This window comes from Streptomyces sp. NPDC029138 (assembly GCF_055564375.1).
In genome coordinates, this window is the sequence record NZ_JBVHWM010000014.1 from 1 (window position 1) to 54,804 (window position 54,804).

Consider the following 54,804-nt stretch of genomic DNA (forward strand, 5'->3'; position numbering starts at 1 on the left):
GCGCGCTCGCACCTCACATGCACGCCGGGTGTGCTTAGCGGCTTGCGGCGAGTGGGCGGGGCGCGCTCGCACCTCACATGCACGCCGGGTGCGATTGGCGGCTTTCCGCCGGGGTCGGGGGTGCCCTACTGGGCCCCTCGCTCAGTGATTGGCGGATTTGTGCCAAGGGTCGCCGGCAAAGGAGCAGGTCAAGCGGCTTGGCACTCGGCAGGAGTGGCCCAAATCCGCCAATCACCGGTCTCTTGTGACCTGAGAGGCTCATGGGACGCCGGCCAGCCCATCCCCTCGCTCCCGCCCACCGGCCGTAAGCCGCCAATCGCACCCGGCGTGCAGGCGAGGCGCGGGGGCGCGCCCCCACCCACCGTTCGCCGCTAAGCCCACCCGGCGTGCAGGCGAGGCGCGACCGCGTACCCCTCGCGCCGGGTGCGCGCCCGACTCGGCTGAGGGCCCGGTACCGGTAAGGCGGCCACTTTCCCCCGGGCCGCCCGCTCGCTTCTCCCCCGTGCTGGAGCGGGCCGAGTCAAGGGTGGCCCGGAGGGCCATCGCCGCAGGCGACGCGGAACGCGCCCTTTACTCGGGTCGCGGAAGCACGACACTGGCCAAGAAGCGGGCGGCCCCACGGCAACCGTTTCAGCGCCGGGCGGCGTACGACACGAACTCCGTCCACGTGGAGGGGGCGACGGTGAGGCGGGGGCCGTTGTCCTGCTTGGAGTCCCTGATGTGGATGGTGGAGGCGGTGGGGGTGGCGACCCAGTCCAGGCCCACTTCCACACAGGAGTCGGCCTCGCTGCTGCTGCTGTAGCTGCTCTTGAACCAGCGGATCATGTTGCCCCCAGCAGATGCTCGATGAAGGTCGTCGACTCACGGGGAGTGAGCGCCTGCGCCCGGATGATGCCGTAGCGCAGCTCAAGGATACGGAGGTGCTTCGGGTCCTCCACCCGGCGGCCGTTGGCCACTGCGGGGGAACGGCCCACTGCCGAGCCATCCGCGAACTTCAGCACCTCGATCCCGCCTGCCACTCCCGCGTGCTCCTCGCGGTCCATCGGCATTACCTGGATCTCGACATTCCTCAACTGGGCCACTTCAAGGAGGTGTTCAAGCTGCTGGCGCCACACCTTCTTACCTCCGAGGGGGCGTCGTAGCGACCACTCGTCCTGGATGAAGCTGATCTCCGGCACGGGGTCCCGCTCGAAGATCACCTTTCGAGCGATTCGGCCCCCGACGCCTCGTTCCACCACGTCGTCGGTGTAGGAGGGCCGACGCATCTGCAGCAACGCCCGCGCGTACTCCGGTGTCTGCAAGAGTCCGTGGATGTTCAGCGGATCGTAGAGCTGAAGCTCGACCGCCTTCGATTCCAGCTCCGCCAAAGCCCGAACCTTCTTCGGATACCGAACCTTCTCCACATCCTCCTTCATCGCCGCGAGCAGCCCGCCCGCGTCCAGGAGCTTGTCCGCCTTGTCGAGGTACTCCGGTCGCGGAATCCGTTTGCCGGACTCGACCTTGTAGACCATGTCCTCGCTGTAGCCCACGGCTTTGGCGAAGTCGGCGGCCCGCATGGCCACGGCCTCGCGGCGCAGCTTCAGTTGGCGGCCCACGGTGGTGATGACGGCGACGCCCCACTCGTCGTCCGGCTCGACCTCCCAGCCCGGCTCCTCTTCCTCGCTCACACCGCAGCACCCCCTTCTCGACACGCCCGGACACCACCGGACGCGCGCTGGACAGTGACTCTACGCAACCGCGTCGTCACTGTTCAGAGGTAGCAGGCGCGGCCACTCTGAGTGATGTGAACCAGGAAATCTCCACCCACATCTCCGCCCCCGTCCCGCACTTCACGGTGCAGCTCTCCCCTACGCCACGCGGGGCCCGTCTCGCCCGGCTGCTCGCCACCGAGCAACTGCGGTCGTGGGGGCTGCCCTTGGACCCGGCGGCGCTGGTCGTGGCCGAACTCGCCGCCAACGCGGCCGGGCACGGCCGGGTGGCCGGGCGGGACTTCCGGCTGACGTTGTACGCCGTCGGGGACACGCTCCGTATCGAGGTGACCGACACGCGCGGTGACCGGCTGCCCGAGCCCGTGCGTCCCGAGCCGGACGCGGACAGCGGGCGGGGGCTGCTCCTCGTGGAGGCGCTGGCGGAGCGCTGGGGTACGGCGCCCGGGCCCTCGCCGCGCAAGACGGTGTGGGCCGAGGTGCGCGTGCAGGGTCAGGAGTGGCCGAGTTCCGCCGTCTCGTCGTCGCCGGTCTCCGGGACCGAGCCGGAGTCGCGGGCCGGGCGGAGCGGGAAGGGGTCGACCCGGGTCTCGTCGATGACCGGCGCGGCCGGCTGCGGGGGCTTCGGCATGACCGCCGCCTCCGAGTGGCCGCCACAGCCATAGGCCAGGGAGACCACACGGCCGTCCGCCGGGGAGAACTCGTTGGCGCAGACGCCGAAGGCCTGGCCGAGGGAGCCGCCGATGGGCGTGAGGAAGCCGCACGTCATGCAGGTGGCGGGGGCCGCCTGGGCCATGGCCGTCTTGGGGCCGAAGGCCTCTTCCCAGCGGTCGGCGGCGCTGTGCAGGCCGTACCGGGACAGGACCCGGGCGCGGCGCATGCCCAGTTCCTCGGCGACGGAGGCGATGGAGCCACGGGAGGGGGTGGCCGGCTGGGCGGCGGGGGCGCCCGGCGTGACGTCGGCGTCCTCCGCCTCCGCCAGTTCCCGCATCTCCTCGGAGACCACCGAGTTCGGCGGCGGCTCCTCCTCGCCCGTGTAGCCGGGCTCCAGGCGCAGGTCGTCCTGGTCGGTGGGGAGCAGGTCCCCGGGGCCGAGGTCGCCGGGGCGCAGGCGCTCGCTCCACGGGACCCACTCGGGGGCGAGGAGGGCGTCGGGGCCGGGGAGGAGGACGACCTCGTCGAGCGTGACGACCTTGGCGCGGGAGGCGCGGGCCACCGTCACCGCCCAGCGCCAGCCCCGGTAGCCCAGTTCCTTGCACTCGAAGAAGTGCGTGACAACGCGGTCGCCCTCCGACACCAGGCCGGCGTGCTCGCCGACCACGCCGGGCGCGGCGGCCTCCTCGGCGGCGGTGCGGGCGAGGTCGACGGCCTCGGCGCACAGGCGGTCGGGGGTGCGGCTTCGCGTTGTCGCTGCGCTCACAGGTATCGCTTCTCTCCTACGCCGTCTCGTCGAGTGCGGCTGCCTCCGGCGGTTTCGCCGACGGAGCGGACCTGGGGACCGCATCGACGTCTGCATCCGCGCGCCTGGGCGCACCTCTGCCATCCATTCTGCGTTATGGCTGAGATAGGCACGCTACACCGGACGGGATTCGTGCATATTCCCACCCGCCCCTCTGCCTGCGCCGACCGGGGTCGTGCGCCGCCACACCCGTCGGGTCCGCACTATCCGACCGGATCTCGGGGCACTATGAACGTCGTGGCAGCCGCGGACAGGGCGAATGGTCGGGGCGGCGGTTCGGGCCGGGTGGGTGGTGCCGTCCGCTCGGTCGGCCGTGCCCTGCACTTTCCCGTGACCGGCGCGGCCCGGGGCATCCGCAGGGCCACGCACGCGCACGGCGCGGGTGAGTCGGGTCTGGGCAAGCTGATCGAGCTGCACGCGGTGAACGGCGCCGGGGACGTCATGGTCACCGTGGCGCTCGCGTCGACGGTGTTCTTCTCGGTGCCGACCGACGAGGCGCGCGGCCGGGTCGCTCTCTATCTCGCCATCACCATGGCGCCCTTCACGGTTCTCGCGCCCGTCATCGGCCCTCTCCTCGACCGGCTGCCGCACGGGCGGAGGGCCGCGATGGCCGGGGCGATGCTGGCGCGGGCGCTGCTCTCGCTGATCATCTCGGGGGCGGTGGCGAGCGGCAGCCTGGAGCTGTATCCGGCCGCGCTGGGCGTGCTGGTGGCGTCCAAGGCGTACGGGGTGGTCCGCAGTGCGGTCGTACCACGGCTGCTGCCACCGGGGTTCTCGCTCGTGAAAGCCAACTCCAGGGTGACCCTCGCCGGGCTGCTGGCCACCGGTGCCGCCGCGCCGGTCGGGGCGGGGCTGCACGCCCTCGGTGATCCGTGGCCGCTCTACGGCGCCTTCGTGATCTTCACTGCGGGGACGTTTCTGTCGTTCTCCCTGCCGCCCAAGGTGGACTCGGCCAAGGGCGAGGACGTGGCGCTGCTCGCGGCCGACGAGGCGCATCTGCGCGGGCCGCACCTGGGGCAGGTCAAGCGGCCGGGACTGCGGACGGTCGGGCCCGCCGTCACGCACGCGCTCGGCGCCAACGCCGCCCTGCGCTGTCTGTCCGGCTTCCTGATCTTCTTCCTCGCCTTCCTGCTGCGCGAGCATCCGCTGACCGGGGAGAGCGCGGCGGTGTCGCTGGGGATCGTGGGGGTCGCGGCCGGCGCGGGCAACGCCCTCGGTACGGCCGTGGGGGCCTGGCTGCGCTCCCGGGCGCCGGAGATCATCATCGTGACCGTCGTCGCGGTCGTGCTCGGCGCGGCGGTCGTCGCCGCCCTCTTCTTCGGGGCGTTCCTGGTGGCGTGCCTGGCCGCGGTCGCCGGGTTCGCGCAGGCGCTGGCCAAGCTGGCGCTGGACGCGCTGATCCAGCGGGACGTGCCCGAGCTGGTGCGCACCTCGGCGTTCGCCCGCTCGGAGACGCTGCTCCAGATGGCGTGGGTGTTCGGCGGCGCGGTCGGCATCGTGATGCCGCTCAACGGCACGGTCGGGCTGCTGGTCGGTGCCGCGTTCGTGGCCGTCGGCTGGCTGAGCACGCTGAAGGGGCTGCTCGCCTCGGCCCGGCACGGCGGCCGGACCCGGCCCCGGGTGGCGTGAGGCCGTGGGCGGCACCGGCACGCGTGGCGTAACGAACCGGGCACGCCGTACCCCACGTGGGCGGGCGGCTCCGGGCGCCCGATAGCCTTCGGCCATGACCACGCTGCCCCGCGGCGAAGCCGCTGATGTACACCGCGTTGCGCGACGCCGCCGCGTCGTCGCCGCCGCCGGCGCCGTTTCCGCCGGACTGCTCGTCCTGTCGGCCTGCGACAAGCCGACGCCCGTCGCGACGCTCACCGTCGGCGGGGACTCGGTCAACTCCGAGGCCGTCTGCTACAACGACGGCAAGGCGCTGGACGAGAAGTCGCTGAAGGAGTGCGTCAAGAACGCCGACGACATCAAGTCGATCAAGGTCGGCCAGGACGAGACCGTCCGCATCGGCGTCGACCCGAAGATCGCGGACGCGGGCTGGGTCGTGCTGGTCAACGGCCGCCAGTTCAGCGACTCCAGCAAGGAGACGTACCGCACGATCCCGAGCAGCGCGTTCTTCAACGTCCAGTACGGCACCCAGGGCAACACCAACACGCTCTCGATCCGGATGGGCGAGAACACGAACAAGGGCGTGTGGTCCTTCAAGCTGAAGAAGGCCTGATCACGACGTCTCTTCCGGTCCTCGTCGCCACCGCGGTCCCCGTAGAGCGGGACGCGGTGGCCCGGGCGTTGCCCGCGGCGGACGCGCACACGGCGGACGGTAGCGCGGCGGCCGAGGAGGTGCGGCTGCCGGGCGCGTCCCTGGTCCGTACGGGGGCGGGCTGGGACCTGCTGGCCGCCGGCGTCGGCCCGGCGCCCGCCGCCGCCACCACCGCCGGTGCCCTGACCGCCGCCGCGCTGGCCGGCCGGCCCTACGGCCTGGTCGTCTCGGCCGGGATCGGCGGCGGCTTCCCGCCCGGAGCGCCCGTCGGCTCGCTCGTCGTCGCCGACGCGATCACCGTCGCCGACCTCGGCGCCGAGACCGCCGACGGCTTTCTGCCGGTCACCGAACTCGGATTCGGGACCGTCACCCACCGTCCGCCGGAATCACTCGTACGAGTCGCGTCCGAGGCCACCGGCGCCCGTACCGGCACGATCCTGACCGTCTCCACGGTGACCGGCACCGCCGCCCGCGCCGCCGCCCTGCGCGCCCGGCATCCCGGCGCGCTCGCCGAGGGCATGGAGGGGTTCGGGGTGGCGGAGGCCGCCGCCGCGCACGGGGTGCCCGTGCTGGAGATCCGCGCGGTCTCCAACCCGGTGGGACCCCGCGACCGCGCCGCCTGGCGCATCGGTGACGCCCTCGCCGCCCTCACCGAGGCCTTCGGGAAACTCGCGCCCGCATTGGAGAGTTGGAACGCACATGACCGGTGAACCGTTGCAGATCGCGTACTCCCCCTGCCCGAACGACACCTTCGTCTTCGACGCCCTCGCCCACGGCCGCGTCCCCGGCGCCCCCGCGCTGGACGTGACCTTCGCCGACATCGACATCACCAACGGCATGGCCGAGCGCGGCGAGTTCGACGTGCTGAAGGTGTCGTACGCCGTCCTGCCGTACGTCCTCGACACGTACGCGCTGCTGCCGTGCGGCGGTGCGCTGGGGCGGGGCTGCGGGCCGCTGGTGCTCACCCGGGAAGCGGAGACCGATCTGACGGGCCGTACGGTCGCCGTGCCCAGCGAGAAGTCGACCGCGTACCTGCTGTTCCGGCTCTGGGCCGCGGACACGCTGCCGGGCAGGGTCGGCGAGATCGTCGTCATGCCGTTCCACGAGATCATGCCGGCCGTGCGGGACGGCAAGGTGGACGCCGGCCTGGTCATCCACGAGGCCCGGTTCACCTACCAGAACTACGGGCTGCACAAGCTCGCCGACATGGGCGAGCACTGGGAGCGGACCACCGGGCTGCCGATCCCGCTGGGCGCGATCATCGCCAAGCGGTCGCTGGGCGCCGAGCGGCTCGGCCGGCTCGCCGACGCCGTACGGGCGTCCGTACGGGCCGCCTGGGACGACCCGGAGGCCTCCCGGCCGTACGTCATGGAACACGCCCAGGAGATGGACCCGGCCGTCGCCGACCAGCACATCGGGCTGTACGTCAACGAGTTCACCGCCGACCTCGGCGAGGACGGCTACGCGGCGGTCCGGGGACTGCTCACGCGCGCGGCGGCCGAGGGGCTGGTGCCACCCCTCGGCCCGGACGCGCTCGCTTTCCCGTAATGCGGGTCGGACGCCAGACGTCGGATACGGGTCAGACGTCCAGCTGATCGGCGACCGCGCGGAGCAGACCGGCGATCTTCTTGCCGGAGGCCTTGTCCGGGTAACGGCCCTTCTCCAGCATCGGCGTGATGTTCTCGAGAAGGGTCGTCAAATCCTGCACGATCGACGCCAGCTCGTCCGGCTTCTTGCGCTGGGCGGCGGCGACGGACGGCGTCGGGTCGAGCACGATCACCGAGAGCGCCTGGTCACCGCGCTGACCGGCGACGACACCGAACTCCACGCGCTGTCCCGGCTTGAGCGCATCGACTCCGGCGGGGAGAACCGAGGAATGGACGAAGACGTCACCGCCGTCGTCGCGGGAGAGAAAGCCGAAGCCCTTCTCGCTGTTGAACCACTTGACCTTGCCGGTAGGCACGTCTGTCCTCGTCCTCGTACTCGTCGGGAAAACTACTTCGGAAACGGCTCTTGATAGCACTAGAGCGGGTCGACCATGACCCGCCGGTACCAAGGCTAATGGTCTTGGGGCGGGTGACAAGACGTCCCCCGGTTGTTCTCTCGCGCAGGGAACTACCCTGGTCCGGTGCGTGACAAAACCCAAACGAATTCCGCCGCGCCCGGTGACCGACTGATCCGCGCCGGTGCCGTCGTCTTCTTCCTCGGGGCCGTGGCCACCCTCGTCACGGTGGCCCCGCTGTTCCTCGGAGCGAAGCCTTTTCCGACGTACATGTTCGGTTTGAGCATGCTCATGGCCGTCGGATTCCTCGTGGCCGGAGCGGGTGTCCTGCGGTCCGTCGCCGCCGGACGGCGTCAGGCGAGGGGTGCCGCGCCGGGCGCCTCGCGGTAGCCGGTGAGCCACGCGGGGAACGCGGACAGGTCCGTCAGGACGATGTCCGCACCGGCCGCGTGCAGCTCGTCGGCCGGGCACGGGCCGGTCGCCACGGCGACCGAGAACGCACCCGCCGCACGGGCTCCGCGGACGTCTCCGACGTGATCGCCGACGTACACGCCCGCGCCGTACTCGCGCAGTGCCGCGGCCTTCTGCTCGGCCCACAGGTCACCGACGACCACGTCGGGCTCGATGCCGAGGTGGGCCAGGTGCAGCTTGGCGTTCGGCTCGTACTTCGCCGTCACCACCATCGTCCGTCCGCCGGCCGCCCGCACCGCGTCGATCGCCTCCGGGGCGCCGTCCATGGCGGGCGTCGCGGCGATGGCTATGGAGGGGTACATCTCCCGGTACAGATCGGCCATCGCCGGCACCTCGTCGGCCGGGAACCAGTGGATCAGCTCCTCCACGAGCGGCGGCCCGAGCCGGGTCACCGCCAGGTCGGCGTCGATGAACGTCCCCGTCCGCTCCGCGAGGGCCAGGTAGCAGGCGCGGATGCCCGGCCGGGAGTCGATCAGGGTCATGTCGAGGTCGAAACCGACGGTGAGGGAGGCCATGGGGGCCATTGTGCCGGGTGCCGCCGGCGGTTCGGCCGGGTGGGGTTGCGCCGTGGGCCGGGGTTGCCTGCCGGGTGCGGGTACGTCGTGGTCGCTCGCGCAGTTCCCCGCGCCCCTTGGGTGGGTCGGCCGCAGCTTGGTCAAGGGGCGCGGGGAACTGCGCGACCAGCCCCCACGTACCCGCACCCGGACGACGGCCGCGCAAGCGCTAGCGCTTCCTTTGGGAGCGCCACAGGAGGAACAACGCCGAGGCGACCGCCGCTCCCCTGACGACCCATGGCCACGTGTCGCTCACCGCGTCGTTCATATGGCCCTGGGCGATCGGCTCACCCCAGCGGCCCTCGTTGCGTCCCCACAGCCACACCAGCCCCGCCGCGATCGCCGTGCCCGGCAGGACCATCACCGCCCACTTGGTCTCCGCCGGTGTCAGCCGCCGGGAGCCGTAGGCGATGGCCCAGCCGAGGAGCAGCGCGAACCAGTTGCCGAGTACGGCACCGGCGACCAGCGCGGCGGCGGCCAGCAGCAGGAGGGGGTTGGACCAGCCGGAGAGCCGACGGGGACCGGCGCCCGCGTCGGCCGGCGTCGCTTTCCCGGCCGGGAGCAGCCCGAGGAGCCGGCGGCGTTTGGCCGGTACGGGCGTGGGCGCGGTCTCGGCGGGCTCCGGCGCCGGCTTCTCGGCCTCCTTCCCGGCGGCCTCCCCCGGGGGCCTTCTCAGCAGTTCCGGGATCTCCACGCCGCCGACGAACCCCGGCACCGGGTCGGCGTCCCCCAGGGGGCCCGCGGTGCCGACGCGCCACCAGTCGGGCGGTGCCGTACCGTCCCCCAGTTCGTGCGCGGGCGCGAGATGCGGCGGGGCGGGCGTGTCGCGGGCGGCGGGCGGCTCGGGCTCGGCGGGGCGCGGACGGGGTACGACCCGCCGCAACCCCTTCGGCCGCTCCCGCTCCGCCGGCTCGGGTGCCCGCTCCCGGGAGGAGGGCTGCGCCGGTACGGCGGTGGGCGGCGCCTGCGGGAGGCCGCCGGTGCCGCCCGCCGCCCCGACCACCTCGTCCGGGGTGCCCAGGCGGTCCAGGATGCGGCGGACGGCGGCGGGCGAGTCCACCGTCGCCTGCGCCCGGCACCGGTCGATCTCGTTCCGCAGCTCCGACACGAGCCGCATCCGCGTCGCCGACGGCAGCTGGCGCTGCTGGGCGATGTCTCCGACGCGGCTCAGATACTCGTAGACGACCTGGTCGCTCTCGATCCCCACGGAACCCCTCCGGGGTGACGCCGACTGATACCCCGCTGAGGACCGTACCGCTTCTCGCGCGATGCCCTCGGTACAGGGAAGTCCGCTACCGTTGGCCGGATGAGCCCCGAGGCCCACTCAGCCCCTCGGTCCCTCGCGGAGGCGCTCCGCGCGCGGGACGACGCCTCCCTGGCCGCGCTGCTGCGCAGCCGCCCGGACCTCATCACCCCCGTCCCCACCGACCTCACCCAGCTCGCCACCCGCGCCGGCACCCGCGCCTCGGTGCTGCGCGCCCTGGAGCGCCTGGACCGGTTCGCGCTTCAGACGGCGGAGGCGCTGGCCGTGGCCCCGGACCCGGCGTCGTACGACACGCTGCTCGGTCTGATGGCCGGGGACGCCGGCGAGGAGACGGTCGCCCGCGCGCTGCCGCGGGCCGTCGCCACCCTGCGCGAGCAGGCGCTGGTGTGGGGCGACGACGACCGGCTGCGGCTGGTGCGGACCGCCCGCGAGCTGCTCGCGCCGTCCCCGCAGCACCCGTCCCCGACCGGGCTGGGGCCGACCGTGCAGGAGGCCACCTCGGGCATGTCGCCGGGACGGATCCAGGAGATCGTGACGGCGGCCGGGCTGCCGTCGACCCATGACTCGGTGTCCGCCGTGGCCGCGCTGACCGGGCTGTTCACCCACCGCAGGAAGATGGCGAAGCTGCTCGCCGGGGCCCCGGAGGCGGCCCGCGAGGTGCTGACCCGGCTGGTGTGGGGGCCGCCGTACGGGCAGGTCACCGCCGAGCCGGCAGCGCATCTGCGCTGGCTGCTGGATCGCGGGCTGCTGCTGCCGACCGCGCCCGGCACGGTCGTCCTGCCCCGCGAGGTCGCCCTGCATCTGCGTGAGGGCCGCGCCCACCGTACGCCCGAGCCGCTGCCGCCCGCCGTGGCGCCGGCCGCGACCCACAGCCCGCAGGTGGTGGACGCGACGGCGGCCGGGCAGGCGTACACCGCGCTGGCCACGGTGGAGGAGCTGCTGAAGGACTGGGACGAGGGCGGGCCGGCGGTGCTGCGGGCGGGCGGGCTGAGCGTCCGTGACCTGAAGCGGACCGCCGTGGCGCTGGACGTGTCGGAGCCGGTCGCCGCCTTCTGGGTCGAGCTGGCCTACGCGGCCGGCCTGATCGCCTCCGACGGCGAGGCCGACGAGCGGTACGCGGCCACCCCGGCCTACGACGAGTGGCTGGAGCTGCCACCGGCCGAGCGCTGGGCCCGGCTCGCCCAGGTCTGGCTGACGGCCACGCGGACGCCGGGGCTGGTCGGCGGGCGGGACGCGAAGGACCGGACCCTGTCGGCGCTCGGTCCGGGCCTCGACCGCTCCGCCGCGCCCGAGGTACGGCACCGGGTGCTGTTCCTGCTGGCCGCGCTGCCGCAGGGCGCGGCGCCGGACGTGGAGTCGGTGCTGGCCCGGCTGCGCTGGGAGCGGCCCCTGCGGGGTGCTCAGCGCGACGGTGCCCGCGACGACGACCTGCGCTCCCGGCTCGCCCGCTGGACCCTGTCGGAGGCGGAACTGCTGGGCGTGACCGGACGGGGCGCGCTGTCGGCCCACGGGCGCGCGTTGCTGGGGGCACCGGCTGGCGGCGGGGCCGGGAGGGCGTCCGGGGTCGGGTCCGGGTCGGGGGCGAGGGCCGCAGCCACGGCCGCCCACGGCTCCGCGACGCCGGGCACCGCATCGGCCACCGGCTCCGCGAGGCGCGGCACGTCCGCGACCGGCGTCCCGGCGCCCGGCTCCTCGGCGACCCCGGCCGCCGGTTCGCCCGAGCCCACCGGCCCCGGTGACAAGCTTCCGGTGCACCACCACCGGACCCCCGAGCGGCTCGTGCCCCTCTCCCCCGCCGAGCAGGGCCTCGCGGCCGCCGCCGCTGCCCGGCTGCTCGCGCCGCTGCTGCCCGAGCCGCTGGACCACGTGCTGCTCCAGGCCGACCTGACGGCGGTGGCGCCCGGTCCGCTGCGGCGTCCGCTCGCGGACATGCTGGGGGTGCTCGCGGACGTGGAGTCCAAGGGCGGCGCGACCGTGTACCGGTTCACGCCGGCGTCCGTCCGCCGCGCCCTGGACGCCGGCCGGACCGCCGCCGACCTGCACGCGTTCCTCGCCGAGCACTCCCGCACCCCGGTCCCGCAGCCGCTCGCCTATCTGATCGACGACGTGGCCCGTAGACACGGCCACCTGCGGGTCGGCGCCGCCTCGGCGTACGTCCGCTGCGACGACGACGCCCTGCTCAACGAGATCCTCGCCGACAAGCGCGCCGCCGCCCTGGGCCTGCGCCGCCTCGCGCCGACCGTGCTGGCCGCCCGGACCGACCCGGGGGCGCTGCTGGAGGGGCTGCGCGCGATGGGGTACGCGCCCGCCGCCGAGTCCGCCGAGGGCGATGTCCTGATCACCCGGGCGCACGCCCACCGCACCCCGCCGCGCACCGCGCCCGAGCCGGTGCCGGACGGGCCGCCGCCGCCCGACGCCACGCTGCTCGCGGCGGCGATCCGCGCGATCCGGGCCGGTGATCTGGCCGCCACCACCCCGCGCAAGACCGTCGGGGAGCCCCTGGGGGGCGGCGAGCTGCCCCGCACCTCCTCCGCCGAGACCCTGGCCACCATGCAGGCCGCCGTCCTGACCGGCGACTCCGTGTGGATCGGGTACGTCAACGCCGAGGGCGCCGCCAGCCAGCGGGTCATCGCCCCGATCCGGGTCGAGGGCGGCTTCGTGACGGCGTACGACCACACGGCGGACGAGGTTCGCACGTTCCCGCTGCACCGCGTCACCGGCGTCGCCGAGCTGGCCGGCGACTGAGGCCGTCCCTGCGGGCACAGGCCTGCGGTCGTCCCCGCGGGCCCAGGCATGAGGTCGTCCCTGCGGGCGCAGACATGAGGTCGTCCCTGCGGGCGCAGACATGAGGTCGTCCCTGCGGGCACAGGCAGGCGGAAGCCGTCCTTCCGCGCGCGCCGTGCGGTGTCCCGTGTCCGGTGGGCCGTCCGGGCCGTGAACCTGTCCCTCGGACAAGCCCCTGACCAGGCCGGACAGCACCCGCCTGTCCCGGACATGTCCTGGACACCTCAACCCATTGTTCGCCCCGGCATCCCCCGGCCAGCCTTTCGTCGTCAGCCGGCCCCGCTCTGGGCCCGGCTTCGATCCGACGGAAGGAAGCACGGGATGTCTGCGATACGCACAGCGAGGACCACGGCCGTCGCGGGGGCGGCCCTGGCCATGTCGCTGGGAAGCCTCGTCCTGGCCGGCCCGGCCCACGCGGCCACCGCCCCGGGGCCGCTGATCGCCCAGCAGGCGCTGGGCCAGTACACGAGCGACAACGCCGAGGTGCAGAAGCGGAAGTACGAGGGCGACGCCAAGGACGGCGACACCGAGCGCAACAACTGCAACTTCTACACCGGCTTCTGGACGGCCAAGGCCAACCTCCGCTGGGACCACACCAGCGCCCCGCGCACCGGCACGATCACCAACCACCAGGCGTGCGGAACCAGCAAGGGCTACATGTACATCAAGGTCGGCGGCGCCTGGAAGAAGACGTGGACCAGCGTCAAGTGGACCTCGCGCGCCTGGTGCGCGGACTTCGCGAAGTACACCTGGTACTGGGGCAAGGCCGACATCAGCGGCCTGAACGCGGCGGCCGACTCGTTCCGTACGTACGGCAAGGCCAAGGGCACCTGGCACACCAAGGCACAGGTGGCGGCCGGCCGGTACCGGCCCAAGCCCGGTGACGTCGTGTCCTACGACGACAACGGTGACGGCCGTGCCGACCACGTGGGCGTCGTGACCTCCTACAACACCGCCCGGAAGGTGTACCACTCGGTGGAGGGCAACACCTCGCTGGAGCGGCTCACCTACAAGAGGACCCAGCCCGCCACGGCCGGCCGGGTCCTCGGCTACACCTCGCCGAAGGCCCGCTAGCTCCGGCCACGTTGGCCGGAAAGGGTTTTGTTCCATGGCAGCCCCCGCAACAACGATGGGGGTCATGGACGAGAGAGCGCTTGCGTTGCAGGAGTTACGGACCGCGGCGGACCTGAACGCCGAGCTGCGCGAGCTGAAGGCGCGCTCCCGGCTGACCTACCGGCAGCTCGAGGAGCGCGCCGCCGAGAAGGGCGAGCTGCTGCCGCGCAGCACGCTGGCCGACGTCCTGCGCAACGGTTCGCTGCCCCGGCAGGAGCTGCTGGCGGCGTTCGTCCGCGCGTGCGGAGAGGGCGATTACGTGGACGAGTGGCTGGCCGCACGGCAGCGCGCCGCCGAGACCCCGGCCCCGGAACAGGGGCCGGGAGGCTCGGGGGGAGCGGGACGAGCAGGGGGAGCGGGGGAAGCGGCGGGGGGATCGGGCGCGGCGGGGGGCCCTGGGGTCACGGGGGGCTCCAGGGACGCCGGGGATGCGGGGGACGCCGAGGGTCCGGACGCGGAGGGCTCCGGGGGCCCTGGGGCCACGGGGGGCTCCAGGGACCTCGGGGCCTTCGGGAATGCCGGGGACGGGGCGGACGCCGGGGGTGCGAGCGGGCGCTCGGGGGCCCGGGGTCCGGTACGGCGGCTGCTGCGCGGGCGCCGTACCCGCCTCCTCGCCGCCTCCCTCCTCGGCCTCGCGCTGGTCTCCGCCGCCGTCTGGTCCCTGCGGGACTCCGGCGGCTCGGGGAGGACCGAGGACACGGACTCGGCGCAGCCGACGTCCGGGCCCGTGCGGCTGCCACGCGGGCAGGTCCTCCTGCGGCCGCTCGGCTCGCCCGGTCTGTGCGTGACGGACGGGCAGGTCCCGGACGGCCGGTACCACTCCCTCGTCGCCGTGCAGCGCCCCTGCGAGAAGACGGCGCCGCAGACCACCACCCTCGATCCCGTCGGCGAGAACGCCTACCGGATCTCCTGGTACCGCCCCGACCAGGGCAAGGGCTGCCTCAAGGTGCTCACCTCCGGGCCCGGTGAGGGGCTGCTCGAACCGTGGGAGGCGTGTGAGCAGACCACCGTCTTCCGTTTCGTGCCGACCGAGCCGGCGAAGGCCGAGAAGGCCGGGCGGTCGGAGAAGTCCGTCGGCCGGACCTATCTGATCAAGGCCCCGGACGGAAAGTGCGTCGGCATCAGGGACGCGAGCGCCGACGCGGGCGCCGAGGCCGTCGCCCAGCCCTGCACCGGCGCGGACGCCCAGCTCTTCCTCGTCGAAGCGGCGCTGTGAGCCCGCCGCCGGGCCACCGTCGATCTTGCGCCCTTCGGGCAGGCCCGCTCCATGAGGCACACTGGACGTTTGGCCGTCATGGAAAGGGTGTGCCGCGCGTGAATGGTCCGCTGATCGTCCAGTCCGACAAGACCCTGCTCCTGGAAGTCGACCACGAGCAGGCCGACGACTGCCGGCGGGCCATCGCGCCCTTCGCCGAGCTGGAGCGGGCACCCGAGCACATCCACACCTACCGGGTCACCCCGCTCGGGCTGTGGAACGCGCGCGCCGCCGGGCACGACGCCGAGCAGGTCGTGGACGCCCTGGTGCAGTACAGCCGCTACCCCGTGCCGCACGCGCTGCTCGTGGACATCGCCGAGACGATGGACCGCTACGGCCGCCTCACCCTCAGCAAGCACCCCGCGCACGGGCTCGTCCTGACCACCACCGACCGGCCGGTGCTGGAGGAGGTGCTGAAGTCCAAGCGGATCGCCCCACTGGTCGGCACCCGGATCGACCCGGACACCGTGGCCGTGCACCCCTCCGAGCGCGGCCAGATCAAGCAGACGCTGCTGAAACTGGGCTGGCCGGCCGAGGACCTCGCCGGGTACGTCGACGGTGAGGCGCACCCGATCGAACTGCTGGAGGACGGCTGGGCGCTCAGGCCGTACCAGAAGCAGGCCGTGGAGAACTTCTGGCACGGTGGCAGCGGTGTCGTCGTGCTGCCCTGCGGCGCCGGGAAGACGCTGGTCGGTGCCGGGTCCATGGCCCAGGCGAAGTCGACCACGCTGATCCTCGTCACCAACACCGTCTCCGCCCGGCAGTGGAAGCACGAGCTGGTGAAGCGGACCTCGCTGACCGAGGACGAGATCGGCGAGTACAGCGGGACGAAGAAGGAGATCCGGCCCGTCACCATCGCCACCTACCAGGTGCTGACGACCAAGCGGAAGGGCGTCTACCCGCACCTGGAGCTGTTCGACTCCCGGGACTGGGGCCTGATCGTCTACGACGAGGTGCACCTGCTGCCCGCGCCGGTCTTCAAGTTCACCGCCGATCTCCAGGCCCGGCGGCGGCTCGGGCTCACGGCCACCCTCGTACGCGAGGACGGCCGCGAGTCGGACGTGTTCTCCCTCATCGGCCCCAAGCGCTTCGACGCGCCCTGGAAGGAGATCGAGGCGCAGGGCTACATCGCGCCCGCCGACTGCGTCGAGGTCCGGGTGAACCTCACCGACTCCGAGCGGCTGGCGTACGCGACGGCCGAGACGGAGGAGAAGTACCGCTTCTGCGCCACGACGGAGACCAAGCGGAAGGTCACCGAGGCGATCGTCCGCCGGTTCGCCGGGCAGCAGATCCTCGTCATCGGGCAGTACATCGACCAGCTGGACGAGCTGGGCGAGCATCTGAACGCCCCGGTGATCAAGGGCGAGACCTCCAACGCGCAGCGCGAGAAGCTCTTCGACGCGTTCCGCGAGGGCGAGATCAGCGTGCTGGTGGTGTCGAAGGTCGCCAACTTCTCCATCGACCTGCCCGAGGCCACGGTCGCCATCCAGGTGTCCGGCACCTTCGGCTCCCGGCAGGAGGAGGCCCAGCGGCTCGGCCGGGTGCTGCGCCCCAAGGCCGACGGCCACCAGGCCCACTTCTACTCGGTCGTCGCCCGCGACACCATCGACCAGGACTTCGCCGCCCACCGGCAGCGCTTCCTGGCCGAGCAGGGGTACGCCTACCGGATCATGGACGCGGACGAGATCCTGGCCGAGAGCTAGTTCCGCACCTCAGGGGCGGGCGCCCGCCCCGGGGGTCACCGGAACCCGGGGCGGCTCACGTCGTGTGGGCCTCCATGGCGGCGCGCACGGCGGATTCCAGCGCGCCTTCGATCGACGCCGGTTTGACGGAGGTGTGGTCGCCCGCGAAGTGCAGGGGGCCTCAGGGGCCGGAATGGACGGGAGCAGCTCCGTGTGCTGGCCGGGCAGGAGGACGGACGCCTCGCCGTAGGCATAGGGGTCGCGCAGCCGGCTCTGGGTGCGGCCGGCGCCCGTGTAGAAGACCTCGATCCGCTGGCCGTACACCTCCTGCAAGCCGCACAGGGCGTCGTCCGCCCAGCTGTAGGAGGCCAGGACGAATCGCCGTGCGCCGCTGATCCTGCGGGAATGGGGCCGCAACGCACCGCCCGGCTCCGTCGCCGACGTGGTGGCGGACGAGGATGAGACGACCCTGCGGGCGGCGTACGACGCCGGCGACGCCGACTGGACCTGTGCGCACCGCAGGGGCGACACCACCCGGCCGGAGACGCTGCGCGGTCTGGACATCGCCTCCTACGACAGCGTCATCGTGCTCGGCCAGGACCCACGGCCCGGCGAGGCCCCGGAGGAGCCGGACAACCGCACGCTCGTCACCCTGCTCGTGCTGCGCCACCTCGAACAGCGGATCGGCCGGGAACTGCCGGTGGTCACCGAACTGACCGACGACGCCAACCGGCCCCTCGCCCCGCTCGGCCCCGGAGCCGACGTGATCATCAGCGGCAAGCTCATCGGACTGCTGATGGCGCAGATCTCCCAGAACCGCCACCTGGGGGCGGTGTTCGACGAGCTGTTCTCGGCCGGCGGTACCCAGGTCCATCTGCCCCCGGCTACGGGCTGCGCGTCAACCCGCCCAAGACCGACCGCCGGCGCTGGATCACCGGCGACGAGGTCGTCGTCATCGCCGGCACCGGCGACGGCCACGCGAGCGGGAGCGTTCCGCGAAGCCGCGACGCGCGACACGAACGGCGCGACGGTGACCGCGACGGCCGCTGCGGAGGGGACGCCCGGGCCGGGGACAGCGCGGACCCGCCGACGAGGTGACGCGCCTGTCGGCGGCCGGGCCGGTCACCGCCTTACGGGCCGGAAGCGCCGAGAGAGGTGTGCCCTCTCCCCGGTCACGCTGTCGTACGAGATCAGCAGCCCCAGCGCCAGAAGGGGGTAGGCAGCCGCGAACGGCTGCTGCCACCAAGGCAGTTCCAGGTCGCGGGTGCCCTCGTGGGGTACCAGCCACATCGTGCGGGCGGTGAAGACGAGGGCCACCAGTACGGCCGTACGGGTGCGGCCCTCCGCCAGCAGCACGGCGAGCAGCGGCACGCACCACACCCAGTGGTGGGTCCAGCTGATCGGGCAGACCAGCAGGGCCGTGCACGCGGTCAGCAGGATGCCGTGGCTCTCCCGGCGGGCCCGGGCGGCCAGCCCCAGGCCCGCCACGGCGACCACCGCCGCCGGGAGCGCCCAGGCGAGGCCCGGCGCGGGATCGCCCAGCGCCCGGGCGACCAGCCCCCGCACGGACTGGTTGTCCACGATCCACGCCTTGCCCACCCGGCCGGTCTCGAACAGCCGCCGGGTCCAGAAGTCCGCGCTCGCGGCGGGGAGCAGGACGGCACCGAGCGCGACGGTCCCCGCGAAGACCGCCCCCGCCGTCGCCGCCTCCCGCACCCGGCCCCGCAGGAGCAGGTACGCCACGAACACGGCCGGGGTGAGCTTGACGCCGGCCGCGATCCCGAGGGCCAGGCCCTTGGCGCGGGCGCCGGCCGGGCGGGTCAGGTCCCACAGGACGAGGCAGGCGAGGGCCAGGTTGATCTGGCCGAACAGGAGCGTCTGGAAGACCGGTTCCAGCCACAGGGCGAGGGCCGTGGCCGTGCAGAGCGGGGTCGGCGGGAGGGGCCGGGAGGCCATGCGGGCCGAGAGGGCGACCAGGGTGGCGAGCAGGAGCGCGTTGCCCGCGAGGAAGAGCGCCTTCAGGGCCGGGACCGGGAGCCAGGTCGCGGGGACGAACAGGATCGCCGCGAAGGGGGGATAGGTCGCCGGGAGGTGCCACTCGGTGACCGTGAAGCCGTACAGGTCGGTGCCGTGGGCCACGGTCGCGCCCTCGGCACGGTAGACGAGGAGATCGGCCATGGGTGCGCCGCGCAGGGCGCACAGCGTGACGAAGGAGGCGAGGGAGAGGGCGAGGAGGAGAAGGGCAGGGCAGGAGGGCGTCAACGTCCGTTTCCGCACGGACGCGACCCTATGCCGTCACTTACGGCGTATGCCCGCTTCCTCGCCGTACTCGCCGAGGATGACGACGCTGAAGGCCGCCTCCAGGAACACCTTCACGGCACGCAGGGCGTTGCCCAGCAGGTAGTGGTGGGGGCCGTCGACGGCCGTGGCGCCGGACGGGGGTCGGACGGGGGCCGGTGTGAAGCTTGCTGCGCTCATGTCTCCATGGTGGAACTCCGGACCCCTCACCCGCATCGGTCTGCGGGTCCAATCCCGGACGGCCGCGCGTAGACCTCCGGGTGGACGCCGTCCCTGGCCCTGAGACTCCGCGTCCCCTAGGGGACGGGCCGCGGGAGACGCGCGGGCGGCGAAGCCCGGCGAGCGACGTGCCGGAAATTCACTGGCCTCCGCCCCGCCCGCTCACCTAAAATCTCCGCTCTTGCCCGCCTCCCTCACGGAGTGCCGTCGTCCGGCCGGAAACCGGGCGGCATCGTCGTAGCCCACGCAGCAGGCCCACCGGAGGCACCCCCTTGTCCACGCCCGCCCACGACCCGCTCGACGATCCCCTCGCCCGCGAACGCTCCCACCTCGCCGCGTCCCGTGCCGCACTGCGCGCCATGCGCGAGGACGTGGAGGCGCTTGACATCAGCGACGTCACCGCGAACTGGGTCAACGCCGCAGTGCTCTCCCGCCAGATCGACGAGCGCATCAAGGCGCTGGCCGACCTCAGCGACACCCCGCTGTTCTTCGGCCGACTCGACTACCTGCACGCCCCCGGCGCCGAGCGGGCCGAGGGCGCCGAGGGCGAGCGGTTCTACATCGGGCGGCGGCACGTCCACGACGCGGACGGCGACCCCATGGTCATCGACTGGCGCGCGCCGGTCTCGCAGCCGTTCTACCGGGCGTCCAAGAAGGACCCCATGGACATCGGGCTGCGCCGCCGCTTCGGTTACACCGGCGGGGACCTGACCGCCTACGAGGACGAGCACCTCTCCGACCCGGCCGAGGCGGCCACCACCAGCAAGCTGCTCCAGCAGGAGATCGAGCGGCCCCGCGTCGGCCCGATGCGGGACATCGTCGCCACCATCCAGCCCGAGCAGGACGAGATCGTCCGCAGCGGGCTCGGCGGCACGGTGTGCGTGCAGGGAGGTCCGGGCACCGGAAAGACCGCCGTCGGCCTGCACCGGGTCGCCTACCTCCTCTACGCCCACCGGGAGCGGCTCGCCCGCACCGGCACGCTGGTCATCGGGCCGAACCGGTCCTTCCTGCACTACATCGAGCAGGTCCTCCCGGCGCTGGGCGAGTTGAGCGTGCGGCAGGCGACCGTGGACGACCTGGTCGCGCAGGTGGAGGTGCGCGGCACGGACGACGCCGCCGCCGCGATCGTCAAGGGCGACGCCCGGATGGCCGAGGTCCTCAGACGCGCCCTGTACTCCCATGTGACTCTGCCCACCGAGCCGGTCGTGGTCGTGCGCGGCTCGCGGCGCTGGCGGGTGCCGGCGTACGAACTGGAGGAGATTGTCCGGGAGTTGCTGGCCCGGGACATCCGCTACGGTGCCGCCCGCGAGGCCCTGCCGCAGCGCGTCGCGCACGCGGTGCTGGTGCAGATGGAGCGGGCCGGGGAGGCCCCGGACGACCGGGTGCAGGACGCGGTCGCCCGCAACAGCGCGGTGAAGGCGGCCGTGAAGGCGGTGTGGCCGGCCGTCGATCCGTCCAGGCTGGTGCTGCGGCTGCTCACCGACGCGGAGTTCCTCGCCGAGCACGCGGACGGGCTCCTGGACGAGGACGAGCAGAAGACGATCCTGTGGGCCAAACCGGTGCGCAGTGTGAAGTCGGCCAAGTGGTCGCCGGCGGACGCCGTGCTGATCGACGAGGCGGCCGATCTCGTCCAGCGCACGCACTCGCTCGGCCATGTCGTCCTGGACGAGGCGCAGGACCTCTCCCCCATGCAGTACCGGGCCGTCGGCCGCCGCTGCACCACCGGCAGCGCGACCGTGCTGGGCGACCTCGCGCAGGGGACGACCCCGTGGGCGACCCGGAGTTGGGCGGAGGCGCTGGCCCACCTCGGGAAGCCGGAGGGGGCCGTCGAGGAGCTGACGGCCGGTTTCCGCGTGCCGACGGACGTCATCGCGTACGCCTCCCGGCTGCTGCCGCACATCGCGCCCGGCCTCGCCCCGGTCGCCTCCGTCCGGGAGAACCCCGGGTTCTTCGAGGTCCGTACGGCCACGGAGGCGGCCGATGTGGTCGCCGCGTGCTCGGAGCTGCTGCGCAACGAGGGCTCGACCGGTCTGATCGCCGCCGACGCCCGCGTCCCGGCGCTGGCCGAGGCCCTGACGGCGGCCGGCCTCTCCTACCTGGCCCCCGGTGAGGAGACCACCCGCGAGACCCGGCTGACCCTCGTCCCGGCCTCGCTCGCCAAGGGTCTGGAGTACGACTACGTGGTCCTGGACGAGCCGCAGGCCGTGGTGGACGGCGAGCCGGACGAACGCACGGGCCTGCGGCGGCTGTACGTGGCGCTGACCCGGGCGGTGTCGGGCCTGATCGTGACGCACACGGCACCGCTGCCGCCGCAGCTCGCCGAGTAGAGAGCCGCGGGCCGCCCCGAGCGGGGCTAGGCGGCGTCGCCGTCCAGGGCCGTGCGCCACTGGGCGACCGCGTCCGCCGAGACCGGGCCCTGCCAGCCGTCGGGGCGGGCCGCGCCGCCGATGTGGAACGCCTCGATCCCGCCCGCCCGGAGCCGGGAGACATGGTCGAGGCGCAGTCCGCCGCCGACCATGATCTGCTGCTCGTACCCGGGTTCGCCGTCGTGTGCCGCTTCGGCGAGCAGCGTGGGCAGGCCGTGGTCCACGCCCGTGGCGGAGCCGGCGGTGAGATAGGTGTCCAGACCCGGCAGGTCGGCGAGCTGCTTGCGCAGGGCGTCCCGGTCGGCGGCCCGGTCGATCGCCCGGTGGAAGGTCCAGCGGCAGCCGCCGAGCGCGTCGACGACCCGCTCCACCGCGCCCAGGTCGACACCGCCGTCCGTGGCGAGGAACCCGAGCACGAACTGGTCGGCGCCGGCCTGCCGCAGCTCGTCGGCCACGCCGATCAGCCGGTCCAGGTCACCGGCCGCGAAGCCGTCCGCGAGGCGCAGCATCACGCGCAGGTCGATGTCGACGGCGGCGCGGATCGCGGCGACGGTGGCGGGCGCGGGGGTGAGCCCGTCGGCCGCCATCTCGGTGACCAGCTCCAGCCGGTCCGCGCCTCCGGCCTGGGCGGCGACCGCGTCCTCCACGTCGAGCGCGATCACCTCCAGGACTGCACGCTTGCTCATGGCACCCCATTCATCGGCGACTACAGGTCTAGTCCAATTCAAGACTACGCCTGCCCGGGGGCGCCACTCATCCGAAGATGTTCAGCTCGCCCTCCCGGGTCCCCGCCAGCTCGTAGGCCGCCCCGTTCAGCGGCCGTCCCGCGTACAGCCGTACGAGCGTGGCCGCGTCGCCGATGTACCGGGCGGGCGGGCCGCCCGCGGCCACCGCGCCGAGCCGCAGCGGCTCGTCCAGGTCGTCCAGGTCGGCGTGGAGCGGCACGTGCTCCTTGTGCCGGGTGATCCGCGCCAGCAGGGTCAGCGCGTGGGGCAGCCCGGCCCCGGCGTACGCCCCCGGCGCGCCCAGCACCTCCCGCACATCCCCGGCGTGCACCCACTCGCCGAGCGCGATCATGTCCAGCGAACCGTCCGTCCGGGCGATCACCGGTCCGGCCTCCGTCATCCCGCGCTCCAGCTCGTCCACGATCCGCGCGTTCGTCCAGTCGGCCCGCTCCGCGATGTCCCGGTCGTTCGACTCCGGCGAGAACACGCCCTCCTCGAACCGGTTCTCCACCACCCGCATCAGCCCGGCGGAACAGTGCGCCAGCACCTCCCGCACCGTCCAGCCCGGACACCCGGCCGTCGGCAGCGCGAAGTCGGCGTCCGGCCGGGACCGCAGCAGCGGTACGAGGGCGTCGCGCTCGGCGGCCAGCAGCCGCCCGGGGAGTTCGGGATCGCGCACTTCCAGCATCTCAGTCATGGAGATCACGCTAGGGGCGCCGGGGGACGGCCGTCACGCGGGAAACGGACGGGCAGCCGGCACGGGACCGCCACCGGACGGACCGACCGGCGACCCGCGTCCCCGCCACCGGACAGAATGGGAGGCATGGCCGACCTCGACGCCCTGCGCCTCCGTTTCGTCCGCGCCCTCGAAGCAGTCCGCGCCCCCGGCGGCGGCCCCGACCCCGCCCCTTACGCCGACAACCTGCTCGCCCGCTGGCAGGAGCCGCAGCGCCGCTATCACACGGTGGCCCACCTCACCGCCGTACTCGACCACGTCGACGCGCTGGAGAAGTACGCGGCCGACCCGGACGTGGTCCGTCTGGCCGCCTGGTTCCACGACGCGGTCTACCTCCCCGAGCGCTCCGAGAACGAGGAGCGGTCCGCGCGGCTGGCCGAGCGCGCCCTGCCCGAGGCCGGCGTGCCGGACGCGAAGACGGCCGAGGTGGCCCGGCTGGTCCGGCTCACCGTCACCCACGACCCGGCCGACGACGACCGCGACGGCCAGGTGCTGTGCGACGCCGACCTCGCGGTCCTGGCCGCGCCCCCGTCGGCGTACGCGGTCTACACCGCCGAGGTCCGCGAGGAGTACCACTTCGTGCCGGGAGACGCCTTCCGCCAGGGCCGTTCGGCGATTCTGCGTCAACTCCTCGATCTGCCACGGCTGTACCGCACCCCGTACGGCCGGGAGCACTGGGAGGCCACCGCCCGCTACAACCTCGCGTCCGAGCTGGAAATGCTGTCGACCTGAGCACGCCGCCGCCGTACTGTGCGCGCATGCGGACGATGAGCGGGGATCAGGTGGAGGCGGCCGTCGCGAGCTGCACGGCGGCGCTGCGCACGGCACTGGACCAGGACTGGGACGCGGTGAACGCCGGGGGCCTGGACTGGAGTTGCCGCACCACGGCGTTCCACATCGCCGAGGACTTCGCCGCGTACGCGAGCCGTCTCGCCGGCCGCGCCCAGGACCGCCTCCCGCTGGGCATCACCCTGCCCGAGGGCACCGACAACGCCGGCCTGCTCCAGGTGATCGAGGCCACCGGCGCCCTGCTCGCCGCCGCCGTCCGCACCGCCCCGCACGGCGTCCGCGCCTTCCACCCCGTCCACTTCGGCAGCGCCGACCGCGAGGGCTTCGCCGCGATGGGTGTCGCCGAGGCCCTGCTGCACACCCACGACATCGCCCGGGGCCTCGGCCTCCCCTTCGAGCCGCCCGCCGACCTCGCCGCATCCGTCCTGACCTGGCTCTTCCCGCACGTCCAGCCCGGCTCCGCGCCCTGGCCGACCCTGCTGTGGGCGACCGGCCGCGGGGAGCTGCCCGGCCGCGCCCCGGTCACCGACTGGACCTGGTACAACAACCTCGTCATCCCCGCGGAACGCGTCACCCTCACCGGCATCCGCCCGGCCGTCGCCGACGATCTGCGCCTCGGCGGCACCGGCGGCTTCGACTGGCTGGAGGACGGTCCGTACGAGGGCACCCGGGAGGCCTGCTCCCATCTGATGAAGGCGTACGAAGCCGGTGTGCACCGCCCGGAGTTCGGGGTCTTCGCCCTCGTACGGCCCGAGGACGGCCGGGCGATAGGCGGCATCGGCTTCCACGGCGCCCCGGACGACGAGCGCCGGGTGGAGATCGGCTACGACCTGGTCGAGGGCGCCCGCAGCCACGGCTACGCGACCGAGGCGCTGCGCGCCCTGACCGAGTGGGCGCTGGCCCGGGACGACGTCGACACGGTCATCGCCACGATCGAACCGGCCAACCTGCCCTCCCAGCGCGTGGTGACCCGGGCCGGCTTCACCCGGGCGACCGTGGAGGAGGAGCGCACCGCCACGGACGAGTACGACATGGGCACCGGGCTCCGGCTCTACGTCCGCCGGGCCTGACGCCCCTTGCGTCTGCGCAGTCCGGCGGAACACAGCAGGCGGACCACCTCACGGCTGCTGACCTGCACCGCGCCGGCCGCCACCGCGTCCGCGTAGCGGTGGGACGGGACGTCGTAGTGGTCGCTGTCGAAGGCCCGGCGGGAGACGCCCAGGCCCTCGGCGAACAGGTGGAGTTCGTCGTACGACACATCGCTGACCAGGTGCGACCACATGCGCCCGTGGCCGGGCCAGGTCGGCGGGTCGATGTAGACGGTCACCGGCGCCTCACGAGGACGTCATCCCGCGTGTGGCCGACCCCAGCGAGCCCACCGACGCGACCTTCACGCCGGCCTTGTGGCACACCCAGTGCGGATCGGGGCCCAGTTCCGGCTCCACGTCCAGCGCGTGCGGGTCGCCGGAGCCGCAGACCGGGCACAGCGGCCAGCGGCCGTACCGCTCCAGCAGCGCGTCCTGCACGTCCTGGGCGACCAGCCCGGCCACGAAGGCCGCGCCGTCCGGCCACTGCTCGACCCACCAGCGCCGCTGGGCGATGGAGTCCTCCACCAGCGAGACCACGTCCGCCTCCGCGACCTCGCCCGCGACCAGGTCCGCGATCACCCGGGCGCGGGCCGCGTGCAATGACTGCTCCAGGGGGCTGATGGGGTCCATGCCCCCCATTGTGCGCACTCTTGACCGCGACACCGAACCGAAAATATCTTTCATTCGTGACCCAGGACGTGAAGGAAATTTTCGGCAGCCCGGGCGGATCGCTCGCCGCCAAGGTGCGCACGCTCGCCCCGTCCATGACCCGGTCCATGCAGCGCGTCGCCGAGGCCGTCGCCGGTGACCCGGCCGGCTGCGCCGCCCTCACGGTCACCGGCCTCGCCGAACTCACCGGCACCAGCGAGGCGACGGTCGTGCGCACCGCCCGGCTGCTCGGCTATCCGGGCTACCGCGATCTGCGGCTCGCCCTCGCCGGGCTCGCCGCCCAGCAGCAGTCCGGGCGCGCGCCCGCGATCACGACGGACATCGCGGTGGACGATCCCATCGCCGACGTCGTCACCAAGCTCGCCTACGAGGAGCAGCAGACCCTCGCCGACACCGCCGCCGGACTCGACACCGTCCAGCTGGACGCGGCCGTCACCGCGCTGGCCGCCGCCCGGCGCACCGATGTGTACGGCATAGGGGCGTCCGGGCTCGTCGCCCAGGACCTCACCCAGAAGCTGCTGCGGATAGGGCTCATAGCCCACGCGCACAGCGACCCGCATCTCGCGGTGACCAACGCGGTGCAGCTCCGTTCGGGTGACGTGGCCCTCGCGATCACGCACTCCGGGTCGACGGGGGACGTGATCGAGCCACTCCGGGCGGCCTTCGAGCGCGGGGCGACGACGGTGGCCATCACCGGGCGGCCGGACTCGCCGGTCACGCAGTACGCCGACCTCGTGCTGACGACGTCGACGTCCCGGGAGACGGAGCTGCGGCCCGCCGCGATGTCCTCGCGGACGAGTCAGCTGCTGGTGGTGGACTGCCTGTTCGTGGGGGTGGCGCAGCGGACGTACGAGACGGCGGCGCCCGCGCTGGCCGCGTCCTACGAGGCGTTGGCTCATCGGCACCGGAGCGGGTCGCGGTAGACGGTAGGAAGGAGCGGTAGGAAGGTTCACCACCCCCCATCGAAAAGTCACCGGAGAGAGCCGCCCTTATGACCTCTCACGACCTGCGCGACCAGCTGGCCTCGTTGACCACCGAGGCCTTCCGTCCGGAACTCGCCGAGATCGACCGGTTGCCCACCCTCGACATCGCCCGGCTGATGAACGGTGAGGACGCGGGCGTGCCCGCCGCCGTGGCGACGCAGTTGCCGCGGATCGCCGCCGCCGTCGACGCGGTCGCCGCGCGCATGAGCCGTGGCGGGCGGCTCGTCTACGCCGGTGCCGGAACCGCCGGGCGGCTGGGCGTGCTGGACGCCTCCGAGTGCCCGCCCACCTTCAACACCGACCCCGACCAGGTCGTCGGCCTGATCGCGGGCGGCCCCGCGGCCATGGTCACCTCCGTGGAAGGCGCGGAGGACTCCGAGGAGCTGGCCCGCCGGGACCTGGACGCGCTGAAGCTCACCCCGGACGACACCGTGGTCGGCGTCTCCGCCTCCGGCCGCACGCCCTACGCGGTCGGCGCCGTCGAGCACGCCCGTGCGCTCGGCGCGCTGACCATCGGCCTGGCCTGCAACGCGGACAGCGCGCTGGCCGCCGCCGCGGAGCACGGCATCGAGGTCGTCGTGGGCCCGGAGCTGATCACCGGCTCCACCCGGCTGAAGGCGGGCACGGCCCAGAAGCTGGTGCTGAACATGCTCTCGACGATCACGATGATCCGGCTCGGCAAGACGTACGGGAACCTGATGGTCGACGTGCGCGCCTCCAACGACAAGCTCCGGGCCCGCTCCCACCGGATCGTCTCGCAGGCCACGGGCGCGAGCGACGCCGAGATCGAGAAGGCGCTCACGGAGACCGGCGGCGAGGTCAAGCACGCCGTCCTGGCCCTCCTCGCCGGCGTCGACGGCCCGACGGCGGCCCGCCTCCTGGAGGAGTCCGGCGGCCACCTGCGCACCGCGCTGACCCACACGGCACGCTGACGGACCGTGCGGTCAGGGCACCATGGTGGGGAGGAGGCATCCACCGATATGAATCACGCCCAGCTCACCGCCCTCGGACGGGCTCTTCGGCTGCTCGGGGAGCACGGGGAGGCCCTGACCGCCGACACGCCGGACGCCCGGCTGCACGAGATCAAGGATGACCTGCGGCGGGCCCTCGACCTGCTGGACGACACCGTCACGACGGCCGCGCCCGCCACCCGCTGCCCCGAGCACCCGCAGGGCCCCGTGGACGAGAGCGCGTCCGACCTGTGCCTGCTGTGCGAGACCCGGCGCCGGGCCGCGCGGCGGTCGGAGTTCCAGGGCAGCAGGCCCCGGCCGGGCGAGCCGGTTCCCTCCGCCCCCTCCCGGTACGGCGTGCGCGGTGACCGTCCGCAGGCCCAGCAGCGGTGGCTGCCGGAGCTGTGGAACGGCCAGGAGTGGCAGCTGTGCGGGACGCCGAGACGGGACCGGCACGAGGCGGAGGCGTATCTCGCCGCCCAGCGGCGCGGGTCCCGGCCCGCCATGGCGTACCGGCTCGTGCACGAGTTCACCGACTACGAGGTGCTGCGGGTGTGGGGGACGCCGGTGCGGGTCGACATCGAGCCGATGGGCAACCTGTAGCGGCCCGCCGCCGGAGGAGCCCCGGTCAGCTCAGGGTCTTCAGCGCCGCCGCGTCGTACGGCTTCAGCTCGTCGAACCGGTCGGAGAGCACCTTGGCCGCCCACTCCGGGTCCTGGAGCAGCGCCCGGCCGATGGCCACCAGGTCGAACTCGTCGGCCTCCAGGCGGTCCAGGAGGTTGTCGATGCCCTTGACCGGGGAGCCCTCGCCCTGGAAGGCGTTGATGAAGTCGCCGTCGAGGCCGACCGAGCCGACGGTGATGACCGGCTTGCCGGTGAGCTTCTTCGTCCAGCCGGCCAGGTTGAGGTCGGAGCCGTCGAACTCGGGCAGCCAGTAGCGGCGGGTGGAGGCGTGGAAGGCGTCGACACCGGCCGCCGCGAGCGGGGTCAGGACGGCCTCCAGCTCCTCGGGGGTCTCGGCGAGCCGGGCGGTGTAGTCCTGCTGCTTCCACTGCGAGTAGCGGAAGAGGATCGGGAAGTCCGGCGACACCGCCTCACGCACGGCGGCGACGATCTCGGCGGAGAACTTGCTGCGGGCCACCAGGTCGCCGCCGTACGCGTCGGTACGGCGGTTGGTGCCCGCCCACAGGAACTGGTCGAGGAGGTAGCCGTGGGCGCCGTGGATCTCCACGCCGTCGAAGCCGATGCGCTCAGCGGCGGCAGCGGCCTCGGCGAACGCGGCGATGACGTCGTCCACGTCCGCCTGCGTCATCGCCTTGCCGGTGGGCTCGGCACCGGCGGTCTCCAGGCCGGAGGGGCCGACGGCGGGCGCGTCCGGGAAGGGGGCGTCGCCCTGCTTGCGGACCATGCCGATGTGCCACAGCTGCGGGACGATGGTGCCGCCGGCCGCGTGCACGTCCTCGGCGACCTTCGCCCAGCCCGCCAGCTGCTCCTCGCCGTGGAAGCGCGGGACGCGGTCGCTCTGGCCCGCCGACGGATGGCCCACGTAGGTGCCCTCGGTGACGATCAGGCCGACGCCTGCGGCGGCCCGGCGGGCGTAGTACGAGCGCACGTCGTCGCCCGGGACGCCGCCCGGGGAGAACATGCGGGTCATGGGCGCCATCACGATCCGGTTCGGGACGGTGAGGCCGTTCAGCGCGATCGGGCGGGACAGGACGCGGGCCGCGCGGGAGGCGGCGGGCGTGGTGACGGTCACGTGGGGGGCTCCTCGTGAATGGACGGGGTGAACCAACTGGTATGTGCGCACGCATTGTTGCAGTGTCTTAAGTAAACACTGCCCAGCGGCCCGCGTCCCGGTCCGGCCCGGAGCCCCTCACGTGATACCGGACACCCTCCCGCCCCACGCCCGCAAACGCCCGAGGGCGGCACCTCCAGCCAGAAGCTGGGGGTGCCGCCCTCGGTCCGTGGGACAGGCGATCAACCGTCAGGTCGATCAGAAGTCCATGTCACCGCCCGGCATGCCGCCGCCGGCCGGGGCCGCGGCCTTCTCCGGCTTGTCGGCGATGACGGCCTCGGTGGTGAGGAACAGCGCGGCAATGGAGGCGGCGTTCTGGAGCGCGGAACGGGTCACCTTCGCCGGGTCGATGATGCCCTCGGCGACCAGGTCGACGTACTCGCCGGTCGCGGCGTTCAGGCCGTGACCCGGGGTCAGGTTGCGCACCTTCTCCACGACGACGCCGCCTTCCAGGCCGGCGTTGACGGCGATCTGCTTCAGCGGGGCCTCCAGGGCGATGCGCACGGCGTTGGCGCCGGTCGCCTCGTCACCCTCCAGCTCCAGCTTCTCGAAGACCTGGGAGGCCTGGAGCAGGGCCACGCCACCACCGGCGACGATGCCCTCCTCGACGGCCGCCTTCGCGTTGCGGACGGCGTCCTCGATGCGGTGCTTGCGCTCCTTCAGCTCGACCTCGGTGGCGGCACCGGCCTTGATGACCGCGACACCGCCGGCGAGCTTCGCCAGGCGCTCCTGGAGCTTCTCGCGGTCGTAGTCGGAGTCGCTGTTCTCGATCTCGGCGCGGATCTGGTTGACGCGGCCGCCCACCTGCTCCGAGGAGCCGGCACCGTCGACGATGGTGGTCTCGTCCTTGGTGATGACGACCTTGCGGGCGCGGCCCAGGAGGTCCAGGGTCGCGTTCTCCAGCTTGAGGCCGACCTCCTCGGAGATGACCTCGCCGCCCGTGAGGATGGCGATGTCGCCGAGCATGGCCTTGCGGCGGTCGCCGAAGCCCGGGGCCTTGACGGCGACGGACTTGAAGGTGCCGCGGATCTTGTTGACGACCAGGGTCGACAGGGCCTCGCCCTCGACGTCCTCGGCGATGATCAGCAGCGGCTTGCCCGACTGCATGACCTTCTCCAGCAGCGGGAGCAGGTCCTTGACCGAGGAGATCTTGGAGTTGGCGATGAGGATGTACGGGTCCTCGAGCACCGCCTCCATGCGCTCCATGTCGGTCGCGAAGTAGGCGGAGATGTAGCCCTTGTCGAAGCGCATGCCCTCGGTGAGCTCCAGCTCCAGACCGAAGGTGTTGCTCTCCTCGACGGTGATGACGCCTTCCTTGCCGACCTTGTCCATGGCCTCGGCGATCAGCTCGCCGATCTGGGTGTCGGCGGCGGAGATGGACGCGGTGGAGGCGATCTGCTCCTTGGTCTCGACGTCCTTCGCCTGCTCCAGCAGGGCGGCGGAGACGGCCTCGACGGCCTTCTCGATACCGCGCTTCAGAGCCATCGGGTTGGCACCGGCGGCGACGTTGCGCAGGCCCTCCTTGACCAGGGCCTGGGCGAGCACGGTCGCGGTGGTCGTACCGTCACCGGCGACGTCGTCCGTCTTCTTGGCGACTTCCTTGACCAGCTCGGCGCCGATCTTCTCGTACGGGTCCTCGAGCTCGATCTCCTTGGCGATGGAGACACCATCGTTGGTGATCGTGGGGGCGCCCCACTTCTTCTCGAGGACGACGTTGCGGCCCTTGGGGCCGAGCGTCACCTTCACGGCGTCCGCGAGCTGGTTCATGCCGCGCTCGAGGCCGCGCCGCGCCTCCTCGTCGAACGCGATGATCTTGGCCATGTGAAGTGGTCCCTCCAGGACTGGGGGTGATTCCTTCGGACCGCGCCCGCGCCCGCGACGGACGGCTCGCCGGCCTGGTGGTTCCTTGCCCCACCCGGCCCGCGGGCCTCACCGACCCGGTCCTTCGCTGTCACTCTCACCTTCAGAGTGCTAACGCCAATGATTAGCACTCGGCATGGTCGAGTGCAAGCGCCTCGGCGGGTGCGGGGCCCCCGTCAGCCGCACGCGAACAGCGGAACCGGGGCACGGCGAAGGGCCCGCACCCTCTGCGAGGTGCGGGCCCTTCGGACAAGAAACGTTCAGGCGCTGAGGCGAACCATGTCGGCCTGCGGGCCCTTCTGGCCCTGCGAGATCTCGAACTCCACCCGCTGGCCCTCTTCCAGGGTGCGGTAGCCGTCCATCTGAATGGCGCTGTAGTGGACGAAGACGTCCGCACCACCGTCGACCGCGATGAAGCCGTACCCCTTCTCCGCGTTGAACCACTTGACGGTGCCCTGAGCCATGCCTAACTCCCCTATTACTGGCCCTTGCACAGATCCGCACTTCGCGAACCCGGGTCAGACCTCACCCCCCATGGGACGGGGGCGTGCGCCGGAACGCGTCGACCGCGGCTGAATGTATCTGTCCAACTGCCGTCTGCAACAGGTCAATCGGACGAGAATTCTGGACGCGAGCGGTCCGGAATCTGGTGAGAATTCATCCGACTTCAGGGCAAGTCGGGCCCCATAAAAGCCACAAAAGCCGCAGAGAACCCGCATACTTTGGCTACTTCTTGTCGGGCGTGCGGCATGAAATCCAGGGCCCGCGACCCGAAGGCCGCGACCGTGTTCCCCAACTCTACCGCGCTCAATCACACAGAATTGCCCCCTCCGCTTCTCTCACGGAGGGGGCAATCGGATGAACGGTCGGTAACCGCCGTTACCGAAGGTAATGAGCGTGCGAATCCGCCGGCTCAGCCGCCGGCGACCGCCGGGATGATCGAGACGCCGGCCCCGTCGGGGGTCGCCGTGTCCAGGCCCTGCTCGAAGCGGACGTCGTCGTCGTTGACGTAGACGTTGACGAACCGGCGCAGCTTGCCCTGGTCGTCCAGCACGCGCGCGGCGATGCCCGTGTGGCTCTTCTCCAGGTCGGCGATGACCTCACCGAGCGTCGCGCCCTCGGCGGCGACCTCGGCCCGGCCGCCGGTGTAGGTGCGCAGGATGGTGGGGATGCGAACGGTCACGCTCATGCGAGGCCAGCCTCTCGGAAGGAGTCCAGGGTCGGGCGGATGGTGGCGGTGAGGCCGGTCCCGGCCACCGCGTCCAGGGTCTTCAGGCCGTCGCCGGTGTTGAGGACGACCGTGGTCTTCGCCGGGTCCAGCACACCGTCCTCGAGCAGCTTGCGGGTGACTCCGACGGTCACGCCGCCGGCGGTCTCCGCGAAGATGCCCTCGGTCCGCGCGAGCAGCTTGATCGCGTCCACGACCTCCGCGTCCGTCACGTCCTCCACGGCACCGCCGGTGCGGCGCGCGATGTCCAGGACGTACGGCCCGTCGGCCGGGTTGCCGATGGCCAGGGACTTGGCGATGGTGTTCGGCTTCTGGGGCCGTACGACGTCGTGGCCGGCCTTGAAGGCGGTGGAGACCGGGGAGCAGCCCTCGGCCTGCGCGCCGAAGATCTTGTACGGCCTGTCCTCGACCAGCCCCAGCTTGATCAGCTCCTGGAGACCCTTGTCGATCTTCGTGAGCTGGGAGCCGGAGGCGATCGGGACCACGATCTGGTCCGGCAGCCGCCAGCCGAGCTGCTCGCAGATCTCGTACGCCAGGGTCTTGGAGCCCTCCGCGTAGTACGGCCGCAGGTTGACGTTGACGAAGCCCCAGCCCTCGCCGGCCGGGTCGCCGATCAGCTCGGAGCAGAAGCGGTTCACGTCGTCGTAGTTGCCCTCGATGCCGACGAGTTCACCGCCGTAGACCGCGGCCATGACGACCTTGCCCTGCTCCAGGTCGTGCGGGATGAACACGCAGGAGCGGAAGCCGGCGCGGGCGGCGGCGGCGCCGACGGCGCCGGCCAGGTTGCCGGTTGAGGAGCAGGACAGCGTGGTGAAGCCGAAGGCGCGGGCGGCCTCCAGGGCCTGGGCCACGACCCGGTCCTTGAAGGAGTGGGTCGGATTGCCGGAGTCGTCCTTCACGTACAGACCGCCGGTCACGCCCAGCTCGCGAGCCAGGTTGTCGGCCTTGACGAGCTTGGTCCAGCCGGGGTTGATGTTCGGCTTGTCGGCGACGTCCGCCGGGACCGGCAGGAGGGGCGCGTAGCGCCAGATGTTCGCGGGGCCCGCCTCGATACGGCGGCGCAGTTCCTCGGTGTCGTAGGCGGAGAAGTCGTAGGCGATCTCCAGCGGGCCGAAACACTCCTCGCAGGCGAAGACCGGGCCGAGCGGCACCCGATGACCGCACTCGCGACAGCTCAGGGCAGCGGCGGGGCCGAGGTCGACGGTGGATTCGCTGGTGCTTGCAACTGTCTGCACAGCCATGGAGGCGAGGCCCTTTCTCCTCATCTTCCTCACGACGCATCTCGTCGTGAGACGGAATTGGCACCTTCCCTGGCCGGGAGCCTCGCGTGAACGGGTCCGGATCAGGGGGGTTGCCGGGGCTTCATCGGGCCGTGTCCCTCTGCCCCTCTGGATGAGCGGTATGCGGTTGTAGAACGCACAGGACCCCCGACATGCGATGGTCACCGGCGTTGTTCAAGACTGTAACCGACGGCCGGGACAGTTGAGACAGCCGTCCGAACCGCGAGACACGAGTGAGGAGCCACAGACTGTGCTGGAAGAAGTCGAGCGCTGGCTGACCACCCGGTCCTGGTCCGTGGCCGCCCGCCCGCTGCACCAGATCCTCGCAGCCAAGCAGCGCACGGGCCGGACGATCAGCGTCGTGCTGCCCGCGCTCAACGAGGAGGAGACCGTCGGCGACATCGTCGCGGTCATCCGGCACGACCTCGTGGAGCAGGTGCCGCTCGTCGACGAGATCGTGGTCGTCGACTCCGGCTCCACCGACCGCACCTCCCAGGTCGCCGCGCGCGCGGGCGCCCGGGTCGTCCACCGCGACACCATCCTGCCGCGCCTGCCGGCCGTCCCCGGCAAGGGCGAGGTGCTGTGGCGGTCGCTGCTGGTGACCAGCGGGGACATCGTCTGCTTCATCGACGCGGACCTGAAGGAGTTCTCCTCCGACTTCGTCTCCGGGATCGTCGGCCCGCTGCTCACCGATCCGGACGTCGACCTGGTCAAGGCGATGTACGACCGCCCGCTCGGCGGCAGCGCCGGGCAGGGCGGCCGGGTCACCGAGCTGATGGCCCGCCCGCTGCTGAACATGCACTGGCCGCAGCTGGCCGGGTTCGTGCAGCCGCTGGGCGGCGAGTACGCGGCCCGCCGCTCCCTGCTGGAACAGCTGCCGTTCCCGGTGGGCTACGGCGTGGAGCTGGGCATGCTGGTGGACGCGCTGCACCTGGTCGGCCTGGACGCGCTGGCCCAGGTCGACGTGGGGGTGCGCAAGCACCGGCACCAGGACGGGCAGGCGCTCGGCCGGATGGCCGCCGCGATCTACCGCACCGCACAGCTCCGGCTGGCCCGCGGCCATCTGGTCCGGCCCGCGCTGACCCAGTTCGAGCGGGGCGAGGACGGGTTCGAGCCGCGCACCTACTCGGTGGACACCGAGGAGCGGCCGCCCATGGTGGAGATCGCGGAGTACGCCGAACGGAAGGTGGCGTGAACGGGCCGTATACGGTCGGCTCGCCGGGCGGGCCGTACGTTTGAGCGTTTCCGGGCCGGGCTAGGTTGAGGCGTATGGCTTCCACGCTCGATGCTGCGGAAAAGGCTCAGGTGCTGGTCGCGTCGAACCGCGGCCCGGTCTCCTATCAGGTGGGCGAGGACGGCTCGCTGCACGCCCGGCGGGGTGGCGGCGGGCTGGTCTCGGGACTGTCCGCCATCGGGTCGGACGCGGGCTCGGTCTGGGTGTGCGCCGCGCTCGGCGACGGCGACCGGGCGGCCGTCCGGCGCGCGGACGGCGGGCTGCTGCCGGCCGAGGACACCGGCGGGCAGCGGGTGCGGATGCTCGACATCGACACGACCGTGCACGCCGAGGCGTACAACGGGATCGCCAACTCGGTGCTCTGGTTCGTCCACCACATGCTGTACCAGACGCCGCTGGAGCCGGTCTTCGACGCCGGTTTCCGCCGGCAGTGGGGGTCGTACGAGGCCTACAACCGGGCGTTCGCCGAGGCGCTGGCCGAGGAGGCCGCCGAGGGCGCGGCCGTGCTGATCCAGGACTACCACCTGGCCCTCGCCCCCCGCATGCTCCGCCAGCTCCGGCCCGACCTGCGCATCGGCCACTTCTCGCACACCCCGTGGGCGCCGCCGGACTACTTCCGGCTCCTTCCCGACGACATCGCGGCCGAGCTGCTCGGCGGCATCCTGGGCGCGGACCGGGCGGCGTTCCTCACCCGGCGGTGGGCGGACGCGTTCACGGACTGCTGTCACGCGGTGCTCGGGCCCGGCATCCCCTCCGGCACCCGGATCGGGGTGCACGGGCTGGGCGCGGACGCGGACTTCCTGCGCGCGCGGGCGCACGAGCCGGACGTGGACGAGCGGATGGCGGCGCTGCGGGCGGAGATCGGGGAAGGGCGCAGGACGATCGTCCGGGTGGACCGGACCGAGCTGTCCAAGAACATCGTGCGCGGGCTGCTGGCGTACGAGCAGTTGCTGGAGGACCACCCGGAGTGGCGGGAGAAGGTCGTCCACGTGGCGTTCGCGTACCCGTCCCGGCAGGACCTCGCCGTGTACCGCGAGTACACGGCCCAGGTCCGGCGGGTCGCGGACGAGATCAACGAGCGGTACGGCACGGACGGCTGGACCCCGGTCGTGCTGCACGTGAAGGACGACTTCGCCCGCTCCCTGGCCGCGTACCGGCTGGCCGACGTGGCCCTGGTGAACCCCATCCGGGACGGCATGAACCTGGTCGCCAAGGAGGTCCCCGTCGTCTCCGACGAGGGCTGCGCGCTGGTGCTGTCGAGGGAGGCGGGGGCGTACGAGGAGCTGGGCGAGGACGCCTTCGTGGTGAACCCGTACGACATCGCGGGGACGGCGCGGGCCCTGCACGAGGCGCTGACCCTGCCGGCGGACGCGCGGGCGGAACGCTCGAAGCGACTGGCCGCCGCCGCGACCGCGCTGCCGCCGGCCCGGTGGTTCCTCGATCAGCTGGCGGCGCTGGACCCCCGGCCCAGCTGAGCGGCCAGCGCCCGGAGCAGGCCCACGACTCCCTCCGGGCCGTCGACGACCAGGTCGGCCCGGTCCGCCAGTTCGGTGACCTCCGCGCTGCCGCTGCACACCAGCAGGCCGGGGACGCCGTTGGCGCGGAGCTTCTCGATCGCGGCGAAGGCGGGGAGGTCGCCCAGGTCGTCACCGGCGTAGACGACGCAGCCGGCCTTGACGGCGCGGGCGTGGTCGAGGAGGGCCACACCCTTGTCCATGCCCGGCGGGCGCAGTTCCAGGACCATGCGGCCGGGCTCGACGATCAGGCCGTGCCGGGTGGCCAGGTCGGCGAGGGGGGCGCGCAGGGCCTCGAACGCGGCCTGCGGGTCGGGGGCGCGGCGGGTGTGCACCGCGAGCGCCCGTCCCTTCTCCTCGATCCACGTGCCCTCCTCCGCGCCGGCGCGCTCCAGCAGGCCCGGCAGCTCGGCGCGGACGGCGGCGACGCCGGGGTGCGGGGGCGGCGCGGTGACCGTGCCGGTGGCCGCGTCCCAGCGCTCGGCGCCGTAGTGGCCGAGGACGGTGAGGTGCTCCAGGCCGGGGACGCCGGCGAAGCCGCCGTACCGGACCGCGACCTCGGGCGGGCGGCCGGTGATCACGGCGACGGAGGCGATCTTCGGGGCGAGGGCGGCGAGGGCGGGTACGGCCTCGGGGTGGGCGCGGGCCTGCTCGGGGTCGGCGACGATCGGGGCCAGCGTGCCGTCGAAGTCCAGGCCGATCAGGGCGGTGCGGGGCTGCGCGAGCAGGGCGGCGAGGCCGTCCTGACCGGCTCGGGTGCGCGGGGTCGGCAGAGCGTCCATAGCGTCCATACCGCGACACTATCCAGCCCGGGGTGCCTCACACCCAGGGTTCCGTCGCCTCCCGCCCCGGGGCTCCGCCCCGGACCCCGCCAGGGGCTCCGCCCCGGGGACTCGGCCGGCTGAAAGGCGTTCCCGGTTGTCAGCGTTCCGCGCGTCTCCTCTCCCGTACGCGGCGCAGACGGTTGACCGTCACCGGGTCGTGGGCCAGGGCCCGCTCGTCGTCCAGGAGGGCGTTGAGGAGCTGGTAGTAGCGGACGGGGGACAGGTCCAGCTCCTCGCGTATCGCGCGTTCCTTCGCGCCGGGGCCGGGGAACGCCCGGCGCTCCAGCGCGAGGATGGCCTTTTCGCGGGTGCCGAGTTCCATGCCGGCCACGGTAGCGGTCGGCACGGACAGCGGGCTCAGTTCGCGCTGCTGCTGTCGGCCGCCATGGCCGTCGACTGGAGGCGGGTGAGGACGCCGGCGGGGCTGCCGCCGGGAGCGACCGCCTGCCCGATGTTCTGCTTCACGGCCACGCTGACCGCCGCCCAGGAGGTCTTGCCGACGGGGTACAGCTCTGAGGTCGGCAGCTGCTCCAGGAACGGTTGCAGGGCCTTGTCGGCGGAGGCGTCCGACGCCGCCATGGTGTTGGACGCCGAGCCGGTGACCGGCAGCAGCCCGTACTCACGGGAGAAGTCGAGGACGTTCTTCTCGCTGTAGACGAAGTCGAGGAAGTCGCCGATCTGCTCGGCGTGCCCGTTCTGCTTGAAGCCCATCATCCAGTCGGCGACGCCCATGGACGCCCTGGCCTTGCCGGTGCGGCCCGGCATCGGCACCATGCCGAACTTCACGCCCTTCTTGGCCGCCTGCTGGATCAGCGTGGGGTGTCCGTTGAGCATGCCGACCTGGCCGTCGGCGAAGGCGGCGAACGCGTCGGCGCGGTTGAGCTTGCCGGGGGCGACCGGGCCGGTCAGGCCCTTGCCGACCAGCTCGTCCTTGAGCCAGGTGAAGGTCTCGACGTTCGCGGCGGAGTCGATGGTGTAGGTGCCGACGTCGTCGGTGAAGCCGCTGCCGCCGTTGCCGCCGCTGAGCAGCCACTGCATGGTCTCGGCCTGGGCCTCCTCGGGGCCGAGCGGCAGCGCGTACGGGAACTTCACGCCCTCCGCCTTGAGCGCCTTGGCGTCGGCGGCCAGCTCGTCCCAGGTGGTGGGCGGCGTGAGGTCGGCCTTGGTGAACAGGGCCTTGTTGTAGAAGAGCACGCGCGTGGAGGCGGCGAACGGGATGCCGTACTGCGTGTGCTTCCACTCGCCTGCGTCGGAGAGCTGGGAGAGGAAGTCGGCCTGGGTGCGTATGGAGAGCAGGTCGGAGGCCGGGTAGAGCTTGCCGGCGGCGGCGTAGTCGGCGTAGGCGCCGATCTGGGCCATGTCCGGGGCGTGGCCGGCGTCGACCATCTCCTTGACCTTGCGGTCGACGTCGTTCCAGGAGTAGACGCTGACCTCGACCTTCACGCCGGAGTGCTGCTTCTCGTACTCCTTGACCAGGGTGTCCCAGTACTTCTTGGAGCTGTTGGCGGCGGAGTCGCCGTAGTCGGCGGCGACGAGTCTGAGGGTCACGTCGGAGGAGCCCGTACTCCCGCAGCCACCGAGGACCGCCGTCATGCCCAGTGCGGACACCACCGCGATCATTCCTGCCGTACGCCGACGCACGCTCAAAGCCCCAACCCTGCTGTCTGACGGTTCAATATGTGGACACGTAAGGTCTACACCACGTGAGTGGACTAGACCTCTCCCGGGTACGGGAGTCACACTAGGCCCGTGGTGAGACATGTCATCGCCCTCGACGTGGGCGGTACCGGGATGAAGGCCGCCCTGGTCGGCGACGACGGCGCGCTGCTCCACCGCGCCCGCCGCGCCACCGGCCGCGAGCGCGGCCCCGAGGCGGTGGTGGCGGGCATCCTCGACTTCGCCGCCGAGCTGCGCGCGTACGGCGTCGAGCACTACGGCGAGCCCGCCGACGCGGCCGGCATCGCGGTCCCCGGCATCGTCGACGAGACGACCGGCACCGCCGTCTACGCGGCCAACCTCGGCTGGCGGGACGTACCCCTGCGCGCCCTGCTCACCGACCGGCTCGGGGTGCCCGTCGCGCTCGGCCACGACGTCCGCACCGGCGGCCTCGCGGAGGGCCGGATCGGCGCGGGCCGGGGCGCGGACCGGTTCCTGTTCGTGCCGCTGGGCACCGGGATCGCCGGTGCCATCGGCATCGACGGCCGGGTGGAGGCCGGCGCGCACGGCTTCGCGGGCGAGATCGGCCACATCGTCGTACGCCCCGAAGGCGCCCCCTGCCCCTGCGGACAGCGCGGCTGCCTGGAGCGGTACGCCTCCGCGTCCGCCGTCAGCGAGGCCTGGGCGGCGGCCTGCGGTGACCCGGACGCGGACGCGGCGGACTGCGCCGAGGCCGTCGCGTCCGGCGACCCGAACGCCGTCCGGGTCTGGCAGGAGGCGGTGGACGCGCTCGCCGACGGGCTGGTGACCGCAGTCACCCTGCTGGACCCCCGCACGCTGATCATCGGTGGTGGCCTGGCCGAGGCGGGGGAAGTGTTGTTCCAGCCCCTGCGGGACGCCGTCCGGCACCGGGTCACCTTCCAGAAACTGCCGACGATCGTCCCGGCGGCGCTGGGCGACACGGCCGGCTGCCTGGGCGCGGGTCTGCTCGCACGGGACCTGCTCACAGCCACTTCAACGACTCCGGAGGTAAGCACCTGATGGCAACCGAGCGGGAAACTCCGGCCCCGGACAGCGCCCCGCAAGGGGCGCGGGACAGAGCCGATCTGCGGCTCCGCCGCGGGGCGCGACAAGCCCCCACCGGCCCGCAGGTGCTCACCGGCGCAAACGTGGTGCTCCCCACCGGAACGGTGAAGAACGGCCGGTTGGCGATCGAGGGCAAGCGCATCACCAGCACCCCTCCGGCCGACGCCCAGCTGATCGACGTCACCGGCCACTGGCTGATCCCCGGCTTCGTGGACATCCACAACCACGGCGGAGGCGGAGCCTCCTTCTCCGGCACCGCCGAGGAGATCCTCACCGCCGTCCGCACGCACCGCGCCCATGGCACCACCACCCTCGTCGCCTCCACCGTCACCGACGAGATGGACCTGCTGGTCCGTCAGGCCGGCCTGCTGAGCGAGCTGGCCGAGCAGGGCGACATCGCGGGCATCCACTTCGAGGGGCCGTTCATCTCGCCGTGCCGCAAGGGCGCGCACTCCGAGGAGCTGCTGCGCGACCCGGACCCGGCCGAGGTCCGCAAGCTGATCGACGCTGCGCGCGGCACGGCGAAGATGGTCACGCTCGCGGCCGAGCTGCCCGGCGGCATCGACTCCGTACGGATGCTCGTCGAGCACGGCGTGATCGCGGCGATCGGACACACGGACGCCGGCTACGAGCAGACGGTCGAGGCGATCGACGCGGGCGCCACGGTCGCCACCCACCTCTTCAACGCCATGCCGGCCCTCAACCACCGCGCGCCCGGCCCGATCGCCGCCCTGCTGGAGGACGAGCGGGTGACGGTCGAGCTGATCAACGACGGGGTCCATCTGCACCCCGCCGCGCTGGAGCTGGCGTTCCGTCACGCGGGCGCGGGCCGGGTGGCGTTCATCACCGACGCGATGGACGCGGCCGGCATCGGCGACGGGCGCTACATGCTCGGCCCGCTGGAGGTCGAGGTCAGCGAGGGCGTGGCCCGGCTGGTGGAGGGCGGCTCGATCGCGGGCTCCACGCTCACCCTGGACCGCGCGTTCCAGCGGGCGGTGACCGTCGACAGGCTGTCGGTGGAGGACGCCGTGACCGCCCTGTCGGCCAACCCGTCCCGACTGCTCGGCCTCTCCGACCGCGTCGGCTCGCTGGAGCCCGGCAAGGACGCCGACCTGGTCCTGCTGGACGCGGACTTCGAGGTGAAGGGCGTGATGCGGCAGGGCGAATGGGTGGTAGCGCCCCAACTGCCCTGATCCGTACCGGCGTCGAGGAGACGGAGGCCGACCCGCGCACTGGGCCGACCGCCGTCTCTTTGGCATGATCGAGTCCCCGGAAACCGAGACAGGCGCACGGACTTCGAGGGAGGTCGGCCCGGGTGATCCTCACGGTCACGCTGAACACCGCTCTCGACATCACCTATCGCGTACGGTCGCTGCGCCCGCACGCCTCGCACCGCGTCTCCGAGGTGGCCGAGCGGCCCGGCGGCAAGGGCGTGAACGTGGCCCGGGTCCTGGCCGCGCTCGGCCAAGAGGTGACGATCACCGGCTTCGCGGGCGGGCCGACCGGCGAGGTGCTGCGCGAACGCCTGGCGAGCGGGCCGACCGGTGGGGCAGCGCCTGAGCGAGTCCCCGCCGGGGCGGTGAGGCCGGTCGACGCGCTGGTCACGGTCTCCGGGGCGACCCGGCGCACCATCGCGGTCGTGGACGAGCTGACCGGTGACACCACCCAGCTGAACGAGCCCGGCCCGCAGATCACACCGCGCGAGTGGGGCGCTTTCCTGGACCGCTACGAGGAACTGGTGCCCGGCGCCTCGGCAGTGGCCCTGTGCGGCAGCCTGCCGCCGGGGGTGCCGGTGGGGGCGTACGCGAACCTGGTCCGCACGGCCCGGTCCGCCGGTGTGCCGGTGCTGCTGGACACGAGCGGCGAACCGCTGCGTCGGGGTGTCGCGGCCCGGCCGGACATCATCAAGCCGAACGCCGACGAACTGGCCGAACTCACCGGCTCCCACGAGCCGTCGCGCGCCACCCAGGACGCCCGGCGGCGCGGGGCCCGCGCGGTGGTCGCCTCCCTCGGCGCGGACGGCCTGCTCGCCGTCACCCCGGAGGGCCGCTGGCGCGCGGCCCCGCCCGCCCCCGAGCACGGCAACCCCACCGGCGCCGGCGACTCGGCGGTGGCCGGCCTCCTGTCCGGCCTGTCGGACCGACTCCCCTGGCCGGACCGCCTCACCCGCGCGGTCGCCCTGGCGGCAGCCACCGTACGGTCCCCGACAGCGGGTGACTTCGACCGCGCGGCCTACGAGAAACTCCTGGCGGGAGTGTCGGTGACGGCGGCGTGAGAGCTGTGCGGCCGTCGCCGGATATGCCCGCCCAGCGAGTGCGGCGGAGAAACGCCCTCACACTGAAACCGGCCGATCATGGCCGACGACCATCGACACCCCGCTTCGGGGATCAGCCGCTGGAATTGACCCAGCCCTTCACCAGCCACATCTGGTCGATGAGAGCGTCACACTGATTGCCCTGCTCGCACGAGAGCTTGATGGTGTTCGTTCCCTTGTCGAGCTGGATCCAGTTGTACGTCTTCGTCCAGCCCTTCCCGTAGTCGCCCTCCGCAGCCTTCGCCCAGTTCTTCAGTCCGACGGGCGTATTGGACGCCACGCCGTTGACCGTGAGGGTGGCGGTGCCGTCCTTGCCGGGAACGCTGTACCCGACGTAGACACTGTATTTACCGGCCGCGGGGATGCCGTTGACGGTCCAGGTGATCGAGGCTCCGGGCTGGTTGAAGCCCGTCACGTAGACGCCGCCGGCCGCCTGGGCGCCCGGTACGTCCGTCGCCTTGGTCGCACTGCCGGCCAGCTGGAGGGCGCTCGCGTCCGTCTTCGGCAGCTCCCCCGGCGTCGCCGAGCCGCTCCCCGACGGGCTCGGGCTGCCGGTCTGGGACTGGGTCGGAGTGGAGTTCGCCTGGTTGCCGGACTTGTCGTCGTCCGAGTTGCCGTTCATCATCGCCACGCCGATTCCGATGACGACCGCGGCGACCACCGCGATCGCGCCGATCAGCAGACCCTTGGTGTTGGGGCCGCGGCGGCCGGACGCGGGCGGCGCGGGGCGGTGGGAGGCCGGGGCGCCGCCGGGGAGCGTCTCCGGGGCCTGGTAGTGGGCGTTCGGCTGGCCGTAGGCGCCCTGCTGGGGTCCGCCCTGGCCGTGGGTGGCCTGGGGCGGCTGGCCGTACGGGGCCTGCTGTGCGCCGTAGCTGCGCTCGCCGACCGTGCGCACCCTGCTGACCGAGTTCGGGTAGCCGTAACCGCCGGACGGCGGCTGGGCTCCTCTGGCCTGGCCGTCTGCGTACAGATAGCCGAACGGGTCGTCGTCCTCGGGCGTGCTCGCGCCGTTGTCGCCGGGCGTCATCCCTTGGTACTCCTCAACAGGTGCGGGCGGATGCGGTACGGGTGTGGAATGGCGAGCCTACCCGCTCTCGCTGGCCCAAACGGGTGACTCGGACCGCATCAACTCGCTGACCTGCACGTCATCCGGCGCGCCGGTGCTGTTTGGGACGAGATCGTTTCTCTACGTACATCCGCTCGTCAGCGGACTTCAACACCTCGTCCGCCGTCATGCCGCAGTGGGCCCAGCCGATGCCGAAGCTCGCGCCCACCCGGACGGCCCGGCCCTCGGCGCGGATCGGCTGGATGATCTCGTTGCGCAGCCGTACGGCGAGGTCCTGGGCGTCGGCCCGGCCGAGGCCGTCGGCGAGGATCACGAACTCGTCGCCGCCGAGCCGGGCGACCGTGTCACCGTCGCGGACGCCGTTGCTCAGCCGCCGGGCGACCTCGATGAGGACCGCGTCGCCCGCGTTGTGCCCGAACCGGTCGTTGATCGACTTGAAGCCGTCGAGGTCGCAGAAGAGCACCGCGAGACCCTTGGTGCCGTCGTCGCGGCCCTCCTCGGGGGCGACGGTGTGCACATGGTGGTCGTAGGCGTCGAGGCCCTCCGTGCCCTGCGTGAAGTCGAAGCCGTGGCCGGCCGGGGCGTCGAAGGCGGGGTGGCCGTAGGCCGCGTCCAGGGATTCCAGTTCGCCGGCGTGGGTGGGGCGCCGGCAGAGCCGGGCGGACAGGCGCGAGCGCAGTTCGGCGGAGTTGGGCAGGCCGGTCAGCGAGTCGTGGGAGGCGCGGTGGGCGAGTTGCAGCTCGCGCCGCTTGCGCTCCTCTATGTCCTCGACGTGGGTGAGCAGGAAGCGGGGGCCGTCGGCGGCGTCGGCGACGACGCTGTTGCGCAGGGACACCCAGACGTAGGTGCCGTCGCGGCGGCCCAGACGCAGCTCCGCACGGCCGCCCTCCGCGGAGGTCCGCAGCAGGGTGCCGACGTCCTCGGGGTGGACGAGGTCGGCGAAGGAGTAGCGGCGCATCGCGGAGGCGGGCCGGCCGAGCAGCCGGCACAGGGCGTCGTTGGTGCGCAGGATGCGGCCGTGCTGGTCGCCTCCCATCTCGGCGATGGCCATGCCGGAGGGGGCGTACTCGAAGGCCTGCCGGAAGGATTCCTCGCTGGCGCGCAGGGCCTGCTGCTCGCGCTCCAGGCGGACCAGTGCGCGCTGCATGTTGGCGCGCAGGCGGGCGTTGCTGATCGCGATGGCGGCCTGGAAGGCGTACATCTGGAGGGCTTCGCGGCCCCAGGCGCCGGGGCGACGGCCGTTGCGCGGCCGGTCTACGGATATGACGCCGAGCAGTTCGCCGCAGGAGCCGCGCTGCACGCCGGGGGTGTACATGGGCGCGAAGAGCCGGTCGGAGGGGTGCCACTCGTCCTCGAAGCGCGGCGCGGGCCCGTCGGTGTACCACTGGGGGACGTCGTCGTCGTCGAGGACCCAGCCCTCGGTGTGCGGTATGAAGACGAGGTCGCCCCAGCGTTCGCCCATGCTCAGCCGCCGGTCCCAGGACTCGCGGGAGCCGGCCCGGCCGGTGATCAGGGCCTCGGCGGCGGAGTTGCCGGAGAAGGCGGCGACGACGAGATCGCCGTCGGGGCGTACGAGGTTGACGGCCGCCATCTCGTACCCGAGGGCGTTGACGGCGCCGTCGGCGACGGTCTGGAGTGTGTCCGCCAGGCTGCGTGCCGTGTTCATGTCGGCCATGACCTGGTGCAGCTGTCGCAGGGACGCAAGGCGGACATACGGCTCCGACTCGGTCTCCATGCTCGCCCTCCCCCCGCGACGTCGCAGCGAATCAAGGGTTGTGTCCGGCACTCTTCGTGGCTTCCCCGCCACTGAATCACAGCGCGAAGCCCACTCGGTACACAGGGTCAACAATTCCTGCCCCTTGTGACTCAAGTCACAGGAGAACGTGAACAATTGAGTGGAGTTTCTGCGTTTGCCCTGTGCGTTTACTGAACACAAGGCGTGCGGCTGTGCCCACATGATGCACGCATGTGGCCGTATGGGTGCGCCGCTGGTCCTAGGACCCGGTTCGGGCGGAGGGCCGATGCGGGTCGCGCGGGGCGGAGACTAGCGTTTCCGGCGTGCTGAAGACTCCCTCCCCCACGACCCCCCTGCCTTCCGGGCATGCTGAGGGGGTGAGCAACGACGAGTTCCGGGCCGCGATGTCCCGGCTGGCCGCCGGCGTGGTCCTGGTGACCGCGCAGGAACCGCCGCTGGACCCGGACGACCCCGAGGCGCCGGGCGTGGAGGACGTCGGCATGACCGCCACCGCTTTCATGTCCGTGTCCCTCGACCCGCCGCTGGTCCTGGTCAGCCTGCGCACGGGCGCCCGCATGGACGACCTGCTCGACGAGCAGCCGCTGTGGGCGGTGTCGGTCCTCACCGAGAGCCAGCGGCACATCGCGGGCCGCTTCGCCATGAAGGGCCGCATCAGCGACCGGCTGCTCTTCGAGGACATCCCCTACGCCCGGGGCGAGGTCACCGGCGCCCCGCTCGTCGGCGGCGCGCTGGCCACCCTGGAGTGCCGGACCGAGCAGCGGGTGACCGCCGGTGACCACACCCTGGTCATCGGCCGCGTCCTCGCCGCGCGGGTGCCGAGCGCCGAGGGGGGCCCGCTGCTGTACTTCCGGGGGCGCTACCGGCAGTTGGGCTGAGCCGCGCGCAGCGCGTGGCGGCCCGGGCGGGCCGAGCGGCGAATCGCGTGGCGAGCCGGTGGACCGCGTGCCTACTGTGCCCGGATGACACCACGTCTGGAAGAAGTCACCCCGGGGAACTTCGACACCGCCGTCGCCGTCCGCGTCCGCCCCGACCAGGAACACGCCGTCTCACCGGTCGTGCGGTCCCTCGCCGAGGCCTACGTCCATCCCCCCGGCGTCGCCTGGCCCCGCCTGATCGTCGACGACGGCCGCGCGGTCGGCTTCCTGATGGCCTTCCTCGACATCGACTGGCACGGCGACGGCAGCGTGCACCGCTCCGGGCTGTGGCGGCTGAACATCGCCGCCGGCGAGCAGGGCAGGGGCTACGGCCGCTTCGCCGTCGACGCCGTGGCCGGCGAGATCCGCCGCCGGGGCGGCACGGAGATGTACGTCAGCTGGCACCCCGGCCCGGACGGCCCCGAGGAGTTCTACCTCCGCCTGGGCTTCCGGAAGAACGGGGAGACGAGCGGCGGTCAGACGGTGGGGGTGCTGGACCTGTCCTGAGCCGGGCCTGTCCTCGGCTAGACCTCCTCGACGGTGAGGTCCGCCAGCCGGGCGGGGTCGGTGATGATGTCGATCACCGAGATGCGGTCGGCGACGAAGGTGAAGGCCAGGACCCGCTCCGGGCGGCCGTCGGCGAACACGGCCAGGCCGGTCGCGCCGTCGACCAGCACCGCACGCGCGACGCGCGCCAGATGGGCGAAGCTCGCCGCCCCGGCGGCGACCCGGGCCGCGCCGCTGTTCACACCGGCCTCGGTACGGGCCTCCACCTCGGGGTCGAGCACCTCCAGCAGCCCGTCGAAGTCGCCGTTCCGCGCGGCGGCCAGGAAGGCGTCCACCACCTCCCGCTGCCGGGCCAGGTCGGCCTCCGGCGCCTCCACGCCCCGCACCCGGCGTCGGGCCCGGCTGGCGAGCTGCCGCGTCGCGGCCGGGCTGCGCCCGAGGATGCCGCCGATCTCCTCGAAGGGCACCCCGAACAGGTCGTGCAGCACGAAGGCCAGCCGCTCGGCCGGGGAGAGGGTGTCCAGGACGACGAGGAGGGCCGGCCCGACCGAGTCGGCGAGCAGGGCGTGCTGCGCGGGGTCCGACTCGGCGGGGGGCTCCGGCCGCCGGCTGTCCAGCGGCTCCTCGCCCCGCGAGCGGCGGGAGCGGAGCATGTCGAGGCAGACCCGGCCGACGACGGTCGTCAGCCAGCCGCCGAGGTTCTCCACCTCACGGGTGTCGGACCGGCTCAGCCGGAACCACGCCTCCTGGACGGCGTCCTCGGCCTCGGCGGCGGAGCCGAGCATCCGGTGGGCGACGGCCCGCAGGTGCCCTCGGTACGCCTCGAATCGCCCGGCGAGAAAGTCGTTGTCGGTCATGGGTGGCTCCGGCCTCTCCGTCTCGCCCTCGGCGGTCCCGAGTGCTTCCGCACCACCCTGACGAGAGGAAGCCGACAGTTGTGACAGGACGCCCCGGCCCGCCCTCGGCCTCAGTCCCGCTCAACCCGAGTCCCGCTCAACCGGGGTCCCGACCCGTCTAACCCCAGTCCCGTCCCGTACGGCCCCGCTTCGTCTCCGCGCGCTGCTTCTTCTCCCGCAGCCGGCGTTCGTTGATGCCGCGCGGGATGCGGGTGGGCTTGCGGGGCTTGGGCGGCGGCGCGGTGGCCTCCGCGAGGAGCGTGGCGAGGCGTACGGCGGCGGCCTCGCGGTTGCGCCACTGGGAGCGGTGCTCCGAGGCCCGTACGGACACCACACCGTCCACGAGGCGGCCGGCCAGCCGCCGCAGCGCCCGCTCCTTCCACACCGGAGGGAGCGCCTCCGTGCGGGCGAGGTCGAAGCGCAGCTCGACCTGCGAGTCGCTGGTGTTGACGTGCTGTCCACCGGGCCCGGAGGACCTGGAGAAACGCCACATCAGCTCGGCCTCGGGAAGCGAGACGGAGCCACGGATGAGGTAGGGCCCGGACATGTCTTTCATGTTCCCGGCCCGGCCCGCCTCACGTCACCTGGATTTCCGGTTCGGTAAAAAAGGTAAAGGGATCCGGAACCATGGGGACCCCCCTCGACGTTGTCCCCGGTGACGGTAGCTTCGTCGGCACAGAGTGCACGCATATGCACGGGTATCTAAGGAAGGGACTCCCAACATGGCTGTAAGCCTGTCCAAGGGTGGCAACGTCTCGCTCACCAAGGAGGCTCCGGGCCTGACCGCCGTCACCGTGGGCCTCGGCTGGGACGTCCGCACCACCACCGGCACGGACTTCGACCTGGACGCCTCCGCCATCGCGGTGAACACCCAGGGCAAGGTCTACTCGGACGCCCACTTCGTCTTCTTCAACAACAAGCAGACCCCGGACAACTCGATCGTCCACACGGGCGACAACCGCACGGGCGAGGGCTCCGGCGACGACGAGGCGATCAACGTCAACCTGGCCGCGCTCCCGGCCGACATCGACAAGATCGTCTTCCCGGTCTCCATCTACGACGCCGAGAACCGCGGCCAGAACTTCGGCCAGGTCCGCAACGCCTACATCCGCATCGTCAACCAGGCCGGCGGCGCCGAGATCGCGCGTTACGACCTGTCCGAGGACGCGGCCACCGAGACGGCCATGGTCTTCGGCGAGCTGTACCGCAACGGCGCGGAGTGGAAGTTCCGCGCGGTGGGCCAGGGCTACGCCTCGGGCCTGGTGGGCATCGCCCAGGACTTCGGCGTCAACGTCTGACCGAGACCGCGCCGGGCTCCGGCGGCCGGCGGTGCCGGGCGGGGGCAGGGGCCTCCAGGGGGACCGGGCGACAAGTTGCCCGCGTGATCCTGGACCCCCTGTCCCCCGACCGGGACATGCCGCCCGCGCTGCTCACCGAACTGACCGCGCTGTACGCCTCCAACCGCGCGTTCCACCGGCTCAGCGGTGACTTCCCCGACCCGGACCACATCCGCCCGGAGCAGGTGGCGGCGGCCCTCGCCGGGGAACTGGCCGTGCCGGGCGCCGAGGTGCTGACGGCCCGCGCGGAGGAGGGCCGGCTCGTCGGTGTCGCGATCACGCTGGCCCACCACCCCGATCCCGCCGACCCCGACCCGTGGATCGGGCTGCTGATGATCCACGCGGCCGAACACGGCAAGGGCCACGGCCGTGCCCTCGCCGGACTCGTCGAGGACCGCTTCCGCGCGCAGGGCCGCACCGCCGTACGCCTGGCCGTCCTCGCCGGCAACACCAGGGCGCTGGCCTTCTGGACCGCCCTCGGCTACGGGACGATCGCCCACCGCCCCGACCTCGCCCTCGGCCGCCCCTGCGCCGTTCTGCGCAAGGTGCTGCCCGGGGTGTGACGTTCTACGCCCCAACTGCGCTGGAAGAAGCGGGTGTTGAAGCATGCGCCCGCGTCCGTATAACGGATTCCGCAGCACGGCTTTCGGATACGAACACGTAAAGTCTTGACGGCACTCTGTCAAACAGACGGGTTCCGGTGTCACTCTCTCCTCGCCCGCCGCAACTCTGTGTATCCCCTGTGGCCCCTCTGTGTCTCCACCCCACGAGACCAGACAGAAGGAGATCGAGTGAGACAGCAGCCCCACGACACCGGCGCCTCCCGCACTCCCCGCAAGACCGCCGTACGCGCCGCCGCCCTGGTCGGCTCCGCGGCGATGGTCGTCCTCGCCCTCCAGAACGGCGCCGCGACCGCCGCTCCCGCGCCGCACCCCTCCGGCGCCGCGGCCGTCGCGCTCAGCGCCCCGGCCCGCGCCGCCGCGCTGAAGTCGGCCCAGCAGCACGCCGGTACGGCGGCCCGGGAACTCGGGCTCGGCGCAAAGGAGAAGCTGGTCGTCCGGGACGTCGTCAAGGACGCGGACGGCACCGTCCACACCCGCTACGAGCGCACGTACGCCGGTCTGCCGGTGCTCGGCGGCGACCTGGTCGTCCACGCGGCGAAGAACGGCTCGCTGAAGGGCGTCAGCAAGGCGACCAAGGCCCGGATATCCGTGCCGAGCACGACGGCGGCCGTGTCCCCGGCGACCGCGCGGCAGACCGCCCTCAAGGCCGCCGGCACCGCGAAGGCCACCGCCTCCACCGCCCGCGAGGTCGTGTGGGCCGCCACCGGCAAGCCGGTCCTCGCCTACGAGTCCGTCGTCAAGTCCCGCCGGCACGACGGCACCCCGAGCGAGCTGCACGTCATCACGGACGCGCGCACCGGCGAGCGGCTGTACTCCTTCGAGGCCATCGACACCGGCACGGGCACCAGCCAGTACAGCGGCAGCGTCCCGCTCGGCACCACCGCCGCCGCCTCCGGGGGCTACGACCTGACCGACGGCGGGCGCGGCGGCCACAGGACGTACGACCTGAACGGCGGCACCACCGGCACCGGCACCCTCTTCCACGACGCCGACGACCTCTGGGGCGACGGCACCGTGAACAACCGCCAGACCGCCGCCGTCGACGCCGCCTACGGCGCCGCCGTCACCTGGGACTTCTACAAGTCCGCGTTCAACCGCAACGGCATCGCGGGCGACGGCAAGGCCGCCTACTCCCGCGTCCACTATGGCAACGCCTACGTCAACGCGTTCTGGAACGACAGCTGCTTCTGCATGACGTACGGCGACGGCGCGAACAACGCCGACCCGCTGACCTCGCTCGACGTCGCCGGGCACGAGATGAGCCACGGCCTGACCGCGGCCACCGCCGGCCTGAAGTACAGCCGCGAGTCGGGCGGCCTGAACGAGGCCACCTCCGACATCTTCGGCACCTCGGTGGAGTTCTTCGCGAACAACTCCGCCGACGCCGGTGACTACCTCATCGGCGAGAAGATCGACATCAACGGCGACGGCACCCCGCTGCGCTACATGGACAAGCCCAGCAAGGACGGCGCCTCCGCCGACTACTGGTCGCGCACCGTCGGCCGCCTGGACGTCCACTACTCGTCCGGTGTCGCCAACCACTTCTTCTACCTGCTGTCCGAGGGCAGCGGCGCGAAGACGGTCAACGGGGTGTCCTACAACTCCCCGACCTACGACGGCTCCACGGTCACCGGCATCGGCCGGGACAAGGCGGCCCAGATCTGGTACAAGGCCCTGACCACGTACTTCACCTCGTCCACGGATTACGCGGGCGCCCGCACCGGCACCCTCCAGGCCGCGGCCGACCTGTACGGCCCGGGCAGCGCGGAGTACAACGCGGTGGCGGCGGCCTGGACGGCCGTGAACGTCAAGTAGCCGCCCTGGTACGGCACTGCGGTGGCCGGGCCGCCCGTCCTCACGGGTGGTCCGGCCTGCCGTCGCCGTACAGCCAGTCCTTCCAGATCCCGCGGAAGTCCTGGTCCGGAGCCTTCTTCTCGACGTACGCGGTGAAGTCGGCGGTGCTCGCGGTGCCGTGGCGGTGGGCGGCGGCCCAGCCCTGGAGGATGGCGTAGAAGGTGTCGTCGCCGACCTTCTGCCGGATCTTCTGCAAGACCATCGCGCCCCGCTCGTAGACGGGGCTGTCGGAGATGTGTCCGGCGCCGGAGGGTTTCGCCGGCGGGAAGGCCCAAACGGCCTCGTCGCCCTCCTCGTACAGCTCGGTGAACCTCTCCTGGGCGCTCTTGCCGCCGTGGTCCTCCTCGTACAGCCACTCCGCGTACGTCGCGAAGCCCTCGTTGAGCCACATGTCACGCCAGCTCTCGGGGGTGACCGAGTCGCCGTACCACTGGTGGGCGAGTTCGTGCACGAGAACCGAGGTGTTCAGCTGGTCGGCGGGGAAGACGGGCCGGGTCTGGGTCTCCAGCGCGTAGCCGGCGTCGCCCGGCCGGTCGACGATCGCGCCGGCCGAGGAGAAGGGGTACGGCCCGAAGTTGTACTCCTCCCAGTCGAGGATCTCCGGGATCTTCGCGAGGACCTTCCGGCTCGCCTCGGCCTGGGTCGGGTCGACGGCGGTGACCACGGGCAGGCCGTGCGGGCCGGTGCCGCGCGCGATGTCGTAGTGGCCGATGGCGACGGTGGCGACGTAGCTCGCCATGGGCTGGGCGGTGTGCCAGTGGTAGGCGGTACGGCCTCCCTTCGTGCTCCGCTCCGTCAACTCGCCGTTGGAGACGGCCTGGAGGCCCTTCGGGACGGTGACCTTGATGTCGTACGCCGCCTTGTCGGAGGGGTGGTGGTTGCCGGGGAACCAGGCCATGGAGCCGACGGGTTCGCCGAGGGCGAGGGCGCCGTCGGCGGTGGGCAGCCAGCCCTCCTCGGAGCCGTCCGGGTCGGTGAGGGTGCGCGGGGTGCCCGAGTAGCGGACGGTCGTGCGGAACGTCTCGCCCCGGGTGAGGTCGTCGTGCGGGCGCACGGTGAGTTCCTGGCCGGCGCGGCTCCAGCGGGCGTCCTCGCCCTCCACGGTGACCGAGTCGACGCGCAGCCCGGTGAGGTCGAGGTCGAAGGCGGACAGGTCCCGGGTGGCCCGGGCGGTGATGACGGCGGTGCCGGTGAGCCGGCGGGTGGCCGGGGTGTAGTCCAGGGTGAGGGCGTAGTGACCGACGTCGTAGCCGCCGTTGCCGGCCTTCGGGAAGTACGGGTCGTGTATGCCGGAGCCGCCCGGGGTGCCCCGCACTCCGCCGTCGCACGCGGTGCCGGTGAGGGCGAGGGCGAGGAGCGCGGCGAGGGCCGGGACAAGGCGTACGGATCTGGACATGTCATCGATCTTAGGCGGACGGTGCGCACCGCCGAGAGGGTTCGGCGGGCCGGCGTGACACCATCTCCCCCGTGCTCGACATCGGCTACGCCCTCTCCAACCGGTTCCCGGACCCCCCGCAGACCGACTACCGCCGCGCGGACGTCCACGCGCTGCGGTACGACCTGTTCTGCGGGGACGTCTATCTCGCGGACACCGAGACCGACCGGGAGCTGTCCACAGCCTGGGGATGGGTGCCGGTGCTGGACTTCGCGTGGGCGCTGTGCGACATCGTGGAACGGCTGGACCGGGACCCGATGGGCTCCCGCGCCGCCCGGCCGCAGCGGGCCGAGCTGGACTTCACCGAGTCCACCGACCGCATGCTCTTCGAGCGCCGCTTCGGCTGGGTCGACATCACCGCCGACTGGATGCCGGCCGAGGAGTCCCCGCTGACCTTCTCCCACGCCGAACTCCGCCGCGAGGCCCGCGACTTCCTCCACGACCTGCTCGCGGACCTCGTCGACCTCCACGAGGACCTGGCGGAGAACCCGGCGATCTGGACCCTCCAGGCCCGCTTCCCACGCCTGCCCTGAGCGCTCAGTCCTCCACCCGGATGCCCAGCTCCCCCGCCAGCAGCGGGGCCAGGTCCAGCAGCTGCCCGGTGCCGATCACCGCGCCGGAGAGCCGGTCCAGACCCCGGGTGATCTCCAGCGGAGCGGCCCCGCGCAGGTCGACGTCCGTCAGGGTCGCCCGGCCGAAGTCGGCCCCCTTCAGGGCGCAGTCGGTGAACTCCACCCGCTCCAGGCGCGCGCCCGCGAAGTCCGGCTCGACCAGGACGCAGGACTCGAAGACGACGTCCTTGAGGCGGGCCTCGCGCAGATTCAGGTAGTCGATCTTGCCGCCCCGGATCACGACTCTCTCCAGCACGGCGCCGTGCAGCTGCGTGCCGCCCAGACGCGCGTCGACCAGCTCGACGTCTCTGAACGTGGCCTCGGCCAACCGCGTCCCGACCCCGCGCAGTCCGGTCAGTACCGAGTCCAGCACCCGGGCCCGGCCCAGCGCCGTCTCGTCCACCGCGCAGCCCGTCAGCGCGCAGTCCATGAACCGGGCGCCCGCGCCGTCCTGCCCGGCCAGATCCAGCTCCCGGAACTCCAGCCCGTCATAGTCTCCGTCCGGCTCCAACTCCCCCTCGGTCCAGGGCTCCAGAGGCGGAAGCCGCACCTCCGGCCGCCGCGCGCCCCGCACCGCCGCCCGGCCCGCGGGCCGGCTTCCCGTCGCTCGCCTCACCATGCGCCCATGCTGCACCCCGCCACTGACAATCAGCCCTGAGCTGGGCAGACACCCGGGATGTCACAACCGGCGGGACGCCGGCCGTCGTACTCCCGAGCAGGTGCACCGACCTCAGGGAGAACCATGCACAAGCCCACGCACCACATCACCGTCATCGGCGGCGGCTTCGCCGGACTCACCGCCGCGATCACCGCCGCCGAGGCCGGCGCCCGGGTCACCGTGTACGAGGCCCACGGCACCCTGGGCGGCCGGGCCCGGACGGCACAGGGGCCGTACCGGACCAACGAGGGCCCGCACGCGCTCTACGCCGGCGGCCCGCACTGGGCCTGGCTCAGGCAGCGGGACCTGATCGGCCCGCTCGCCGCGCTGCCGCCCCTGGAGGCCGCCCGGCTGCGGCTGCGCCACCACGGTGTGCTGCGCCGCACCCCGCCCTTCGCCATGCTCAAGCTGCTGCGGCGCCGGGTCGGTCCGGCCCCCGTGGACGCCGACTTCCTCGGCTGGGCGACCGGGATCGCCGGTGAGGAGGGCGCCCGCGCGGCGGCCCACTACGCGGCGGTGGCACTGTTCCACCACGATCCGGGCGGCCTGTCCGCCGCCTTCGTGCAGGAGCGGCTGCGCCGGGCCGCCAAGCTGCCGCCGGAGGCGCACTATCCGCGCGGCGGCTGGGGCGGGGTCATCGACCGGATGGCCGCGCGGGCCTGGAACATGGGTGTGCGGATCGAGACCGGGGCCCGGGTGGACGAACTGCCCGAGGACACCCCGGTCGTCGTCGCCACCGGTCTGCCCGCCGCCCGGCGGCTGCTCCGCGACGACTCGCTGGAGTGGCCGAGCGGCCGTACCGTCCTCCTCGACCTCGCCGTACGCACCCGGCGCGGGGACGCCTTCGCCGTCTCCGACCTGGACGCGCCGGGCTGGATCGAGCGCTTCACCGCGCAGGACCCGTCCCTCGCGCCGGCCGGGGAACAGCTGGTCCAGGGGCAGTTCCCGGTCGGGCCCGGCCAGGCCCGGGCCGACGGCGTGGC

53 protein-coding genes, 3 pseudogenes and 1 riboswitch (1 of these 57 only partly in view) are annotated in these 54,804 nt (G+C 72.6%); of the genes and pseudogenes, 29 read left to right on the forward strand and 27 right to left on the reverse strand.

Annotation, left to right across the window (positions count from 1 at the left end):
- Positions 1-630: 630 nt before the first annotated feature.
- Both ACZ4WH_RS14645 and ACZ4WH_RS14650 read right to left on the reverse strand, forming a co-directional pair.
- A complete protein-coding gene (locus tag ACZ4WH_RS14645) occupies positions 631-825 on the reverse strand; it encodes a DUF397 domain-containing protein (protein ID WP_468180230.1) in 195 nt (64 codons plus the stop codon).
- Positions 822-1,667: a helix-turn-helix domain-containing protein gene (locus ACZ4WH_RS14650; protein ID WP_468180232.1), complete on the reverse strand. Its 846-nt coding sequence runs from the start codon at positions 1,665-1,667 to the stop codon at positions 822-824. The genes ACZ4WH_RS14645 and ACZ4WH_RS14650 overlap by 4 nt, the downstream gene beginning before the upstream one ends.
- 116 nt (positions 1,668-1,783) lie before the next feature.
- Here ACZ4WH_RS14650 and ACZ4WH_RS14655 point away from each other — a divergent pair.
- Positions 1,784-2,191 (forward strand): annotated as a pseudogene (locus ACZ4WH_RS14655) (ATP-binding protein); the annotation flags it as partial.
- A gap of 8 nt (positions 2,192-2,199) precedes the next feature.
- Here the strand turns inward: ACZ4WH_RS14655 and ACZ4WH_RS14660 are convergent.
- Positions 2,200-3,126, reverse strand: coding sequence for a DUF3027 domain-containing protein (locus tag ACZ4WH_RS14660; RefSeq protein WP_468180234.1), 927 nt, complete (start codon positions 3,124-3,126; stop codon positions 2,200-2,202).
- A gap of 267 nt (positions 3,127-3,393) precedes the next feature.
- Here ACZ4WH_RS14660 and ACZ4WH_RS14665 point away from each other — a divergent pair, with 267 nt between their 5' ends.
- The 4 genes from ACZ4WH_RS14665 (at position 3,394) to ACZ4WH_RS14680 (ending at position 6,973) form a co-directional block, all read left to right on the forward strand.
- Positions 3,394-4,794, forward strand: coding sequence for an MFS transporter (locus ACZ4WH_RS14665; protein ID WP_468180236.1), 1,401 nt, complete (start codon positions 3,394-3,396; stop codon positions 4,792-4,794).
- A 94-nt stretch (positions 4,795-4,888) separates the two neighbouring features.
- Positions 4,889-5,386, forward strand: a complete 498-nt coding sequence (locus ACZ4WH_RS14670; protein ID WP_468180238.1) for a DUF2771 domain-containing protein — start codon at positions 4,889-4,891, stop codon at positions 5,384-5,386.
- A complete protein-coding gene (locus tag ACZ4WH_RS14675; RefSeq protein WP_468180240.1) occupies positions 5,359-6,135 on the forward strand; it encodes a futalosine hydrolase in 777 nt (258 codons plus the stop codon). The genes ACZ4WH_RS14670 and ACZ4WH_RS14675 overlap by 28 nt, the downstream gene beginning before the upstream one ends.
- Positions 6,125-6,973 (forward strand): 1,4-dihydroxy-6-naphthoate synthase, encoded by an 849-nt coding sequence (locus ACZ4WH_RS14680; protein ID WP_468180242.1) that lies wholly within the window; start codon positions 6,125-6,127, stop codon positions 6,971-6,973. The genes ACZ4WH_RS14675 and ACZ4WH_RS14680 overlap by 11 nt, the downstream gene beginning before the upstream one ends.
- A gap of 31 nt (positions 6,974-7,004) precedes the next feature.
- Here ACZ4WH_RS14680 and ACZ4WH_RS14685 read toward each other — a convergent pair whose 3' ends face one another.
- Positions 7,005-7,388, reverse strand: a complete 384-nt coding sequence (locus ACZ4WH_RS14685; RefSeq protein WP_014673396.1) for a cold-shock protein — start codon at positions 7,386-7,388, stop codon at positions 7,005-7,007.
- Positions 7,389-7,553: 165 nt separating this feature from the next.
- On the opposite strand from ACZ4WH_RS14685, the gene ACZ4WH_RS14690 reads away from it, so the two are divergent.
- On the forward strand, positions 7,554-7,817 hold the full coding sequence (locus ACZ4WH_RS14690) for a hypothetical protein (protein ID WP_030989395.1): 264 nt from the start codon (positions 7,554-7,556) through the stop codon (positions 7,815-7,817).
- Here ACZ4WH_RS14690 and ACZ4WH_RS14695 read toward each other — a convergent pair.
- On the reverse strand, positions 7,781-8,422 hold the full coding sequence (locus tag ACZ4WH_RS14695) for an HAD family hydrolase (RefSeq protein WP_468180245.1): 642 nt from the start codon (positions 8,420-8,422) through the stop codon (positions 7,781-7,783). The two genes, ACZ4WH_RS14690 and ACZ4WH_RS14695, sit on opposite strands and share 37 nt — an antisense overlap.
- A gap of 199 nt (positions 8,423-8,621) precedes the next feature.
- Positions 8,622-9,659 carry a hypothetical protein gene (locus ACZ4WH_RS14700; protein WP_468180247.1) on the reverse strand — a complete coding sequence of 346 codons (1,038 nt, stop codon included), beginning with the start codon at positions 9,657-9,659 and terminating at the stop codon, positions 8,622-8,624.
- Between the two features lie 99 nt (positions 9,660-9,758).
- Here ACZ4WH_RS14700 and ACZ4WH_RS14705 point away from each other — a divergent pair, with 99 nt between their 5' ends.
- From ACZ4WH_RS14705 to ACZ4WH_RS14720, 4 genes are all read left to right on the forward strand, one after another.
- Positions 9,759-12,461 carry a helicase-associated domain-containing protein gene (locus ACZ4WH_RS14705; RefSeq protein ID WP_468180249.1) on the forward strand — a complete coding sequence of 901 codons (2,703 nt, stop codon included), beginning with the start codon at positions 9,759-9,761 and terminating at the stop codon, positions 12,459-12,461.
- A 360-nt stretch (positions 12,462-12,821) separates the two neighbouring features.
- Positions 12,822-13,574: a CHAP domain-containing protein gene (locus tag ACZ4WH_RS14710; protein ID WP_468180251.1), complete on the forward strand. Its 753-nt coding sequence runs from the start codon at positions 12,822-12,824 to the stop codon at positions 13,572-13,574.
- Positions 13,575-13,638: 64 nt separating this feature from the next.
- A complete protein-coding gene (locus ACZ4WH_RS14715; RefSeq protein WP_468180252.1) occupies positions 13,639-14,829 on the forward strand; it encodes an RICIN domain-containing protein in 1,191 nt (396 codons plus the stop codon).
- A 98-nt stretch (positions 14,830-14,927) separates the two neighbouring features.
- A complete protein-coding gene (locus ACZ4WH_RS14720) occupies positions 14,928-16,571 on the forward strand; it encodes a DNA repair helicase XPB (RefSeq protein ID WP_468180254.1) in 1,644 nt (547 codons plus the stop codon).
- Positions 16,572-16,626: 55 nt separating this feature from the next.
- Here ACZ4WH_RS14720 and ACZ4WH_RS14725 read toward each other — a convergent pair.
- Positions 16,627-16,925 (reverse strand): annotated as a pseudogene (locus ACZ4WH_RS14725) (FAD-dependent oxidoreductase); the annotation flags it as partial.
- 1 nt (position 16,926) lies between these two features.
- Here ACZ4WH_RS14725 and ACZ4WH_RS14730 point away from each other — a divergent pair.
- Positions 16,927-17,648, forward strand: a pseudogene (locus tag ACZ4WH_RS14730) (potassium channel family protein); the annotation flags it as partial.
- A gap of 24 nt (positions 17,649-17,672) precedes the next feature.
- On the opposite strand, the gene ACZ4WH_RS14735 reads toward ACZ4WH_RS14730, so the two are convergent.
- Together ACZ4WH_RS14735 and ACZ4WH_RS14740 are read right to left on the reverse strand one after the other, a co-directional pair.
- Positions 17,673-18,812, reverse strand: coding sequence for a glycosyltransferase 87 family protein (locus tag ACZ4WH_RS14735; RefSeq protein ID WP_468180473.1), 1,140 nt, complete (start codon positions 18,810-18,812; stop codon positions 17,673-17,675).
- Between the two features lie 33 nt (positions 18,813-18,845).
- Positions 18,846-19,028, reverse strand: a complete 183-nt coding sequence (locus ACZ4WH_RS14740; RefSeq protein ID WP_468180255.1) for a hypothetical protein — start codon at positions 19,026-19,028, stop codon at positions 18,846-18,848.
- A gap of 311 nt (positions 19,029-19,339) precedes the next feature.
- On the opposite strand from ACZ4WH_RS14740, the gene ACZ4WH_RS14745 reads away from it, so the two are divergent.
- Complete coding sequence (locus ACZ4WH_RS14745; RefSeq protein ID WP_468180258.1) at positions 19,340-21,394, forward strand: HelD family protein; 2,055 nt, start codon at positions 19,340-19,342, stop codon at positions 21,392-21,394.
- 26 nt (positions 21,395-21,420) lie between these two features.
- On the opposite strand, the gene ACZ4WH_RS14750 is transcribed toward ACZ4WH_RS14745, so the two are convergent.
- Together ACZ4WH_RS14750 and ACZ4WH_RS14755 are read right to left on the reverse strand one after the other, a co-directional pair.
- The gene (locus ACZ4WH_RS14750; protein WP_468180260.1) at positions 21,421-22,119 is read right to left on the reverse strand and encodes a copper homeostasis protein CutC; all 699 of its coding nucleotides are present in this window, start codon (positions 22,117-22,119) and stop codon (positions 21,421-21,423) included.
- 67 nt (positions 22,120-22,186) lie between these two features.
- On the reverse strand, positions 22,187-22,846 hold the full coding sequence (locus ACZ4WH_RS14755) for a maleylpyruvate isomerase family mycothiol-dependent enzyme (protein ID WP_468180475.1): 660 nt from the start codon (positions 22,844-22,846) through the stop codon (positions 22,187-22,189).
- A gap of 135 nt (positions 22,847-22,981) precedes the next feature.
- On the opposite strand from ACZ4WH_RS14755, the gene ACZ4WH_RS14760 reads away from it, so the two are divergent.
- Positions 22,982-23,626, forward strand: a complete 645-nt coding sequence (locus ACZ4WH_RS14760; RefSeq protein ID WP_468180262.1) for an HD domain-containing protein — start codon at positions 22,982-22,984, stop codon at positions 23,624-23,626.
- Between the two features lie 26 nt (positions 23,627-23,652).
- The gene (locus ACZ4WH_RS14765) at positions 23,653-24,753 is read left to right on the forward strand and encodes a GNAT family N-acetyltransferase (protein ID WP_468180264.1); all 1,101 of its coding nucleotides are present in this window, start codon (positions 23,653-23,655) and stop codon (positions 24,751-24,753) included.
- Here the strand turns inward: ACZ4WH_RS14765 and ACZ4WH_RS14770 are convergent.
- Together ACZ4WH_RS14770 and ACZ4WH_RS14775 are read right to left on the reverse strand one after the other, a co-directional pair.
- Positions 24,735-25,010 carry a DUF4031 domain-containing protein gene (locus ACZ4WH_RS14770; RefSeq protein ID WP_468180266.1) on the reverse strand — a complete coding sequence of 92 codons (276 nt, stop codon included), beginning with the start codon at positions 25,008-25,010 and terminating at the stop codon, positions 24,735-24,737. The two genes, ACZ4WH_RS14765 and ACZ4WH_RS14770, sit on opposite strands and share 19 nt — an antisense overlap.
- A 7-nt stretch (positions 25,011-25,017) precedes the next feature.
- The gene (locus ACZ4WH_RS14775; RefSeq protein WP_468180268.1) at positions 25,018-25,401 is read right to left on the reverse strand and encodes a hypothetical protein; all 384 of its coding nucleotides are present in this window, start codon (positions 25,399-25,401) and stop codon (positions 25,018-25,020) included.
- A 56-nt stretch (positions 25,402-25,457) separates the two neighbouring features.
- Here ACZ4WH_RS14775 and ACZ4WH_RS14780 point away from each other — a divergent pair, with 56 nt between their 5' ends.
- The 3 genes from ACZ4WH_RS14780 (at position 25,458) to ACZ4WH_RS14790 (ending at position 27,976) form a co-directional block, all read left to right on the forward strand.
- Positions 25,458-26,363 (forward strand): MurR/RpiR family transcriptional regulator, encoded by a 906-nt coding sequence (locus tag ACZ4WH_RS14780; RefSeq protein WP_468180270.1) that lies wholly within the window; start codon positions 25,458-25,460, stop codon positions 26,361-26,363.
- A gap of 68 nt (positions 26,364-26,431) precedes the next feature.
- On the forward strand, positions 26,432-27,355 hold the full coding sequence (gene murQ / locus ACZ4WH_RS14785) for an N-acetylmuramic acid 6-phosphate etherase (protein ID WP_468180272.1): 924 nt from the start codon (positions 26,432-26,434) through the stop codon (positions 27,353-27,355).
- A 48-nt stretch (positions 27,356-27,403) separates the two neighbouring features.
- The gene (locus ACZ4WH_RS14790; RefSeq protein ID WP_468180274.1) at positions 27,404-27,976 is read left to right on the forward strand and encodes a hypothetical protein; all 573 of its coding nucleotides are present in this window, start codon (positions 27,404-27,406) and stop codon (positions 27,974-27,976) included.
- A gap of 25 nt (positions 27,977-28,001) precedes the next feature.
- On the opposite strand, the gene ACZ4WH_RS14795 is transcribed toward ACZ4WH_RS14790, so the two are convergent.
- From ACZ4WH_RS14795 to thrC, 5 genes are all read right to left on the reverse strand, one after another.
- Positions 28,002-29,129 carry an NADH:flavin oxidoreductase gene (locus ACZ4WH_RS14795; RefSeq protein ID WP_468180276.1) on the reverse strand — a complete coding sequence of 376 codons (1,128 nt, stop codon included), beginning with the start codon at positions 29,127-29,129 and terminating at the stop codon, positions 28,002-28,004.
- Positions 29,130-29,366: 237 nt separating this feature from the next.
- Positions 29,367-30,989: a chaperonin GroEL gene (gene groL / locus ACZ4WH_RS14800; RefSeq protein WP_468180278.1), complete on the reverse strand. Its 1,623-nt coding sequence runs from the start codon at positions 30,987-30,989 to the stop codon at positions 29,367-29,369.
- A gap of 299 nt (positions 30,990-31,288) precedes the next feature.
- A complete protein-coding gene (locus ACZ4WH_RS14805; RefSeq protein ID WP_004929928.1) occupies positions 31,289-31,492 on the reverse strand; it encodes a cold-shock protein in 204 nt (67 codons plus the stop codon).
- A 449-nt stretch (positions 31,493-31,941) separates the two neighbouring features.
- On the reverse strand, positions 31,942-32,217 hold the full coding sequence (locus ACZ4WH_RS14810) for a ubiquitin-like small modifier protein 1 (RefSeq protein ID WP_468180280.1): 276 nt from the start codon (positions 32,215-32,217) through the stop codon (positions 31,942-31,944).
- A complete protein-coding gene (gene thrC / locus ACZ4WH_RS14815; protein WP_468180282.1) occupies positions 32,214-33,497 on the reverse strand; it encodes a threonine synthase in 1,284 nt (427 codons plus the stop codon). The genes ACZ4WH_RS14810 and thrC overlap by 4 nt, the downstream gene beginning before the upstream one ends.
- Positions 33,498-33,514: 17 nt before the next feature.
- Positions 33,515-33,655, reverse strand: a riboswitch (SAM riboswitch).
- Between the two features lie 131 nt (positions 33,656-33,786).
- Between thrC and ACZ4WH_RS14820 the strand changes: the two genes are divergently transcribed.
- Both ACZ4WH_RS14820 and ACZ4WH_RS14825 read left to right on the forward strand, forming a co-directional pair.
- Positions 33,787-34,731 carry a glucosyl-3-phosphoglycerate synthase gene (locus ACZ4WH_RS14820; RefSeq protein ID WP_468180284.1) on the forward strand — a complete coding sequence of 315 codons (945 nt, stop codon included), beginning with the start codon at positions 33,787-33,789 and terminating at the stop codon, positions 34,729-34,731.
- 74 nt (positions 34,732-34,805) lie between these two features.
- Positions 34,806-36,245 carry an alpha,alpha-trehalose-phosphate synthase (UDP-forming) gene (locus ACZ4WH_RS14825; protein WP_468180286.1) on the forward strand — a complete coding sequence of 480 codons (1,440 nt, stop codon included), beginning with the start codon at positions 34,806-34,808 and terminating at the stop codon, positions 36,243-36,245.
- On the opposite strand, the gene otsB is transcribed toward ACZ4WH_RS14825, so the two are convergent.
- The 3 genes from otsB to ACZ4WH_RS14840 form a co-directional block, all read right to left on the reverse strand.
- Entirely contained in the window at positions 36,212-37,075 is an 864-nt protein-coding gene (gene otsB / locus ACZ4WH_RS14830; RefSeq protein WP_468180288.1) for a trehalose-phosphatase, read from the reverse strand. The genes ACZ4WH_RS14825 and otsB overlap by 34 nt on opposite strands.
- A 130-nt stretch (positions 37,076-37,205) precedes the next feature.
- Entirely contained in the window at positions 37,206-37,430 is a 225-nt protein-coding gene (locus ACZ4WH_RS14835) for a DUF3263 domain-containing protein (protein ID WP_468180290.1), read from the reverse strand.
- A gap of 35 nt (positions 37,431-37,465) precedes the next feature.
- On the reverse strand, positions 37,466-38,728 hold the full coding sequence (locus tag ACZ4WH_RS14840; protein ID WP_468180477.1) for an extracellular solute-binding protein: 1,263 nt from the start codon (positions 38,726-38,728) through the stop codon (positions 37,466-37,468).
- Positions 38,729-38,860: 132 nt separating this feature from the next.
- Between ACZ4WH_RS14840 and ACZ4WH_RS14845 the strand changes: the two genes are divergently transcribed.
- The 3 genes from ACZ4WH_RS14845 (at position 38,861) to ACZ4WH_RS14855 (ending at position 42,125) form a co-directional block, all read left to right on the forward strand.
- Positions 38,861-39,805, forward strand: a complete 945-nt coding sequence (locus ACZ4WH_RS14845; protein ID WP_468180479.1) for an ROK family protein — start codon at positions 38,861-38,863, stop codon at positions 39,803-39,805.
- Positions 39,806-39,915: 110 nt separating this feature from the next.
- The gene (nagA, locus tag ACZ4WH_RS14850) at positions 39,916-41,043 is read left to right on the forward strand and encodes an N-acetylglucosamine-6-phosphate deacetylase (RefSeq protein WP_468180292.1); all 1,128 of its coding nucleotides are present in this window, start codon (positions 39,916-39,918) and stop codon (positions 41,041-41,043) included.
- Positions 41,044-41,165: 122 nt separating this feature from the next.
- On the forward strand, positions 41,166-42,125 hold the full coding sequence (locus ACZ4WH_RS14855; RefSeq protein ID WP_468180294.1) for a 1-phosphofructokinase family hexose kinase: 960 nt from the start codon (positions 41,166-41,168) through the stop codon (positions 42,123-42,125).
- Positions 42,126-42,237: 112 nt separating this feature from the next.
- On the opposite strand, the gene ACZ4WH_RS14860 is transcribed toward ACZ4WH_RS14855, so the two are convergent.
- Positions 42,238-43,191, reverse strand: a complete 954-nt coding sequence (locus ACZ4WH_RS14860) for a carbohydrate-binding protein (protein WP_468180296.1) — start codon at positions 43,189-43,191, stop codon at positions 42,238-42,240.
- Positions 43,192-43,309: 118 nt separating this feature from the next.
- Entirely contained in the window at positions 43,310-44,965 is a 1,656-nt protein-coding gene (gene cdgB, locus ACZ4WH_RS14865; RefSeq protein WP_468180298.1) for a diguanylate cyclase CdgB, read from the reverse strand.
- A 323-nt stretch (positions 44,966-45,288) separates the two neighbouring features.
- Between cdgB and ACZ4WH_RS14870 the strand changes: the two genes are divergently transcribed.
- Complete coding sequence (locus ACZ4WH_RS14870; RefSeq protein WP_468180300.1) at positions 45,289-45,861, forward strand: flavin reductase family protein; 573 nt, start codon at positions 45,289-45,291, stop codon at positions 45,859-45,861.
- Positions 45,862-45,945: 84 nt separating this feature from the next.
- Positions 45,946-46,407, forward strand: a complete 462-nt coding sequence (locus ACZ4WH_RS14875; RefSeq protein ID WP_468180302.1) for a GNAT family N-acetyltransferase — start codon at positions 45,946-45,948, stop codon at positions 46,405-46,407.
- A gap of 17 nt (positions 46,408-46,424) precedes the next feature.
- On the opposite strand, the gene ACZ4WH_RS14880 is transcribed toward ACZ4WH_RS14875, so the two are convergent.
- Together ACZ4WH_RS14880 and arfB are read right to left on the reverse strand one after the other, a co-directional pair.
- Positions 46,425-47,264, reverse strand: a complete 840-nt coding sequence (locus ACZ4WH_RS14880; protein ID WP_468180304.1) for a sigma-70 family RNA polymerase sigma factor — start codon at positions 47,262-47,264, stop codon at positions 46,425-46,427.
- 157 nt (positions 47,265-47,421) lie between these two features.
- A complete protein-coding gene (arfB, locus tag ACZ4WH_RS14885; protein ID WP_468180306.1) occupies positions 47,422-47,859 on the reverse strand; it encodes an alternative ribosome rescue aminoacyl-tRNA hydrolase ArfB in 438 nt (145 codons plus the stop codon).
- Positions 47,860-48,025: 166 nt separating this feature from the next.
- Between arfB and ACZ4WH_RS14890 the strand changes: the two genes are divergently transcribed.
- From ACZ4WH_RS14890 to ACZ4WH_RS14900, 3 genes are all read left to right on the forward strand, one after another.
- Entirely contained in the window at positions 48,026-48,601 is a 576-nt protein-coding gene (locus tag ACZ4WH_RS14890) for a TerD family protein (RefSeq protein ID WP_353598814.1), read from the forward strand.
- A gap of 83 nt (positions 48,602-48,684) precedes the next feature.
- Complete coding sequence (locus ACZ4WH_RS14895) at positions 48,685-49,203, forward strand: GNAT family N-acetyltransferase (RefSeq protein ID WP_468180308.1); 519 nt, start codon at positions 48,685-48,687, stop codon at positions 49,201-49,203.
- Between the two features lie 315 nt (positions 49,204-49,518).
- Positions 49,519-51,078, forward strand: a complete 1,560-nt coding sequence (locus ACZ4WH_RS14900) for a M4 family metallopeptidase (RefSeq protein ID WP_468180481.1) — start codon at positions 49,519-49,521, stop codon at positions 51,076-51,078.
- 40 nt (positions 51,079-51,118) lie between these two features.
- On the opposite strand, the gene ACZ4WH_RS14905 is transcribed toward ACZ4WH_RS14900, so the two are convergent.
- Positions 51,119-52,513 (reverse strand): M1 family metallopeptidase, encoded by a 1,395-nt coding sequence (locus ACZ4WH_RS14905; RefSeq protein ID WP_468180309.1) that lies wholly within the window; start codon positions 52,511-52,513, stop codon positions 51,119-51,121.
- A gap of 71 nt (positions 52,514-52,584) precedes the next feature.
- On the opposite strand from ACZ4WH_RS14905, the gene ACZ4WH_RS14910 reads away from it, so the two are divergent.
- A complete protein-coding gene (locus ACZ4WH_RS14910; protein ID WP_468180311.1) occupies positions 52,585-53,085 on the forward strand; it encodes a hypothetical protein in 501 nt (166 codons plus the stop codon).
- Positions 53,086-53,089: 4 nt separating this feature from the next.
- Here the strand turns inward: ACZ4WH_RS14910 and ACZ4WH_RS14915 are convergent, their stop codons facing one another.
- Positions 53,090-53,782: a pentapeptide repeat-containing protein gene (locus ACZ4WH_RS14915; protein ID WP_468180313.1), complete on the reverse strand. Its 693-nt coding sequence runs from the start codon at positions 53,780-53,782 to the stop codon at positions 53,090-53,092.
- Between the two features lie 123 nt (positions 53,783-53,905).
- On the opposite strand from ACZ4WH_RS14915, the gene ACZ4WH_RS14920 reads away from it, so the two are divergent.
- Positions 53,906-54,804, forward strand: partial view of an FAD-dependent oxidoreductase gene (locus ACZ4WH_RS14920; RefSeq protein ID WP_468180316.1) — the 5' portion only. 274 nt of this gene lie beyond the right edge of the window; 899 of the gene's 1,173 nt are visible here — the first part of the coding sequence; it begins with the start codon at positions 53,906-53,908; the stop codon falls past the right edge of the window.

Excerpts from the sequence above, each read along its gene's own strand:
- cdgB (WP_468180298.1), bottom strand. The coding sequence starts at position 44,965 with ATGGAGACCGAGTCGGAGCCGTATGTCCGCCTTGCGTCCCTGCGACAG.
- ACZ4WH_RS14755 (WP_468180475.1), bottom strand. The coding sequence starts at position 22,846 with ATGCTGGAAGTGCGCGATCCCGAACTCCCCGGGCGGCTGCTGGCCGCC.
- ACZ4WH_RS14905 (WP_468180309.1), bottom strand. The coding sequence starts at position 52,513 with ATGTCCAGATCCGTACGCCTTGTCCCGGCCCTCGCCGCGCTCCTCGCC.
- murQ (WP_468180272.1), top strand. The coding sequence starts at position 26,432 with ATGACCTCTCACGACCTGCGCGACCAGCTGGCCTCGTTGACCACCGAG.
- ACZ4WH_RS14710 (WP_468180251.1), top strand. The coding sequence starts at position 12,822 with ATGTCTGCGATACGCACAGCGAGGACCACGGCCGTCGCGGGGGCGGCC.
- ACZ4WH_RS14805 (WP_004929928.1), bottom strand. The coding sequence starts at position 31,492 with ATGGCTCAGGGCACCGTCAAGTGGTTCAACGCGGAGAAGGGGTACGGC.
- ACZ4WH_RS14880 (WP_468180304.1), bottom strand. The coding sequence starts at position 47,264 with ATGACCGACAACGACTTTCTCGCCGGGCGATTCGAGGCGTACCGAGGG.
- ACZ4WH_RS14900 (WP_468180481.1), top strand. The coding sequence starts at position 49,519 with ATGGTCGTCCTCGCCCTCCAGAACGGCGCCGCGACCGCCGCTCCCGCG.
- ACZ4WH_RS14670 (WP_468180238.1), top strand. The coding sequence starts at position 4,889 with ATGACCACGCTGCCCCGCGGCGAAGCCGCTGATGTACACCGCGTTGCG.
- thrC (WP_468180282.1), bottom strand. The coding sequence starts at position 33,497 with ATGGCTGTGCAGACAGTTGCAAGCACCAGCGAATCCACCGTCGACCTC.
- ACZ4WH_RS14680 (WP_468180242.1), top strand. The coding sequence starts at position 6,125 with ATGACCGGTGAACCGTTGCAGATCGCGTACTCCCCCTGCCCGAACGAC.
- ACZ4WH_RS14875 (WP_468180302.1), top strand. The coding sequence starts at position 45,946 with ATGACACCACGTCTGGAAGAAGTCACCCCGGGGAACTTCGACACCGCC.
- ACZ4WH_RS14790 (WP_468180274.1), top strand. The coding sequence starts at position 27,404 with ATGAATCACGCCCAGCTCACCGCCCTCGGACGGGCTCTTCGGCTGCTC.
- ACZ4WH_RS14840 (WP_468180477.1), bottom strand. The coding sequence starts at position 38,728 with ATGATCGCGGTGGTGTCCGCACTGGGCATGACGGCGGTCCTCGGTGGC.
- ACZ4WH_RS14705 (WP_468180249.1), top strand. The coding sequence starts at position 9,759 with ATGAGCCCCGAGGCCCACTCAGCCCCTCGGTCCCTCGCGGAGGCGCTC.
- ACZ4WH_RS14765 (WP_468180264.1), top strand. The coding sequence starts at position 23,653 with ATGCGGACGATGAGCGGGGATCAGGTGGAGGCGGCCGTCGCGAGCTGC.
- arfB (WP_468180306.1), bottom strand. The coding sequence starts at position 47,859 with ATGAAAGACATGTCCGGGCCCTACCTCATCCGTGGCTCCGTCTCGCTT.
- ACZ4WH_RS14835 (WP_468180290.1), bottom strand. The coding sequence starts at position 37,430 with ATGGAACTCGGCACCCGCGAAAAGGCCATCCTCGCGCTGGAGCGCCGG.
- ACZ4WH_RS14860 (WP_468180296.1), bottom strand. The coding sequence starts at position 43,191 with ATGACGCCCGGCGACAACGGCGCGAGCACGCCCGAGGACGACGACCCG.
- ACZ4WH_RS14750 (WP_468180260.1), bottom strand. The coding sequence starts at position 22,119 with ATGAGCAAGCGTGCAGTCCTGGAGGTGATCGCGCTCGACGTGGAGGAC.
- groL (WP_468180278.1), bottom strand. The coding sequence starts at position 30,989 with ATGGCCAAGATCATCGCGTTCGACGAGGAGGCGCGGCGCGGCCTCGAG.
- ACZ4WH_RS14695 (WP_468180245.1), bottom strand. The coding sequence starts at position 8,422 with ATGGCCCCCATGGCCTCCCTCACCGTCGGTTTCGACCTCGACATGACC.
- ACZ4WH_RS14775 (WP_468180268.1), bottom strand. The coding sequence starts at position 25,401 with ATGGACCCCATCAGCCCCCTGGAGCAGTCATTGCACGCGGCCCGCGCC.
- otsB (WP_468180288.1), bottom strand. The coding sequence starts at position 37,075 with ATGGACGCTATGGACGCTCTGCCGACCCCGCGCACCCGAGCCGGTCAG.
- ACZ4WH_RS14645 (WP_468180230.1), bottom strand. The coding sequence starts at position 825 with ATGATCCGCTGGTTCAAGAGCAGCTACAGCAGCAGCAGCGAGGCCGAC.
- ACZ4WH_RS14740 (WP_468180255.1), bottom strand. The coding sequence starts at position 19,028 with ATGAGCGCAGCAAGCTTCACACCGGCCCCCGTCCGACCCCCGTCCGGC.
- ACZ4WH_RS14915 (WP_468180313.1), bottom strand. The coding sequence starts at position 53,782 with ATGGTGAGGCGAGCGACGGGAAGCCGGCCCGCGGGCCGGGCGGCGGTG.
- ACZ4WH_RS14825 (WP_468180286.1), top strand. The coding sequence starts at position 34,806 with ATGGCTTCCACGCTCGATGCTGCGGAAAAGGCTCAGGTGCTGGTCGCG.
- ACZ4WH_RS14890 (WP_353598814.1), top strand. The coding sequence starts at position 48,026 with ATGGCTGTAAGCCTGTCCAAGGGTGGCAACGTCTCGCTCACCAAGGAG.
- ACZ4WH_RS14810 (WP_468180280.1), bottom strand. The coding sequence starts at position 32,217 with ATGAGCGTGACCGTTCGCATCCCCACCATCCTGCGCACCTACACCGGC.
- ACZ4WH_RS14760 (WP_468180262.1), top strand. The coding sequence starts at position 22,982 with ATGGCCGACCTCGACGCCCTGCGCCTCCGTTTCGTCCGCGCCCTCGAA.
- ACZ4WH_RS14715 (WP_468180252.1), top strand. The coding sequence starts at position 13,639 with ATGGACGAGAGAGCGCTTGCGTTGCAGGAGTTACGGACCGCGGCGGAC.
- ACZ4WH_RS14665 (WP_468180236.1), top strand. The coding sequence starts at position 3,394 with ATGAACGTCGTGGCAGCCGCGGACAGGGCGAATGGTCGGGGCGGCGGT.